This is a genomic window from Neisseria mucosa (assembly GCF_003044445.1).
Taxonomy (GTDB): Bacteria; Pseudomonadota; Gammaproteobacteria; order Burkholderiales; family Neisseriaceae; genus Neisseria; species Neisseria mucosa_A.
Map to the genome: position 1 here is coordinate 1 of NZ_POWX01000010.1, position 57,553 is coordinate 57,553.

52 protein-coding genes and 1 pseudogene (1 of these 53 cut by a window edge) are annotated in these 57,553 nt (G+C 51.2%); 21 read left to right on the forward strand and 32 right to left on the reverse strand.

From position 1 onward, the window contains the following. Positions 1–276: 276 nt before the first annotated feature. From mutL to ribBA, 3 genes are all read right to left on the reverse strand, one after another. Positions 277–2,271, reverse strand: coding sequence for a DNA mismatch repair endonuclease MutL (gene mutL / locus DBY90_RS06975; protein ID WP_107986888.1), 1,995 nt, complete (start codon positions 2,269–2,271; stop codon positions 277–279). A 128-nt stretch (positions 2,272–2,399) separates the two neighbouring features. Continuing rightward, positions 2,400–3,023: an EVE domain-containing protein gene (locus tag DBY90_RS06980; protein WP_003766176.1), complete on the reverse strand. Its 624-nt coding sequence runs from the start codon at positions 3,021–3,023 to the stop codon at positions 2,400–2,402. A gap of 421 nt (positions 3,024–3,444) precedes the next feature. Then, on the reverse strand, positions 3,445–4,782 hold the full coding sequence (gene ribBA / locus DBY90_RS06985; RefSeq protein ID WP_070493064.1) for a bifunctional 3,4-dihydroxy-2-butanone-4-phosphate synthase/GTP cyclohydrolase II: 1,338 nt from the start codon (positions 4,780–4,782) through the stop codon (positions 3,445–3,447). Positions 4,783–5,107: 325 nt separating this feature from the next. On the opposite strand from ribBA, the gene DBY90_RS06990 reads away from it, so the two are divergent. The 7 genes from DBY90_RS06990 (at position 5,108) to DBY90_RS07020 (ending at position 12,374) form a co-directional block, all read left to right on the forward strand. Then, positions 5,108–5,710 (forward strand): DUF4230 domain-containing protein, encoded by a 603-nt coding sequence (locus DBY90_RS06990; RefSeq protein ID WP_070493061.1) that lies wholly within the window; start codon positions 5,108–5,110, stop codon positions 5,708–5,710. Positions 5,711–5,892: 182 nt separating this feature from the next. Then, a complete protein-coding gene (gene htpX, locus DBY90_RS06995; protein WP_039855855.1) occupies positions 5,893–6,732 on the forward strand; it encodes a protease HtpX in 840 nt (279 codons plus the stop codon). Between the two features lie 129 nt (positions 6,733–6,861). Then, a complete protein-coding gene (surE, locus tag DBY90_RS07000; RefSeq protein WP_107986890.1) occupies positions 6,862–7,617 on the forward strand; it encodes a 5'/3'-nucleotidase SurE in 756 nt (251 codons plus the stop codon). 172 nt (positions 7,618–7,789) lie between these two features. After that, positions 7,790–8,686: a peptidoglycan DD-metalloendopeptidase family protein gene (locus DBY90_RS07005; RefSeq protein ID WP_107986892.1), complete on the forward strand. Its 897-nt coding sequence runs from the start codon at positions 7,790–7,792 to the stop codon at positions 8,684–8,686. Positions 8,687–8,916: 230 nt separating this feature from the next. Further along, the gene (locus tag DBY90_RS07010) at positions 8,917–9,255 is read left to right on the forward strand and encodes a cupin domain-containing protein (RefSeq protein WP_016688167.1); all 339 of its coding nucleotides are present in this window, start codon (positions 8,917–8,919) and stop codon (positions 9,253–9,255) included. Positions 9,256–9,405: 150 nt separating this feature from the next. Next, positions 9,406–10,518, forward strand: a complete 1,113-nt coding sequence (locus DBY90_RS07015; RefSeq protein WP_070655362.1) for an ABC transporter permease — start codon at positions 9,406–9,408, stop codon at positions 10,516–10,518. A gap of 401 nt (positions 10,519–10,919) precedes the next feature. Further along, complete coding sequence (locus DBY90_RS07020; RefSeq protein ID WP_070493048.1) at positions 10,920–12,374, forward strand: efflux transporter outer membrane subunit; 1,455 nt, start codon at positions 10,920–10,922, stop codon at positions 12,372–12,374. 52 nt (positions 12,375–12,426) lie between these two features. Here DBY90_RS07020 and DBY90_RS07025 read toward each other — a convergent pair whose 3' ends face one another. Further along, entirely contained in the window at positions 12,427–13,635 is a 1,209-nt protein-coding gene (locus DBY90_RS07025) for a uracil-xanthine permease family protein (RefSeq protein ID WP_003742744.1), read from the reverse strand. Between the two features lie 800 nt (positions 13,636–14,435). Here DBY90_RS07025 and DBY90_RS13495 point away from each other — a divergent pair. The 3 genes from DBY90_RS13495 to DBY90_RS07035 all read left to right on the forward strand — a co-directional run bounded on the left by DBY90_RS13495 (position 14,436) and on the right by DBY90_RS07035 (position 15,804). Continuing rightward, positions 14,436–14,642, forward strand: a complete 207-nt coding sequence (locus DBY90_RS13495; RefSeq protein ID WP_267894288.1) for an RTX iron-regulated FrpC family protein — start codon at positions 14,436–14,438, stop codon at positions 14,640–14,642. After that, on the forward strand, positions 14,555–15,112 hold the full coding sequence (locus DBY90_RS07030; RefSeq protein ID WP_267894287.1) for an RTX iron-regulated FrpC family protein: 558 nt from the start codon (positions 14,555–14,557) through the stop codon (positions 15,110–15,112). Before DBY90_RS13495 ends, DBY90_RS07030 begins: the two co-directional genes overlap by 88 nt. 392 nt (positions 15,113–15,504) lie before the next feature. Beyond that, entirely contained in the window at positions 15,505–15,804 is a 300-nt protein-coding gene (locus DBY90_RS07035; protein WP_070490809.1) for a hypothetical protein, read from the forward strand. 114 nt (positions 15,805–15,918) lie between these two features. Here DBY90_RS07035 and DBY90_RS12820 read toward each other — a convergent pair whose 3' ends face one another. Continuing rightward, on the reverse strand, positions 15,919–16,320 hold the full coding sequence (locus tag DBY90_RS12820; protein WP_185952197.1) for a hypothetical protein: 402 nt from the start codon (positions 16,318–16,320) through the stop codon (positions 15,919–15,921). A gap of 142 nt (positions 16,321–16,462) precedes the next feature. On the opposite strand from DBY90_RS12820, the gene DBY90_RS07040 reads away from it, so the two are divergent. From DBY90_RS07040 to DBY90_RS12825, 3 genes and pseudogenes are all read left to right on the forward strand, one after another. After that, the gene (locus tag DBY90_RS07040; protein WP_185952198.1) at positions 16,463–19,660 is read left to right on the forward strand and encodes a calcium-binding protein; all 3,198 of its coding nucleotides are present in this window, start codon (positions 16,463–16,465) and stop codon (positions 19,658–19,660) included. A gap of 287 nt (positions 19,661–19,947) precedes the next feature. After that, entirely contained in the window at positions 19,948–21,291 is a 1,344-nt protein-coding gene (locus tag DBY90_RS07045; protein ID WP_070492681.1) for an aldehyde dehydrogenase family protein, read from the forward strand. A 119-nt stretch (positions 21,292–21,410) separates the two neighbouring features. Beyond that, positions 21,411–21,521 (forward strand): annotated as a pseudogene (locus DBY90_RS12825) (IS5/IS1182 family transposase); the annotation flags it as partial. A gap of 115 nt (positions 21,522–21,636) precedes the next feature. Here the strand turns inward: DBY90_RS12825 and DBY90_RS07050 are convergent. The 4 genes from DBY90_RS07050 to DBY90_RS07070 form a co-directional block, all read right to left on the reverse strand. Then, a complete protein-coding gene (locus tag DBY90_RS07050) occupies positions 21,637–22,485 on the reverse strand; it encodes an RnfABCDGE type electron transport complex subunit B (protein WP_070492682.1) in 849 nt (282 codons plus the stop codon). 251 nt (positions 22,486–22,736) lie between these two features. Continuing rightward, positions 22,737–23,498, reverse strand: coding sequence for an endonuclease/exonuclease/phosphatase family protein (locus DBY90_RS07055; RefSeq protein WP_070492683.1), 762 nt, complete (start codon positions 23,496–23,498; stop codon positions 22,737–22,739). Positions 23,499–23,817: 319 nt separating this feature from the next. Then, the gene (locus DBY90_RS07065) at positions 23,818–25,371 is read right to left on the reverse strand and encodes a glycosyltransferase family 2 protein (RefSeq protein ID WP_070492684.1); all 1,554 of its coding nucleotides are present in this window, start codon (positions 25,369–25,371) and stop codon (positions 23,818–23,820) included. Positions 25,372–25,419: 48 nt separating this feature from the next. Then, the gene (locus DBY90_RS07070) at positions 25,420–26,379 is read right to left on the reverse strand and encodes a nucleoside hydrolase (protein ID WP_083286755.1); all 960 of its coding nucleotides are present in this window, start codon (positions 26,377–26,379) and stop codon (positions 25,420–25,422) included. An 88-nt stretch (positions 26,380–26,467) separates the two neighbouring features. On the opposite strand from DBY90_RS07070, the gene DBY90_RS07075 reads away from it, so the two are divergent. Together DBY90_RS07075 and DBY90_RS07080 are read left to right on the forward strand one after the other, a co-directional pair. Continuing rightward, positions 26,468–27,433: a tRNA dihydrouridine synthase gene (locus tag DBY90_RS07075; RefSeq protein ID WP_070492685.1), complete on the forward strand. Its 966-nt coding sequence runs from the start codon at positions 26,468–26,470 to the stop codon at positions 27,431–27,433. Positions 27,434–27,763: 330 nt separating this feature from the next. Next, the gene (locus DBY90_RS07080) at positions 27,764–27,982 is read left to right on the forward strand and encodes a tautomerase family protein (RefSeq protein WP_016688155.1); all 219 of its coding nucleotides are present in this window, start codon (positions 27,764–27,766) and stop codon (positions 27,980–27,982) included. A 300-nt stretch (positions 27,983–28,282) separates the two neighbouring features. On the opposite strand, the gene DBY90_RS07085 is transcribed toward DBY90_RS07080, so the two are convergent. Beyond that, a complete protein-coding gene (locus DBY90_RS07085) occupies positions 28,283–28,741 on the reverse strand; it encodes a c-type cytochrome (protein ID WP_070492223.1) in 459 nt (152 codons plus the stop codon). A 126-nt stretch (positions 28,742–28,867) separates the two neighbouring features. Between DBY90_RS07085 and DBY90_RS07090 the strand changes: the two genes are divergently transcribed. Then, positions 28,868–29,695 (forward strand): SDR family oxidoreductase, encoded by an 828-nt coding sequence (locus DBY90_RS07090; RefSeq protein ID WP_070492220.1) that lies wholly within the window; start codon positions 28,868–28,870, stop codon positions 29,693–29,695. 62 nt (positions 29,696–29,757) lie between these two features. Here DBY90_RS07090 and DBY90_RS07095 read toward each other — a convergent pair whose 3' ends face one another. The 17 genes from DBY90_RS07095 to leuC form a co-directional block, all read right to left on the reverse strand. After that, the gene (locus tag DBY90_RS07095) at positions 29,758–30,456 is read right to left on the reverse strand and encodes a DUF3108 domain-containing protein (protein ID WP_070492217.1); all 699 of its coding nucleotides are present in this window, start codon (positions 30,454–30,456) and stop codon (positions 29,758–29,760) included. A gap of 144 nt (positions 30,457–30,600) precedes the next feature. After that, positions 30,601–31,227, reverse strand: a complete 627-nt coding sequence (gene purN, locus DBY90_RS07100) for a phosphoribosylglycinamide formyltransferase (protein WP_070492214.1) — start codon at positions 31,225–31,227, stop codon at positions 30,601–30,603. Positions 31,228–31,444: 217 nt separating this feature from the next. Then, positions 31,445–32,281 (reverse strand): FKBP-type peptidyl-prolyl cis-trans isomerase, encoded by an 837-nt coding sequence (locus DBY90_RS07105; protein ID WP_070492211.1) that lies wholly within the window; start codon positions 32,279–32,281, stop codon positions 31,445–31,447. A 129-nt stretch (positions 32,282–32,410) separates the two neighbouring features. Beyond that, positions 32,411–32,851 (reverse strand): DNA polymerase III subunit chi, encoded by a 441-nt coding sequence (locus DBY90_RS07110; RefSeq protein ID WP_070492208.1) that lies wholly within the window; start codon positions 32,849–32,851, stop codon positions 32,411–32,413. A 124-nt stretch (positions 32,852–32,975) separates the two neighbouring features. Continuing rightward, complete coding sequence (locus DBY90_RS07115; RefSeq protein WP_070492205.1) at positions 32,976–34,586, reverse strand: NAD(P)-binding protein; 1,611 nt, start codon at positions 34,584–34,586, stop codon at positions 32,976–32,978. Between the two features lie 76 nt (positions 34,587–34,662). Beyond that, the gene (gene speD, locus DBY90_RS07120) at positions 34,663–35,046 is read right to left on the reverse strand and encodes an adenosylmethionine decarboxylase (protein WP_070492202.1); all 384 of its coding nucleotides are present in this window, start codon (positions 35,044–35,046) and stop codon (positions 34,663–34,665) included. Next, the gene (locus DBY90_RS13165; RefSeq protein ID WP_003742187.1) at positions 35,043–35,189 is read right to left on the reverse strand and encodes a hypothetical protein; all 147 of its coding nucleotides are present in this window, start codon (positions 35,187–35,189) and stop codon (positions 35,043–35,045) included. Before DBY90_RS13165 ends, speD begins: the two co-directional genes overlap by 4 nt. A 2-nt stretch (positions 35,190–35,191) precedes the next feature. Continuing rightward, positions 35,192–36,712 carry a DUF4178 domain-containing protein gene (locus tag DBY90_RS07125; protein ID WP_199904703.1) on the reverse strand — a complete coding sequence of 507 codons (1,521 nt, stop codon included), beginning with the start codon at positions 36,710–36,712 and terminating at the stop codon, positions 35,192–35,194. Positions 36,713–36,871: 159 nt separating this feature from the next. Further along, positions 36,872–37,894, reverse strand: a complete 1,023-nt coding sequence (locus tag DBY90_RS07130; protein WP_070492199.1) for an SPFH domain-containing protein — start codon at positions 37,892–37,894, stop codon at positions 36,872–36,874. An 86-nt stretch (positions 37,895–37,980) separates the two neighbouring features. Beyond that, positions 37,981–38,379 (reverse strand): DUF350 domain-containing protein, encoded by a 399-nt coding sequence (locus tag DBY90_RS07135; RefSeq protein WP_039855702.1) that lies wholly within the window; start codon positions 38,377–38,379, stop codon positions 37,981–37,983. Positions 38,380–38,806: 427 nt separating this feature from the next. After that, a complete protein-coding gene (leuB, locus tag DBY90_RS07145; protein ID WP_039855700.1) occupies positions 38,807–39,877 on the reverse strand; it encodes a 3-isopropylmalate dehydrogenase in 1,071 nt (356 codons plus the stop codon). 246 nt (positions 39,878–40,123) lie between these two features. Further along, complete coding sequence (locus DBY90_RS07155) at positions 40,124–40,585, reverse strand: YhcH/YjgK/YiaL family protein (protein WP_070492196.1); 462 nt, start codon at positions 40,583–40,585, stop codon at positions 40,124–40,126. Positions 40,586–40,659: 74 nt separating this feature from the next. After that, positions 40,660–41,301, reverse strand: coding sequence for a 3-isopropylmalate dehydratase small subunit (leuD, locus tag DBY90_RS07160; RefSeq protein WP_049228521.1), 642 nt, complete (start codon positions 41,299–41,301; stop codon positions 40,660–40,662). A 76-nt stretch (positions 41,302–41,377) separates the two neighbouring features. Beyond that, positions 41,378–41,515, reverse strand: coding sequence for a lipoprotein (locus DBY90_RS07165; RefSeq protein ID WP_009311431.1), 138 nt, complete (start codon positions 41,513–41,515; stop codon positions 41,378–41,380). 32 nt (positions 41,516–41,547) lie between these two features. Then, the gene (locus tag DBY90_RS07170; protein WP_003742168.1) at positions 41,548–41,685 is read right to left on the reverse strand and encodes an entericidin A/B family lipoprotein; all 138 of its coding nucleotides are present in this window, start codon (positions 41,683–41,685) and stop codon (positions 41,548–41,550) included. Between the two features lie 216 nt (positions 41,686–41,901). Next, positions 41,902–42,123, reverse strand: coding sequence for a lipoprotein (locus tag DBY90_RS07175; protein WP_029609583.1), 222 nt, complete (start codon positions 42,121–42,123; stop codon positions 41,902–41,904). 96 nt (positions 42,124–42,219) lie between these two features. Continuing rightward, on the reverse strand, positions 42,220–43,629 hold the full coding sequence (leuC, locus tag DBY90_RS07180) for a 3-isopropylmalate dehydratase large subunit (RefSeq protein ID WP_107986896.1): 1,410 nt from the start codon (positions 43,627–43,629) through the stop codon (positions 42,220–42,222). 267 nt (positions 43,630–43,896) lie between these two features. Between leuC and gshA the strand changes: the two genes are divergently transcribed. Both gshA and DBY90_RS07190 read left to right on the forward strand, forming a co-directional pair. Then, positions 43,897–45,255 (forward strand): glutamate--cysteine ligase, encoded by a 1,359-nt coding sequence (gene gshA / locus DBY90_RS07185; RefSeq protein WP_107986898.1) that lies wholly within the window; start codon positions 43,897–43,899, stop codon positions 45,253–45,255. Between the two features lie 148 nt (positions 45,256–45,403). Then, positions 45,404–47,629 (forward strand): DNA internalization-related competence protein ComEC/Rec2, encoded by a 2,226-nt coding sequence (locus DBY90_RS07190; protein ID WP_107986900.1) that lies wholly within the window; start codon positions 45,404–45,406, stop codon positions 47,627–47,629. A 358-nt stretch (positions 47,630–47,987) separates the two neighbouring features. On the opposite strand, the gene clpP is transcribed toward DBY90_RS07190, so the two are convergent. The 4 genes from clpP to ppsA all read right to left on the reverse strand — a co-directional run bounded on the left by clpP (position 47,988) and on the right by ppsA (position 53,646). Beyond that, the gene (clpP, locus tag DBY90_RS07195; RefSeq protein ID WP_003742152.1) at positions 47,988–48,608 is read right to left on the reverse strand and encodes an ATP-dependent Clp endopeptidase proteolytic subunit ClpP; all 621 of its coding nucleotides are present in this window, start codon (positions 48,606–48,608) and stop codon (positions 47,988–47,990) included. Between the two features lie 87 nt (positions 48,609–48,695). Continuing rightward, entirely contained in the window at positions 48,696–50,006 is a 1,311-nt protein-coding gene (tig, locus tag DBY90_RS07200) for a trigger factor (protein WP_070492184.1), read from the reverse strand. A 331-nt stretch (positions 50,007–50,337) separates the two neighbouring features. After that, entirely contained in the window at positions 50,338–51,024 is a 687-nt protein-coding gene (locus DBY90_RS07205; RefSeq protein ID WP_107986902.1) for a peptidoglycan DD-metalloendopeptidase family protein, read from the reverse strand. A gap of 237 nt (positions 51,025–51,261) precedes the next feature. Next, positions 51,262–53,646 carry a phosphoenolpyruvate synthase gene (gene ppsA / locus DBY90_RS07210; protein ID WP_070492180.1) on the reverse strand — a complete coding sequence of 795 codons (2,385 nt, stop codon included), beginning with the start codon at positions 53,644–53,646 and terminating at the stop codon, positions 51,262–51,264. Positions 53,647–54,064: 418 nt separating this feature from the next. Between ppsA and ppsR the strand changes: the two genes are divergently transcribed. Beyond that, entirely contained in the window at positions 54,065–54,886 is an 822-nt protein-coding gene (gene ppsR / locus DBY90_RS07215) for a posphoenolpyruvate synthetase regulatory kinase/phosphorylase PpsR (protein WP_107986904.1), read from the forward strand. A 230-nt stretch (positions 54,887–55,116) separates the two neighbouring features. Further along, entirely contained in the window at positions 55,117–55,956 is an 840-nt protein-coding gene (locus DBY90_RS07220) for a DUF4198 domain-containing protein (protein WP_070492177.1), read from the forward strand. Positions 55,957–56,025: 69 nt separating this feature from the next. Here the strand turns inward: DBY90_RS07220 and fghA are convergent, their stop codons facing one another. Continuing rightward, complete coding sequence (gene fghA / locus DBY90_RS07225; RefSeq protein WP_070492174.1) at positions 56,026–56,874, reverse strand: S-formylglutathione hydrolase; 849 nt, start codon at positions 56,872–56,874, stop codon at positions 56,026–56,028. 449 nt (positions 56,875–57,323) lie between these two features. Here fghA and DBY90_RS07230 point away from each other — a divergent pair, with 449 nt between their 5' ends. Then, positions 57,324–57,553 carry the 5' end (the start) of a proline--tRNA ligase gene (locus DBY90_RS07230; protein WP_107986906.1) on the forward strand. 1,483 nt of this gene lie beyond the right edge of the window, so 230 of the gene's 1,713 nt are visible here — the first part of the coding sequence; its start codon is at positions 57,324–57,326; its stop codon lies beyond the right edge, outside the window.

The window sequence follows — 57,553 nt, forward strand, 5'->3', positions numbered from 1 at the left end:
TCCGGGGAGGATTAAGGGGATATTTGGGTAAAATCAGGAGGTATTGGGGGGGAAAAATAGCCGAAAACCTGTGTTTGGGTTCCGGCTGTCAGCGAAAAGGTGAAGAGAGGTATTTTGCAAAGGTCTCAGGTAGTGGAGTACGGCTTGGTATTTGAAGTGTAATGTATATTTGCTCATAAAAAAACTGCACCTTGTGAGTTGGAGGGGATGTCCAACTTTTGGGGTGCAGTTCAAACCTAAATCCGTTTTCAGACGACCTTTTGTTTTCCATCGGCTTTACTGTCCGCGTAAAAACAGTGCGTCCAGTTCTTTCAGCGTCAGTTTCACCCAGGTCGGGCGGCCGTGGTTGCATTGGTTGCTGCGCGGGGTGTTTTCCATGTCGCGCAGGAGGGCGTTCATTTCGGGCAGGGTGAGCTGGCGGCCGGCGCGGACGGAGCCGTGGCAGGACATGGTGGCGAGGATGTGGTTTTCGTGTTTTTCGATGGTTTGGCTGCTGCCGACTTGGGCGAGTTCGCTCAATACGTCTTTGGCGAGCGAGACGACGTCGGCTTTGCCGAGCATGGCGGGGACGGCACGGACGGCGAGGGTGTTGCCGCCCATGTCGGACAGTTCCAGCCCGAAACCTGCCAGTGTGTCGGCGTGGTCGGCGAGGGCGGCGCATTCTTCGTGGGAGGCGGCGAAGGTAACGGGGATGAGCAGGCGTTGGCTTTGCAGGTTGCCGTTTTCCTGCCGCTGGCATTTCATTTTTTCGTAGTTGACGCGCTCGGCGGCGGCGTGCATGTCGATGAGCAACAGGCTGTCTTCGGCTTGGGCGAGGATGTAGATGCCTAATAATTGGGCGATGGCGAAGCCGAGCGGCGGCAGTTCGGGTTTGGGGTCGTCTGAAAAGCTGCGTGTGGTATTTTCAGACGACGTGGCGGACGTGGTACCGAAGCGGGCTTGTTCGAATTGTGCCAACTCTATGTCTGCTTCATCGGCTGCGGTGTTTTTGAAGAGTTCGGCGTAGGTGTTGAGGGCGGCGCGGCTTTCGCGCAGGGATAGGCTGCGCTGCTGCGGCGCGCGTGCCGCCTGATAGGGCATGGGGGCGGTTTTGCCGGAACCGAAGGTGCTGCGAGGTTCGGAGGTGTGTGTGCTTGGTGCGGCGGCGAGAATGTTTTCAGACGACGCGGTCGGGTTTTGGAGAAACTGATTATGCTCGTTTTCAGACGACGTTGCTGCGGGACGGATGCCTGTGATTTCGTGCAACACTTCGCCTGCGTTGCCGACGCTTTCGGTCAAGTCGGCGCGGGTGTCGGCGAGGGCTTTGTTGAGGGTGTGGAACACGAGTTGGTGTACCTGCTGGCTGTCGCGGAAGCGGATTTCGGTTTTGGTGGGGTGGACGTTGACGTCCACGGCTTCGGGCGGCAGGTCGAGGAAGAGGACGAAGGCGGGAGTGAGGGCGTTGTGCAATACGTCGCGGTATGCCTGTTTGACGGCGTGGAGCATGACTTTGTCGCGCACGAAGCGGTGGTTGACGAAGCAGTATTGTTTGTCGGTTTTGCCTTTGGCGAAGGTGGGTTTGGCGATGGCGCCGTAGAGCCGCAGTGCGCCGTTGCCGCTGTCGATTTCTAAGGATGCCGCCTGAAAGTCTTCGCCGACGATGGAAGCTATGCGTTCGTGCAGGCTTTGGGCGGGGAGTTTGAACACTTGCTTGCCGTCGCGTTTGAGCGAGAAGGCGATGTGCGGATGCGCCAGCGCGAGGCGTTCGAGCATGGTGGCGCAGTGGGCGTATTCGGTGTTTTCGGATTTGAGAAACTTGCGCCGCGCGGGGGTGTTGAAGAAGAGTTCGGCAGCTTCGATGGTGGTGCCGACAGGATGGGCGGCGGCAGTGGGGCTGCTGAGTTTGCCGTCTTCAGCTTTGACTTGGGTCGCGTGCGCGCTGCCGTCTTGGCGGCTGGTCAGGGTCAGGCGGCTGACGGAGGCGATGCTTGCCAAGCCTTCGCCGCGAAAGCCCATGCTGGCGACGTGTTCCAAGTCGTTTAAGGTTTTGATTTTGCTGGTGGCGTGGCGGTGGAGTGCGAGTTCGATGTCGTCGGGGTGGATGCCGCCGCCGTTGTCGCTGACGCGGATGAGGCGGATGCCGCCGCCTGCCAGCTCGACTTCAATCGCCGTCGCGCCTGCGTCTATGCTGTTTTCGACGATTTCTTTCAGAGCGTTGGCGGGGCGTTCGACCACTTCGCCGGCGGCGATTTGGTTGACGAGGTGGTCAGGCAGGGCGGCGATTCGGGACATGGGTTTCTTCCGTTTTCAAACTGGCGGGTATTATAGCAAAAGGTCGTCTGAAAACCGGAAGCGGGATTTCAGACGACCTTTTGAAATTTAACTGCCGTTTTACAGGATACTTGTAGCCTTGCTTTGTCTTATTTGAGATTCTCCAACAATTTTTCCCCATCAGTAATCTGAGATAATGTTTGGGCAAAAGGAAAAGAACGTCCCAAAATGGATTTAACCTGTCTTGCTTTGATTGGATTTTGACTTAAATCGACAAAATGTTCCAGTTTTTGAAAAAATGTTTTATTATCAACACCATAATGATGGGTTTTCTCTACAATTCCTGTTGCTTGACCATATGCAACAATTCCTTGTCCGGAGGCGTATAGGAATACATAGTCTCCTTTTTTAATCCGACAGATTTTTTCTTTGTAGCCATCTTCAAATGCAGCAGCTACTTGGTTTGTCATCATGAAATTATGGTCTTCCAAGTCGTTGGCACTATTAGTATTTAATAAGAAATATCGTGTTGTAGTTGAATTATCAAATTCTTCGTCTTTTTGTTTGTCAATCATTCGTTTGTTCTCCCAGTCTTGAATAATGAATTCTTGAATTAAATCATTAATGATGTCTTGGCGGGTTGTTTCCCAAGCATCGGCAAGCTCTTGCAAAATCAAATCATCTTTAATGGATAAACGTAAACTCAACGTAATCTTATTTTGATTTCGTTGGTTATATATTTCTGTGCGGCGGTCGATATAGCTGTTGGACATAATTATATCCTTTTGTTTTTAGAGTTAAATAAAATATCAGGAGGAGAATATCCTTTTTGATGATGAGTATTATGCTATATTCGTATTTTGAATGCAATAAAAATTATTCTTAAATTATTTCATAATTATTATATTATTATTTTTATTTGAAATAAATTATAGTAATATAGTGGATTAAATTTAAATCAGGACAAGGCGACGAAGCCGCAGACAGTACAGATAGTACGGAACCGATTCACTTGGTGCTTCAGCACCTTAGAGAATCGTTCTCTTTGAGCTAAGGCGAGGTAACGCCGTCCTGGTTTAAAGTTAATCCACTATAATTTTCATGGGAGGTTGGCTGAATCAGGTAATTTATAGCAAAAGGTCGTCTGAAAACCGGAATCGGGACTTCAGACGACCTTTTGATAAGACGGGCGGTTTATTTGTTTTCTGCTTCTTCAAAGCCGACGACTTCCAAGCCGAAGCCGGTCAGGCCGGTGAAGGCGGAGGGCTGTCCTAATACGCGCAGTTTGCCGACGTTGAGGCCGGCGAGGATTTGTGCGCCGATGCCGTAGCTTTTGCTGTCCCATTTGTAGGCTTGGTTGGCGCCTTTGGGCAGGGTGCGGTCGAGCAGGGTGGCGCCGTCTTCGGTGCGGTGCAGGAGGATGACGACGCCGCTTTCGGCTTGCTGGATGCGTTCAAGGGCTTTGGGCAGCGACCAGGAGTGGCGCGGGTTGGCTTGGATGAAGTCCATGACGCTGAAGGGTTCGTGTACGCGGACGAGGGTTTCGGTGTCGGCGGTGGGTTTACCTTTGACGAGGGCAAGGTGGGTTTCGCCGGAGAGTTTGTCGACGTAAACGTGTTGCTGGAATTCGCCCCACGGGGTTTGTACGGGGGCGTTGCCCATGTCTTCGAGCAGACTTTCGGTGCGGCTGCGGTATTCGATGAGGTCGGTAATCGTGCCGATTTTGAGGTTGTGTTCTTCGGCGAACTTCATCAGTTCGGGCATACGCGCCATGGTGCCGTCGTCGTTGATGATTTCGCAGATGACGGCGGCGGGGATGAGCCCGTTCATTTGCGCCAAATCGACGCCGGCTTCGGTGTGTCCGGCGCGTACTAGGACGCCGCCTTTTTGCGCACGCAAGGGGAAAATATGACCGGGTTGGACGATGTCTTCGGGTTTGGCGGTTGGGGATACGGCGGTTTGGATGGTCAGGGCGCGGTCGGCGGCGGAAATACCGGTGGTGATGCCTTGCGCCGCTTCGATGGAAACGGTGAAGTTGGTGCCGTATTGCGCGCCGTTTTTCTGGGTCATCATGGGCAGGCCGAGCCGCTCGACCATGCTGCCTTCCATCGGCAGGCAAACCAGTCCGCGCGCGTGTTTGATCATGAAGTTGATGGCTTCGGGGGTGACGAACTGCGCCGCCATCAGCAAATCGCCTTCGTTTTCGCGGTCTTCCGCGTCGGTGATGATGACCATTTTGCCGGCTTTGATGTCGGCGAGGATTTCAGGGATGGAGGAAATGTGGGGCATGGTGCGTCTTTCTTGATGGTCGGGTTGGGCTGAGGCGTGTTCTTGATCCAGCCACATGGCGGGCATTTGCGCCGCCTGTTCGATTTTGCGGGCTTTTTTCTCGCCAAAGGATTTGTTTTTCAGAAGGGCGGACAATTCGCCTTGGTTGATGGCGATGGCTTCGGCAAAACGGGTTTGCTGGCCGCCGTATTTGTCCGCTATCCATTGCCGCAGGTTGCGGCGGCGCAGGTCGGTGGTGTTCATGATGTGTTGTGTGGCTGAAAGGATGTAGGCGATTGTAGTCTTGTCTTTACCAAAAGGCAAACTGTGTTTAGTGGCAACTTTTTATTACTTTTTGGTAATATTTCGACAGAAGGTCGTCTGAAAAACAAAAATTGCGTTTTCAGACGACCTTTGCTTGAAATCTGAACATTTGAAAGAATATGGGCGTTATAGTGGATTAAAATAAAAATGAGACAAGGCGGCAACGCCCGCCGTGTACGGGTAGTACATAAGGGCGTTGGCAACGCCGTATCATTGCAATTTTAATCCACTATAAGTTTAACGCAACCGAAAAGGGTCTAACCTGATGAAAATGGTTTACCGACTGATTTTAATATCTGTTTTTTGCGTGCTCGCAGCGGCGGGCGGCTGGTTTTATGCCCAACACCGCAACGACAACGCCCATGAAGTGATTTCGCGCGAAGGCGTTTTGATGCAGATTAAGCAGATGAACCGCTTGGAAAGCACGGCTTTTTACATCGACACTATCATCCGCACGGAGAAAAAAGGCGATTGGCGCAGATTGTGGCAGGACGCGCAAAGCGGTCTGTTTATCGTGCGCGGCAAAGTGTTGGCGGGCTTGGATTTGGATAAACTTCACGCCGACAACGTCAATATCGTGGACGGAAAAGTCCTCATCAGCCTGCCGCCCGTAGAAATCCTCAGCGTCGATTTGGAAAATATCGAGGTGTACGACATCCAAACCGGCTCGTTCAACCTTTTGCCGGTGGACAAGGCGGTGTTCAAAACTGTGCAGGAAGAAGCCAAAAAACAAGTCCTCGCCAGCGCATGTAAAGCCCAGATTTTGGATCATGCCAACCGCCAAGCGCAAACGCAGCTTGAAAACCTGTTTGCCCTGACGCAGACGCAGGTATCGGTTTATCCGGCGGCTGTGGGGCAGTGTAACTGAACGCAGGATGCCGTTTGACAGCATAATATTGCGTGTGGGTAACCAAAAGTGTATTTGGATTTGCATACCTTTTCCCAATAGGGTATTTCGGTAGGCGCGACTTTTTGAGAAAATACATTGCCTTTTGCAAGGTATTTGAGGAATTCATTTTTTACATAACAAACAAATTTAAAGGAACACTGGTGAAACGTGTCTTTCTGTTTCTCGTAACCAATATCGCCGTTTTAGTCGTCATCCGGATCATTTTGGCAGTCCTCGGTATCAACAGTACGGACCAAGTCGGCAGCCTGCTGGCGTATTCTGCCGTCGTCGGCTTTACCGGTTCGATTATTTCTCTGCTCATGTCCAAAACCATCGCTAAAAACTCGGTGGGCGCGGAAGTTATTGTTCAGCCGCGCAGCGAAGAAGAAGCATGGCTTTTGTCAACTGTTGAAGCGCAGGCCCGTCAATGGAGTCTTAAAACCCCCGAAGTGGCGATTTATCATTCTCCCGAACCGAATGCTTTTGCAACCGGCGCGACACGCAACAGCTCTTTAGTCGCCGTCAGTACCGGCCTTCTCGATCATATGACCCGAGACGAGGTCGAAGCAGTTTTGGCGCACGAGATGGCGCACGTCGGCAACGGTGATATGGTTACGTTGACGCTGATACAGGGTGTCGTCAATACGTTTGTGGTTTTCTTGGCACGCGTCGTTTCCGGTATGGTTGCCCGTAATAACGACGGCAGTACTTCCCAAGGCACATATTTTATGGTGAGCATGGTGTTGCAGATTGTGTTCGGCTTTTTGGCAAGTATTATCGTCATGTGGTTCAGCCGTCAGCGTGAATACCGTGCAGATGCGGGTGCCGCCAAGTTGGTCGGTGCGCATAAAATGATTGCCGCGCTGCAACGTTTGAAAGGCAGCACGAGCGATTTGCCCGAGCAGATGAATGCGATGGGGATTGCCAGTGATGCCAAAGATTCCCTGCTGAGTACGCACCCTTCTTTGGATAACCGCATTGCGCGTTTGAAAAATCTGTAATGAGAAAAAACAAAAGGTCGTCTGAAAACCAAATTTGGTTTCAGACGACCTTTTTTTCATGAGTGTTTCGGATAGACGGTCGCGGTATGGGAGCGATACAATAGCATCCCTTTTCAGAGAGCTATAACAATGAACATCTTGATTTCCAATGACGACGGGTACTCTTCGCAGGGCATAGCCATTTTGGCTAGGGTGGCGGCGGAGTTTGCCAATGTCCGCATCGTTGCTCCCGAACGCGACCGAAGCGGCGTCAGCAATTCTTTGACGCTCGACCGCCCTTTGCAAATGAAGCAGGCGGCAAACGGGTTTTATTATGTTGACGGTACGCCCACCGACTGTATTCATGTGGGTTGCCATGTTCTTTCGGATTTTAAACCCGATTTGGTTCTTTCAGGCATCAATAATGGTGCGAACATGGGGGACGATACGCTTTATTCGGGAACGGTTGCCGCAGCGACGGAAGCCTTCCTGATGGGCATTCCTGCCGTTGCGTTGTCTTTGAACGATACGCGGGGGCGTTATTGGCAGACGGCGGAACAGGCGACTTGGATGATATTGGAGCGGCTGTTGAAAAATCCGCCTACAACGCCTGTTCTTTGGAACATCAATATTCCCGCCGTACCACCGGATGCGGTGCAAGGTATCAAAACAACGCGGTTGGGGCGGCGGCATCATGAGCAAAGCGTTATCCCGATGAAGAACCCCCGCGGTGAGTCTATTTATTGGATAGGCCCCGTCGGCGATATTTCCGACCGGGAGCAAGGTACGGATTTCGGGGAATGTGAATCAGGCTTTATCACGGTTACACCGCTGCAAATCGATTTGACTTCCTACCGCCATATGGATGCAGTCAGCGGATTTTGGCAGTATGGCAAAGAGAGATAAGCACACAGATTTCTGTTTTTATCGAATGCTTTCAGACGACCTTTTTGTTCTGAAACAGGCGCGGCAAGCCGATTTAACAGTCCCTAACCGCCCCGATACTTGAGGGGCAGGCTTATTTTTATTATGATATGCACCAATCAAGACAATAACCCCGATATAAAGGTCATCGATTATGTTGAAAAAAACTGCATTTTATGCCGCTTTCGCCCTGACATTGGGCGCATGTACCAGCCAGCAACCGGCCCCCGTCGTCGTCGGTAATGCCGGTTCCGGTACTTCTTCCAATCCTTATGGTGCGACCCCTTACGGCACAAATGCGCCGGCAGCCAACGATGCCCCTTATACTCCTCCGTCCGCTCCCGCTGTCAACAGCAGCTATACGCCTCCTGTTTCCGGTGGTGCCTATGTTCCGTCCTATGCTCCGGTTGACATCAATGCAGCAACGCATACTGTCGTCCGTGGCGATACCGTTTACAATATTTCCAAACGCTACCATATTACCCAAGACAATCTGCGTGAATGGAATGGTTTGACTGACAACAACATCAGCGTCGGACAAAATCTGCGCGTCAAACCGGCCGGTTATACTGCCCCTGCTTCGACTGTGGCAGCCAAACCGTCATATTCTGCACCTGCACCCGTTGCCAAGCCTGCTCCCGCACCTCTCAATACGCCGACAGTTGCTACCGGTGCAACCCGTACAGTCAGCGGCATCACATGGCAACGTCCGACCAACGGTAACCTCCTTGCCAACTTTGGCGGCAGCAATAAAGGCGTGGACATCGGCGGTAATGCTGGTCAGCCCGTCGTAGCTGCTGCAGACGGTAAAGTGGTTTATGCAGGCTCGGGTTTGCGCGGTTATGGTAACCTTGTCATCATCCAACATAACTCCTCATTCTTGAGCGCATACGGACACAACCAACGCCTGCTCGTCAATGAAGGACAAAATGTCAAACGAGGACAAACCATTGCACAAATGGGTAATACCGATGCCAACCGTACCCAACTTCACTTCGAAGTCCGTCAAAACGGCAAACCGGTCAATCCTGCCACTTATATTGCATTCTGATGAACAAATTGAAGGCCGCCTGATTATTCGGGCGGCCTTTTAAATTAAATCCGTTAGGTCTCCCTGTTTCAGTAATGATTGTACCTGTGCTGGTAATTTATCAAGGGGGCTGTTTGAGTAGAACTTTATACCGATATGCTGCCCTAAATATTGGTTTTCAATAATACATACTATGAAAACAGCCGTATGTTCTCAGTTTTTGAAAATGTAAAAATGGAAAAGGAGCGATGATGAAACAATATACCTTAGATCCCAAAGCCCTGTTGGGCGGTGTGATCAGCAGTGATGCCGATCAGGAAATCGTCCAGCTTTCTTTGCAGAAAGACAATGAAATTCCGCCCTATGAAGCCGATGCGATTATTTTGTTGATCGTGTTGAACGGTAGTGCGCAAATCTCGACGTCGTCTGAAACTTTACATACTGAAGGCCTGCAAATTGTCCGGCTCGAACCCGGCGAGACACATAGCATCCGTGCGCTTGAAGATTATACGAATATCCTGGTAATCAAGCAGTTGACTTACGTTGCGGGCTTAAACAAAAAATTGCGTTTCGGAAAATGTTGCCTGTGAAAGTTTTTGCAGTATGGCGGTACTGTCGCGGTGAGTTTGGTGATTTCCATAAAGAACCAGATAGTAGGTGATGTACTGTATAAAGGTCGTCCGAAGAACAGATAAAGTTTTCAGACGACCTTAATCCATAACGTTTAAACAGGAATCCCCATGCGTACCCTGAAAAACATTCTGACTCTGATGCTCAAAGAGTTCCGCAGCGTGTTGACTGATCCGGTGCTGATGGTGCTGATTGTGTACATCTTTACCGCCACGATTTATCAGATGGCGCAGGTGGGCGCGGATTTGAAAAATGCCACTGTCGGCATCATCGACCAAGATCGTTCGGTCTTGTCCATGCGTATCCGCGATGCCGTGCAGCATCCGTTTTTCAAACCGGTAGAGGACGTGCGGCGCGAAGATTCGGACGAATTGATGGATAAGGGCGAATTCACCTTTATTTTGGAAGTACCGCCCAATTTTCAGCGCGACATGGCGGCGGGGCGCAATCCTGATTTGCAGCTTTTGGTTGACGCGACGTCGATGACGCAGGCGGGGGTGGGCGCGTCTTATCTTTCGCAAATTATCAACCGTGAAATTTACGAATTCACCGGCGTGACGCGGCCGGAGTTAATCAGCCCCGTCATCAATACTTATTACAATCCCAACGGCGAGAGCGCGTGGTTTATGCCGACTTCGCAAATCGGCTCGATGTCGTGTATGTTGCTGATTTTATTGACAGGGGCGGCGGTTATCCGCGAACGCGAACGCGGCACAATCGAGCATTTGCTGGTGATGCCGGTCAATGCGTTCGAACTGATGATGGGCAAAGTGCTGGCAAATGCCGCAGTGATTTGGGTGGCGGCGTTGTCGTCGCTGTGGTTTATCGTGCATTTGAGCATAGGCGTGCCGCTCATCGGCTCGGTACCGCTTTATGCGGTAGGGCTGGCGTTATTTTTGTTTTCGGTGGCGTCGCTGGGCATCATGATTGCCACGTTCGCATCGACAATGGGGCAGTTCGGTATGCTGATGCTGCCGGTGTATATCGTGATGAACCTGTTTGCCGGCGGCGCATCCCCGCGCAGCAACATGCCTTACGCGGCACAACTGATCAGCGAATATTGGCCGCTGACGCAGTTCGTCAAATTTTCGCAAGACATCCTGTTCCGCGGCGCGGGGATTGAAATCGTCTGGGGGCATATGCTGATTATGGGCTGTATCGGAGTAGGATTCTTATGGCTGGCATTGCTTCGGTTTCAAGGAATGTTGGAGAGGCAAGGTTGATGATGTCTTCCTGCCGAGGATCGCTAAAAAGCAAACCTGACGGTTCGTTACCCTCTCCCTAACTCTCTCCCACGGGGAGAGGGGATTGAGGATGCTGAAACCCAACTGTGTTTTAGATTTTCTGCCAATTTGTCCCCTCTCCCCGCGGGAGAGGGAGTTGAGGATATCGAAACCCAACCATGTTTTAGATCTTCAGCCAATTTTGTCCCCTCTCCCCGTGGGAGAGGGTTAGGGAGAGGGCGGTAAGCCACAGGCTTACATTTAGGTTTTTAAGTTTCGCAAAAAATCTTCTGAAAGGTCGTCTGAAAGGTTGTCCCGTCAAGAGGCTGCACACTCTGAAAACGAGCGAAGCAAATTTCGCCAAAACGGAACGCTAAAACCTTCTCAAAAAGGAAAATACGATGAAATTCAATCAAATCCATTTATTGTGTATTGCCGCAGTCTTGGCGCTTGCAGGCTGTAAAAACACAGAAGTTCCGTTAAACAGTCAGGTTGAATTGCCTGAAACATTCACGCAGGATGCGGCGGCGAAGGGCGATGCGGACATCGGTGCATGGTGGCAGCAGTGGAACGATCCGGTGTTAAGCGGATTAATCGCGCAGGGTTTGACGCAGGGGCATGATGTAAAAATCGCCGTCAGCCGTCTGAACGAAGCCCGTGCCGTGGCAGGAATGGCGCGTGCCGATTTAGGTCCGACCGTCGGGCTGAGCGGCAAGGCGATGGCGAATCACAGCCAAATGGATAACCCTCTCGACAGCAATGCCCGCGCGTTGCTTTCGCGTTATCCGCAGACTTCGTCCTTAAACGACGATACCATCGATTCTCAAAGTACCACCCTGTACGGCGGACTGACCGCTTCGTGGGAGCCGGATATTTTCGGCAAGAAACGCAGCGATGCCGATGCCGCCCGTTATGCCGCACTCGGACAACAAGAGCTGGCGTATGGCGCACAAATGCTAGTGGCGGGCGATATTGCCGACAATTATTTCAAAGCGCGTGCGGCACAAGGTCGTCTGAAAACCGCCGACCAAACCGTTGCCACCCTGCGGCGTATGGTTCGCTATATCGAAGGGCGGTTTAAGGCGGGACATGTCAGTGGTTATGAAGTGAACGAGGCGAAAGTGCAACTGACCGCAGCGGAAGCCAAACGCGCCACTATAGCAGCGGAATACGCCGCTTATGTGCGCAGTATCGCCGTTTTGACCGGCAACGTGCCGCAGACGTTTACGCTGCCCGAATCGTCTGTTGATGCGTTGGCGCACCAACCCTCCGCACCAAGCGGGCAAAATCCGCAAGGCTTGCTGGAACGCCGCCCCGACCTGCGCGCGCAGGCGGCGCAAGTCAATGCCTATGCTGCCAAATTCGCCAGTGCTAAAGCCGATTTGCTGCCGCGTTTCACCATCAGTTTTATGGGGCAGGGTGGACGCATCGGTGTGGACGGCGACCGTTCGCTGACCGGCTGGGCAAGTTTGCTGTCGTTGGGCATACAGACGCCGCTGTTCACCAACGGCCGTATCAAAGCCAATATCAAAGCCGCCGATGCGCGCCTTCTGACGGCATTGCTGGAATACGACAAACGGCTCCTGACCGCGCTGGGCGAAGTCGATAGCGCATATCAAGGCGTGGAATCGTTAAGCCGTCAAACCGAGTTGCTGCAGACCGCCCACCATCAGGCGGCACGCCACGCAACCGATACGGAAAAAATGTTCCGCAACGGCTACAAAACGCTGGATGTCGCCCTCAAAGCCCATATCTCTGAAGAACAAATGCAGGAAAACCTAATCGCAGCGCGACTAGCAAGGGCGCAGATGCTGGTGTCGCTGTATAAGGCATTGGGCGGCGGCTGGTCGAAATAAAGAAGCAAAAAGGTCGTCTGAAAAATTTCAGACGACCTTTTTAAGCTGATGACTATTGTTCTCTATCCGGCAACAGTATATTCAAAATAATGGCCAATATTGCGCATAAGCCCACTCCGGCAAAGCTCAACGTACCGATTTTGATGACCATACCGCCGATACCTGTCGTCAACACAGAGCTGACGATAACCAGATTTTTAGGCAGCATCAAATCAACCTTCGAATCAATCAGCGTTTTCACACCCAAAGATGCAATCGTACCGAACAAAAGCAGCATAATGCCGCCCATGACCGGCATCGGGATGGAAGCTAAAAACGCATTGAATTTACCGAAAAACGCCATTGCAATGGCAAAAATCGCCGCCCAAGTCATGATGACAGGATTACTGTTTTTCGTAATCATCACCGCGCCTGTAACCTCGCCGTAAGTCGTTACCGGCGGTCCGCCGATCAAACCGGCTACGCATACGCCCAAGCCGTCGCCCGCCAGCGTCTTATCCAAACCCGGATCTTTCGTATAGTTTTGACCGGTAACATTTCCAATAGCCATAATACCGCCGATATGCTCGATGGCAGGTGCAATCGCCACCGGCAGCATAAACAGCGCAGCCTGCCAGTTGACTTGCGGCGTTTCAAAATGAGGTACTGCAAACCAAGGCGCATTGACGATGGCGGCAGTATCTACCAAGCCCATTATCAAAGCCAATGTGTAGCCCGAGGCCACACCGATCAAAATCGGCACCAGTTTCATCATGCGGCTGCCAAAAACCGACACCACGACCGTTACCGCAAAGGTAAAACCCGACAAAATCAACGAGTCTGCATAATCAATCACTTGTTTGCCGTCAGCCTGCCCCATAGCCATACTGCTTGCCGCAGCGGCTACCGACAAACCGATCACCATAATTACCGGCCCGATGACTACCGGCGGCAGCAAGCGGTGAACCGCCGCCAGCCCGCGCCATCTGATTAAACCCGCGAATACAAAATACATAAAACCGGCCGCAAACAGACCGAACATCGTTGAAGGCAGCCCCCATTCACCAATCGAGTAAATAATCGGTGCGATAAAAGCAAATGAAGAACCCAAAAAAATCGGCACCTTACGCCGAGTAACCAATTGGAACAGCAACGTCCCAATCCCCGCGCCCAACAATGCCAGTGCAGGGTTTAATCCCGTCAGAAGCGGCACAAGCACCATCGCACCGAACGCCACAAACAAAATCTGCGCGCCCGAAACCGCCAATTTAAGCTGATTCATCCGAAACCTCGTATATTCGATTCAAACGGCGGGAATTATACTGTCTCGGCAGCCGGATGAACATTAATTTAACGCGGATTCGAGGTAAAAACAGATTGTAAATGGAAATATCCCATTTGCAGTACCATTCTTCATTCATATATATATATAACAACCTGCTTATAGCTGATACACGAAAAATTGATGCACAGCGAGAATGGCTTTAAATCATCAATCCCTGTATGCAATGAAATGACAGGCTGAGGTTTGTCCTGATTATGTATCTATTTCTGTATGTTTAAAATGGAAGCGGAAATCTGTACATCGTCTTAAATGCATCTGTGGTTATCAAGTTTACAAAATTTATCAAAAGTAGGTTATAGATGGAAGTAATAAAATATCGTATAAGAATAAAATTATAATTTAAATAATAGTTTTATGTGTAATCAATAATTATGTTTAATCAAATTAAACAATGTGTTAAAAAATTATTAAATATAAAAAGGTCGTCTGAAAAATATTCAGGCGATCTTTTGTTATATTTACAGTTGTAATGATACGTTTGTTTGAATTAAATACCGTTTATCTGAAATAAATTGCCAGTATATGAGAATATGGTATTTTTGCAGGAGTCAGAAATTTATAATGGATTGTATTTCAGCCGGTCTGGTTAATTTAATCAGAAATCTGTTACAGGAAGAGTAAAAGTGGAATGTGGAAAAGATAGGGTGTTAAAGAAGCTATCAGCTCTAATAGCAGTTTTGGGTTCATTCGCTTTGGCAGCTTGTTATCCATCTTCAGAAAATAAGGAGGAAGTAAAAATGGACAATCAGATACCCATAACAGGCTTTGAAAGAAATATTAAAATTGATTTGAATGGGACGTTGATGAGCATGCCTTACGGTTATTTGGCAGGTTCGTCCCGAGATTCGGTAACAAGATGGATGTCGGACGAGAAAAAATCTATAAGGGCGGTAGGTTTGATATTTACGTCCATGCCAAACGCAAAGGATATTCTTGGATTTTAGAGCCTTTTAATCGGGAGAATAAAGATAAATTTGTTAAGGCATTGAAGGATGGTCTGCCGATGATAGACACTATTTCGATTCAGAAAAATTCTGAATGCCTTTTAGATCCTAAGTATCTTAAAAAAATGATGTTGAGGTACGGTTCAAAAGAAATAACTTCTTCTTCTAAAGACTATAAAGCATATGAAAGATTTAATGAAGAACCATTCTATCATGAATTTAATTATATTAGGGATGATGAAAATCCAGTAAGAATACAAGTAAGGGATGATGGTAGAAAAAATGGAAAAAGACTTAATGAACCGCATTTTTCAATCGCAGTTGACTCATGCATAAATGGTTTATCAGTAGATTATTATCCTAGTATCAGTGCACATGAATATGGAAATTTTTCTAAGCAACCTTCTCAACAAGAGTTGATTAAATATCATCTAAAAATAGAGAAATTAATTAAAAGCTTTATCAAGTAATTTTATTTTAGGATTCTAACTTATATTTATTTTAAGATGTGTTGAAGTCTGTTGAAAGCCGCCAACAGACTAAGTGTGTCTGTGGTTACCTAAAAGGCGGCTCGGATGCACGATTATCGGTTATCCGGCGAGGATTAAGGGGGTATTTAGTTAAAACCGGGAGCAATTAGGGGTGGAAACAGACGAAAACCTGTGTTTGGGTTTCGGCTGTCGGGGGAAGGGCTTTTTTGCAAAGGTCTCATTATGATTATATCTTGCAGGATTTTATGAATAATAATGAATCTGTTGTGAGATTTTTTGAAGTACATTCAGAAGTCGTAAACTCTGTATCCAATTAATTTATTAATTTGAATTCATTCGAGAGAATTTATTATATAGATTGGATTTTATTTATGGAATATTTTTTATATTATTCTAATTTTTTATTTAAAATAATGCTTGCTATTTTTTTTGCTTGTGTATTGCTTTATATTTACTTAACTACACAAATCAGAAAGGAGTTGTCAAATATTTTGGGATATTCTCCAGCTATTAAATCAAAAGTATTATGGGAAAGTGTAAAAGAAGAATCGAAATCAAATAAAAATATGAAGGCTACTATTTCATATTTTATTGGTATATTTATGCGATTTGTTTTTGTTTCAATGTGGATTCTTGCATTGTTGCAAATGGTTAAAAACGATATTAAATAATTTAATTAAGGTATTTTTTATGGGCAATATTGTAAATCCTGCAGGCTATCAAAAATCCAAAGAAGCTTTAAAAATGTCCTCTGATACTGATGGATGGGCAAATTCAATTTCAACTTATATAAAAGATGGTGGAGATGTAAATGCAGTGGCTGCATTGGTTTCTACTTCAGCTTTTTTACCTGGTGTTTCAGGTTTAACGAGCTCATTGGGAGCGGTTACAACATCAGTAACGCAAATTGCACACAAAGCTAATACTAATAAGGCAATTACCTTATCTGATGGCTTGGGGTTGGTTGGTGCGGGTTTATCAGTGGTTGCTGATGGTATTGAAGCAGTATCTGAAATGGCTATGGTTTCAGTAGTAGGAGCTCCTGAAGGATTAGCTGCACATGCGGTTGGTAGCAAGCTAGGCACTATTGCTGCAGGTATTTCGGGTTTGGCAGCAACGATGTCTAATACCGGATTGGATGTAAGTTTATATAACCCATCTGCTGATAAAAATGCACCTCCAAGCATTCCCGAGGTTATTGAAAATGTACAGAAATACCTTGAAAAAAATCACAAAGATTTGAATGAAACTTTTGAAAAGGCTTTAAAAGAATTAAATACAACAAAAGAGGAAGTTTATAAACTTATCGAAAAAAATTTAGAAAAAGCAATGCAAAAAGAGGAAGATTTTGAAGAATGGCTAAAAGAACAATGGGATGATTCAGTTCAAACACTTAAAGAATGGGTTTGGAAATATCCTGACAATTTCCGCCAAGACGACTGGGGATCGCCCGAAAACAGAAACTGGTGTATCCCTGAAGACTGGGAACGCTGGCAAAAAGCCAACCGCGATGGCAAATACCACATCTACGACCCGCTTACCCTAGACCTAGACGGCGACGGTATCGAAACCGTTTCCCACAACGGCTACAAAGGCGCATTGTTCGATCATGACGGCGACGGTATCCGCACGGCTTCAGGCTGGGTTGCTTCAGACGACGGTTTGCTGGTTGTTGACCGCAACGGCGACGGCATCATCAATGACGGCAAGGAGCTTTTCGGCGACAGTTCCGTTTTGAAAGACGGCACGAAGGCGGCGCACGGCTATGCGGCTTTGGCGGAATATGATTCTAATGGCGACGGCGTGGTCGATGCCAAAGATGCTGACTTTGACAAATTGCGCGTATGGCGCGATTTGAATCAAGATGGTGTCAGCCAAAAAGAGGAGTTGTTTACGCTGGAAGAAGTCGGCGTACAGTCTCTGAATGTTGCATATCAAGATACCAATCAAAATCTTGGCAATGGTAACCGTCTGGCGCAGGAAGGCAGCTATACCGGCAAAGACGGCAATGTGCGCAAAATGGGCGATTTGTTGTTTGGCAACAATACGCTTTACAGCCGTTATAGCCAATCCGTCAATCTGACCGACGAACAGCGTGCGGCGGCAAACCTGCAAGGCATCGGCCGTTTGCGCGATCTGCGCGAAGCGGCAGCCCTTTCGCCCGCACTTGCCGCAGCATTGCAGGCATATACCAAAGCGGAAACCAAGGCGCAGCAAAAAGCTCTCTTGGACGATCTGGTTGACAAATGGGCGCAAACCGATCCGAATTACAGCGTCGGCACACGTTTCTCCGCCCCCATGCTGCGTACTGCGAACGAAGGTGTCGCATTGACTCCGGGACAGGAAAAGGCAATGCTGATGGTAGGCAGCGTTTCAGACGAGTACAAAGAAAAGCTGCACGAATTGGGCACGAAAATCGCGGCATTGGACGCATTCTCGGGTGAAAAGTCCGGTGTTATCTATGTGCAAAGCAAAGAGCAGATGGAAAGCTTCCTCAAAACCGTACGCGAAACTTACAGCAAGCTGACAGACAACGTTTATGAAAACCTGCTCTTCCAAACCCGTTTGCAACCGTATTTGAACAAAATCGGACTGAAGCTGGAAAACGGCGAATTCAAACTCGATTTCACTGATGTCGCCGCTCTCTTTGGTGAAGTGTACGCCCGCAGCCCTGAAAAAGCCTTTGTGGATTTGGGCGAATTTTTAGCGTACAGCAAAATCAGTTCGGGTGATAACGCATTTACCGAACTCTCATCGCTGATGGCGCAATATTCGCTGGATGCTGTAAACAGTGGTACATTCGAACAATATGCCGAAGCCTTGGGCAAAGAAGCGATGGAAAAACTCGGCCATAAAACCGGTACGGAAAAAGACGATACGCTTTATGGCAACGAACTTGCCAACTTTATTACAGGCGGCGCGGGGGATGATGCAATCAGTGGCTATGGTGGTAATGACATACTGCATGGCGGAGCAGGTAATGACACATTACAAGGTGGTGCAGGTAAAGATACCTTGGCAGGCGGAGCCGGAGACGACAGACTGAACGGCGGCAGCAGCGAAGCCGACACCTATGTCTTCGAAAAAGGCCACGGCAAGGATGTGGTTTCCGACAGCGCTTACCAGGCAGCTCATACCGATACGCTGCGCTTCAACGGCGCCAAGTTTGCCGAAGCCGTATTTACCCGTTCGGGCAACAACCTGGTCATCAAAGCCTACGGTGGTGAAGATGCCGTAACCGTACAAGGTTATTTCGATAGCAGTTCCTACCGCTACTACGACTTTGCCTTTGACGATAAAACCGTTACCGCCAAAGACATGGCGGGTATGAAGGTGGAAGGCGTCGGTACCGACGGCAACGAAAGCCTCTACGGCTGGGATACCGCCGACGTATTGGACGGCGGCAAAGGCAACGACTACCTGTACGGCTATAACGGCGACGACCTGCTCAAAGGCGGGGAAGGCAATGACAGCCTTTACGGCGGCGAAGGCGTTGACACGCTGGAAGGTAATGCGGGCAATGATTACCTGAGTGGTGAGAAAGGTGCCGATATTCTCAAAGGCGGCGAAGGCAACGATGAATTGCATGGTGGCGAAGGCAGCGACATTCTGAACGGCGGAGCCGGAGACGACAGACTGTACGGCGGCAGCAGCGAAGCCGACACCTATGTCTTCGAAAAAGGCCACGGCAAGGATGTGGTTTCCGACAGCGCTTACCAGGCAGCTCATACCGATACGCTGCGCTTCAACGGCGCCAAGTTTGCCGAAGCCGTATTTACCCGTTCGGGCAACAACCTGGTCATCAAAGCCTACGGTGGTGAAGATGCCGTAACCGTACAAGGTTATTTCGATAGCAGTTCCTACCGCTACTACGACTTTGCCTTTGACGATAAAACCGTTACCGCCAAAGACATGGCGGGTATGAAGGTGGAAGGCGTCGGTACCGACGGCAACGAAAGCCTCTACGGCTGGGATACCGCCGACGTATTGGACGGCGGCAAAGGCAACGACTACCTGTACGGCTATAACGGCGACGACCTGCTCAAAGGCGGGGAAGGCAATGACAGCCTTTACGGCGGCGAAGGCGTTGACACGCTGGAAGGTAATGCGGGCAATGATTACCTGAGTGGTGAGAAAGGTGCCGATATTCTCAAAGGCGGCGAAGGCAACGATGAATTGCATGGTGGCGAAGGCAGCGACATTCTGAACGGCGGAGCCGGAGACGACAGACTGAACGGCGGCAGCAGCGAAGCCGACACCTATGTCTTCGAGAAAGGCCACGGCAAGGATGTGGTTTCCGATTACGGCAGCCTGTTGGAACATACTGATACGTTGTTATTTGAGAATGCAGTATTCTCGGATGCGGTATTCAGCCGTTTGGGTAATGATTTGGTCGTCAAAGCTTATGGCGGAGATGATCAGGTCAGTCTCCAGAACTATTTCAGCAGTAAGAATTATCAGTATGCTCAGTTTACATTTGCTGATAAGACGGTTTCTGCGGAAGAAGCTGTTAATGGCATCCTGTAATCTGTGTTGATGATGAAAGGTCGTCTGAAAACCTTGGAAACAGGGCTTCAGACGACCTTTATTATTTTTTTAGGTTTATCTTAGATATTCGATTACTTTTTAATGAGTGATTATCGAGTTACATAAATTCTTTTTCGTTCAGGCTGTCTATTTAGAATAGGACTGCATGGAGTTATCTAAGTTTGCTATATAATCGCGTTTCTTTGATGATGAACAAACGTCGTCTGAAAACATCCCTTGTTTTTCAGACGACCTAAAATAAAACCGACATACAAAGGAGCCGAACCATGTTTCACAGCATCAATGCCTATACCGGCGAAACCCTTTTCTGCCGTCCTGCGCAGAGTTATGCCGAGTTTGCACAAGAATTGACAGCGTTGAAAGTACGCCAGCAGGCGTTTGCGCGATTGGGTGTGACCGGACGGACTGCTTTGTTGCAGGCCTTTGCCGAGCGTTTGGCGCAAAACAAGGAGCGGCTTGCGGAAATGGTTTGTGAAGAAGTCGGACGCTGCCTGCATGAATGCCGTGCCGAATTGGATAAATCGGTCGAACTCATCCGATATTATGTCCGCCTTGCCCCCGAGTTGCTGGCGCATAAGACCATTGCCACGCAGGCAAGCCTCAGTCAGGTGCGTTTTGAGCCATTGGGCGTTGTGCTTGCCGTCATGCCGTGGAACTATCCTGTCTGGCAGGTTTTGCGTTTTGCTATTCCCGCGCTTTGTGCGGGCAATGCTTGTGCCGTCAAACCTGCGCCCAGCGTTGCACGGGTCAGCGCGGCGTTGCTGGAACTGGTTTCAGACGACCTTCCGCTGATTGGTGCGTGGTTGGACAACAACGATACGTTGAAAGCCATCGAAGACACCGATGCGATGGCGTTTACCGGCTCGACGCAAACCGGCCGCCTGCTCGCCGCCCATGCGGGAATGCAACTCAAAAAAACCGTCCTCGAACTCGGCGGCAGCAACCCTTTCATTGTCATGCCCGATGCGGATCTCGAACGCGCCGCTGCGGAAGCTTGTTATTCGCGTTTCCGCGACGCCGGTCAGTCTTGCAATGCCGCCAAACGCATTGTCGTTACCGAAGCCGTCGCCGACCGCTTCATCCCCCTGTTTCTTGCCGAATGTGCCAAATTGCAAACAGGCGATCCTAAAGACCCCGCAACCACACTCGCACCGCTACATCGCGAAGACTTGCGCGCAAATGTACACGCTCAAGTACAGGACGCAGTCGCACACGGCGCAGAAGTTTTGGCAGGCGGTTTCATTCCCGAAGGAAAGGGCTGGTTTTACCCTGCCACCGTGTTGGACAAAGTGAATCCCAACTGCCGCGTTTGGAATGAAGAGGTTTTCGGGCCAGTTGCCATGATTTTGCGGGCGAAGGACGAGGAACATGCCGTCGCCCTTGCCAACGATACGCCCTACGGATTGGGCGCCAGTATCTATACCGCCAATACCCGCCGCGCTTGGGATTTTGCCGAAAAAATCCAAGCAGGCTCGGTCTTTATCAACCGCCACACCAGCAGCGACTTGCGCCTACCCTTTGGCGGCGTCAAAGCCTCAGGTTACGGACGGGAATTGTCTGAATTCGGCTTGTATGAATTTGTGAACGTGAAAACGTATTGGCAGAAATAAGGAAGGATTGAAAAAGGTCGTCTGAAAACGCTGGGATTGCCCCATGTTGCGTTTTCAGACGACCTTCTTTTTGTTGAAGCGGTGATTCGTTTTTCTCAATATTCTCCGTAGGAGTGATATATAGTGGATTAAATTTAAATCAGGACAAGGCGACGAAGCCGCAGACAGTACAAATAGTACGGCAAGGCGAGGCAACGCCGTACTGGTTTAAATTTAATCCACTATATTTGGAAATTTCCGATTATTGAATAAGAATTTTCATCTGCACCGGAATGACGGAATCTTTTTTTCATAAGGTCGTCTGAAAACCTATTTCAGACGACCTTTACAGTCTCTCTACCAAAATCACCGTATTTCTTTGGCTGCTTCCTGCTCCGCTTTGTAACGGTGCAGATAGGCAAGCGCGGCGGCTTTTTCTTCTTCGTTGCCATATTTGACATCTCGTTGGGCGCGGCGCAATTCGGCGCGCTCTTTGGCTTCTTCGATTTGTCGGTTTTTGAATGCTTCGCGGTTGTCGGAGGCAACCAGTTTGTCTTGTTGGGATTGGGCTTTTGCCATGGCTTTGGCAATCAAATCCATGGGATTGAAGGCAGGTTTGGCGGCAGCTTGGGGTTCGGCTTGAATTTGCTCTTGTTTGGCTTTAACGGCAGCTTCGCGCTGGGCAAGCATGGCTTTGCGTTCCGCCTCGTCGCGCGCTTTGCGCTCGGTGTGCCAATCAAAACGGTTTTGCGCGTGTTCGGCGGCAGCGAAACGCGCTTCTGAAGAGAGGCTCAGGCTGCGCGCGGCGGGGAGGTATTCCTGTTCGGAGGGTATCATGTCGATACAATCCACCGGACAAGGCGGGAGGCAGAGTCCGCAGCCTGTGCATTCGTCGCTGATGACGGTGTGCATGAATTTGCTTGCGCCCATAATCGCATCGACAGGGCAAGCGCGGATGCAGGCGGTACAGCCGATGCAGGCAGCCTCATCTATCAAGGCAACGGCTTTGGGCTGGATTTTGACGGGCGCGACGCGCGGCTTGCCCAATAAGGTGGCAATGTCAACCATCACCGCTTCTCCTCCGGGCGCGCACAAATTAACAGGCGCATCCTCGTGCAGCAAAGCTTGTGCGTAAGGCAGGCAGCCTTGATAGCCGCATTCTTGGCACTGGGTTTGCGGCAGTAGGCGGTTGATGGTTTGAAGGTCGGTCGGCATGGCAGATAGAGTCAAAATCGAAAAGGCGTATTTTATCGGGAAACGGAATGTAGGGGAATAAAGGGTTTGAAAATAAAAGAGATTCTTCTATCGTTTTACAGCAAATTCAAGTAAGAATGATGGAATTTGAATGATGGTATAAATATCCTGTATTTGAACCTCATACGGTGTGGCGGGTAGGAGCGTGGATATGGAAGGTCGTCTGAAAATCCTGATTTCAGGTTTTCAGACGACCTTTGTCGTTGGAACGGTCAAGGCAGTTTGGGTCGGACTTTGACGCTTAAGGGCAAGTGGTCGGATAGGCGTTGCCAGTTTTTGCCGTTGTGGATTTGGGAGTCTAGGACTTCCAGGTTGCGGGTATAGACGCGGTCGAGGCTGAGGACGGGCAGGCGGGCGGGGAAGGTTTTGGGGCGTTTGCCGTTGCTGTCCACGAATACTTCGTTCAGGTTCAGGGCGTTGCCTAAGGACAGGGCGGATTTTTGCCGCCAGTCGTTGAAGTCACCGGCGAGAATCAGCGGGCTTTGCGGATCGATGTGATGCACGACGTATTCGAAGATGGCGCGGTATTGTTTGGCGCGGTCGGGTTCGCGCAGGTTGAGGTGGGCGCACAGGCAGACGAGCGGGGTGTCCCAACCTTCGGGCAGGACTTCGCAATGGAGGACGCCGCGCTGTTCGAGTTTGTTGACGCTGATGTTGAGATTGTGGCGGGTTTCCAGCGGCAGGCGGCTGAGGATAGCGTTGCCGTGGTGGCGCTGCGGGTAAACGGCGTTTTTGCCGTAGCTGCGGTTGTAGGAAAGGCGGTCGCCGAGGATGTCGTAATGCGGTTGTTCGGGAAAGTCGGGCAGCCTGTTGCTGCGCATCAGGTGTTGACCTTGCACTTCTTGCAAAAACAGGACATCCGAGCCTATGCCGCGCAGCTCTTCCGCCATACTGTCCACTTGGACTTTGCGGTTGAGCGCGGACATGCCTTTGTGCATGTTGTATGAGGTGATGGTAATCGGGCGGGGGGACATGATGTGTAACCGTAGTGTGTGAATCGTTTGTCGTTGTATTAATAGTATAGCACTGCAAGTGTTTGGTTTCAGTAAAGATTTGATGGGCTGGCGGCTGCTTGAAGGTATAGTCGATTAACTTTAAACCAGTACGGCGTTGCCTCGCCTTAGCTCAAAGAGAACGATTCTCTAAGGTGCTGAAGCACCAAGTGAATCGGTTCCGTACTATTTGTACTGTCTGCGGCTTCGTCGCCTTGTCCTGATTTAAATTTAATCCACTATAAAACGTCGTCTGAAAGGTTTCAGACGACGTTTGAGGGGGAAGTACGCATAAAACGGTTTATTTTATGAACTCGTCCATGCCATGTTCGCAGCGAATTTTTTGTTCGGACAGCGTGGCTTTGAGCAGGGCGTCGTTTTGCGGCAGGGCGTCGCGTTCGGCTTCGTGGTGCCAGAGGTGGTAGGCGATGCCGGCGAATTTGAGATTGTGGCGTTTCATGCCGTTATGGAAGAGGCGGGCGACGAACTCGCTGTCTTCGCGCCCCCAGCCGACAAAGCGGTTGTCGAAGCCGTTGACGGCAAGCGCATCGCTGCGGAAAAAGCCCATATTGCAGGTTTTGATGCCTTTGTGTTTGCGGCTGCTTTGTCTGCCGATCAGGGCGGACAGGCTACGGCAGCGTAGGGCGGACAGGCGTTTTTCTATGCCTTGGCTGAACGCGGACAAATCGGGCAATTCGCCGGAATCTAAAATTTCTTCGGTGCGCGCTTGGGTCAGGATGACGCGCGAACCTTGTATCAGCCTGCCTTTGCGCGCGAGTTTGAGGTGGTCGGCGATGAAGGACGGGTCGAGTATCATGTCGCCGTCGATAAGGATGATGTAGTCGCTTTTTGCCTGCGCCAGCGCGCGGTTGCGTGATTCGGCGGCGCGGAAGCCGTCGTCCGGCCGCCAAGAATGTTTGACGGGGATGTCGGTGTGGCTGCGGATGAACTCGACAACCTCGGCAGTGTCTTGGCGTGAACCGTCGTCGGCGACGATGATTTCGTCGGGCAGGCGGGTTTGCGCGAGCGCGGATTTTAAAACCAGCTCCAGCGCATCGGGGCGGTTGTAGGTGGTCACAATCAGGGCGACGCTGATGTTGCGGTTGCGCTCGTAAAGTTTGACGTATTTGTAGTACGAACCTTGCGCATTGGCGATGGAAATGGTCAGACCGTCCGCACCGTAGGCAAAGCCGCGTTTGAGCAGGTAGTTTTTGACAAACGATACGCTGCCGTGCAACAGGGCTTTGAAGGGTGAGCTGTCTTTTTTGTAGCGGTTTTCTTCGGCGTAGAGCGAGCTGTATTGCTGCATTTTTTGAATCAGCCCTTCGGCGTTTTCGAAGGAATAGTGTTTCAGACGACCTTCGAGCGGACGGACGTTTGCATCGGGCGGCAAAATCAGCGATTCATGCACCTGACGGTCGGAAAAACGGGTAAAGCGTCGGTGGTAAAGGCGCGGGATCATGTCGGGATACCAGCCGCAGGCTTTGATCAGGCGGCCGTTGTAGTGGTTCAGGCGCGAGAGCGAGAAGATGTTTTGTTCTTTGTTTTCCGCCACGGCTTTGCGGATGGCGGCAATCAGTTCGCCGTCTGCCACTTCGTCGCTGTCTATGCTGAATATCCAATTGTTTTGCGCGAGGCGGGCGGCGAGGTTTTTCATCGGGCCGAAGCCGATGAAGTCGTATTTGTAATAACTGACGTTGGTGAAGCGTTCGGCAATTTCAAAGGTGCGGTCGGTCGAGCCGTTGTCGAGCAGCAAAACTTCGTCGAAGTCTTGAAGCGCGGTCAATACTTCGGTCAGATAGCGTTCCGAGTTTTTGACCAACATGGCTGCTGTGGCGGGAATTTTCGGGTTCATGATGAGGTCGTCTGAAAAGGGGTCGTCTGAAAAATCAAAATCGGGAAATCAAGGCAGTTCGGCAATGGCGGCGGTCAGTTCTTCAAACATACGGTCGGCATCGACTTCGGTGATCCAAAGCGCGTTGGGCGTTTTGCCGGTCGTGCCGTGCCAATCGACGGCGCACGCGCCGCTGGACAGTCCGCTTTGCGTCTCCACATCCACGCGGCACATCCTGCCTGAAAACAATTCGGGGAACACGGCGCAGATGACAGCGCAAGGGTCGTGCAGCGGACCGCCTTCCAAGCCGAACTGCTGAATGTCGAAACGTTCGTAACTTTGCAGAATATCCGCCAAACGGCTGCCGTTGGCGTTTTTCAGACGACGTAAGCGGTTCATGCGTTCGGAAGTGATTTGCGCCTTGTGGGTAACGTCCAGCGGCAATATCGTAATCGGCGCGCCGCTTTGCAACATGATTTGCGCCGCGTGCGGGTCGGTGAAGAAATTGAACTCGGCGGCAGGCGTCATGTTGCCCGCTTCAAAATAATTGCCGCCCATCAGGACAATGCGTTTGATGGCGCGGACGGCTTCCGGCGCGATGCTCAACGCCAGCGCGATATTGGTCAGCGGGCCTATCGGACACAAAGTAATCGAAGCGTCTTCGGCGCGGCTCAAAGTTTCCACCAAATACGCAACCGCGTGCTGCTTTTGCAAAGGACAGCGCGGTTCGTGCAACGCCGTACCGTCCAAACCTGTTTTGCCGTGTACCGCTTCCGCGGTTTCCAGTTCGCGCAATAAAGGCTTGACTGCGCCGGCGTAAACAGGGAAATCTTCCTCGCCCGCCCAGTCGCAGATGATGCACGCGTTTTTAGCCGTCAAATCCATACCGACATTGCCGGCGACGACGGTCATGCCCAAAAAATCGACCAAGCCGCGCCGTGCCAGACCGTGTGCCGCCAAAATGGCTGCGGCATCGTCCTGCCCGGGGTCGGTATCGATAATCAAACGGATTTTTTCGTTCATCGCCATCGCTTGCGCCGTCCATGTGGAAAGCGTGTATTTTAACCGATATACCGCTACAATACGCATTTCCTTTTTTCAGACGACCTCCTCCGATATGCAGCTTATCCTTGCGCCCATGCAGGGGCTGGTGGACGATGTGATGCGCGATTTGCTGACCCGTATCGGCGGCTACGACGAATGCGTCAGCGAGTTCGTCCGCATTACCCACACCGTCCATTCCCGTTCCACCTGGCTCAAATACGCCCCCGAAATCGCCAACGGCAACAAGACCCCCGCCGGCACGCCCTGTACCGTTCAGCTTTTGGGCAGCGACGCCGACAATATGGCGGTCAACGCTTTGGAAGCCGTCCGCTTCGGTGCGGACAAAATCGACCTCAACTTCGGTTGTCCCGCGCCGACGGTCAACAAACACAAAGGCGGCGCCGTCCTGCTCAAAGAACCCGACCTCATCCACCATATCGTCAAAACCCTGCGCCAACGCCTGCCCGAACACATCCCGCTCACCGGCAAAATGCGGCTCGGCTACGAAGACAAAAGCCTCGCGCTCGAATGCGCCGCCGCCATTGCCGAAGGCGGAGCCTGCGCCCTGACCGTACACGCCCGCACCAAAGTCGAAGGCTACGAACCGCCCGCGCATTGGGAATGGATACGCAAAATCCGCGAACACGTCGCCATCCCCGTAACCGCCAACGGCGACGTGTTCAGCCTCAAAGACTATATCGGCATTAAAGAGATGACGGGCTGCAACAGCGTCATGCTCGGACGCGGCGCCGTCATCCGCCCTGATTTGGCACGCCAAATCAAACAATACGAAAACGGCGAAACCGTCCGTGATACCGATTTCGCCGAAGTGTCGAAGTGGATAAATCAATTTTTCCATTTGTGTCTCGCCAAAGAAGCAAACAACAAATACCCCGTCGCCCGTCTGAAACAATGGCTGGGCATGATGAAGAAAGAGTTTGGAGAAGCGCAGGAATTGTTTGACGAGGTAAGGGCGGTCAAAGACGCAGAAGAAGTCGCGCGGATTTTGGCGGCGTTTGAAGACAAGATGAATGCCTGATAATGATGAGGTCGTCTAAAACCGGATTTCAGACGACTTTTAAACTCATCGCCTAAGGCGGAATAAAATAAAAACAGGACGTTTCTAAGCAGTTATAGTGGATTAACAAAAATCAGGACAAGGCGACGAAGCCGCAGACAGTACAGGTAGTACGGAACCGATTCACTTGGTGCTTCAGCACCTTAGAGAATCGTTCTCTTTGAGCTAAGGCGAGGTAACGCTGTACTGGTTTAAAGTTAATCCACTATATTTCTCTTCCTGCGCAGGCGGGAGCAAGAAGGACGGTATGAATCGGGTTATTTGAATTACTACATCTTAGAAAGGACAATGATGCCTTACGTCAATATCAAGGTAACGGGCGGTAGCGAGGCTCCGAGTGCCGAACAGAAAGCCGAGCTTATCCATGGCGTTACCGAGTTGCTTGCCCGTGTATTGAATAAAAATCCGCAGACCACGGTCGTCGTCATTGACGAAGTGGATATGGATAACTGGGGTATCGGGGGCGAGAGCATTACCGTGCGCCGCGCCAAATCGCAAAAATCAGGGTAAGCGCGCCTTGTCGGGAATGGGTAGCGTCATATCGGCTTGCGTCTGCGCGAAAAAGGGAAATGACAGCGATACAAAAAGCGGGTTTGGGATACTTGTCTGCAATGTTATAGTGGATTAACTTTAAACCATTACGGCGTTGTCTCGCCTTGCCGTACTATCTGTACTGTCTGCGGCTTCGTCGCCTTGTCCTGATTTAAATTTAATCCACTATAGGATATGACTTTTTTCCTGTTCATCGAAACTCAAAAGGTCGTCTGAAACCGGATTTCAGACGACCTTTTTGCGTTTCTGCGCAGCAGCTTATTCTTCCGGAGCGCGGAAGGTGTCGTGGCAGGATTTGCAGCTTGCGCCGGTTTCGCCGTAAGCGGTTTTGATTTCTTCCAGCTTGCCGGTTTGTGCGGCGGCGTTCAGTTTTTCAACGGCTGCGGCGAATTTGTCCTCTTCGGCTTTGAATTTGGCCGCATCAGACCAAACCGCAGGCAGGGCGCGGCCGTTGCCTTTGTCGTCAGATTGGAAGAAGGTGAAAGGTTTTTTGCTGGTTTCGGCAAAAGTTGCCGCAGCCTGCTTGAATTTTTCCACGTCGTAAGGCTCTTCGCCTTTTACCATTTTGCCCATGCTGGAGAACTCGGGCATCATGGATTTGAACGCGGTGGTACGGTCTTCGGAGATCGGACCTTTGGGTTGCGCGGGTGCGCCGCCGCCGCAGGCAGCAAGGGTCAGGGCAGCGAGCAGCGCCGCTGAGAAGAGTTTGGTATTCATGGCTTTGGTGTCCTGTGATAGTATTTTGTTATTCATATTTTTCAGACGACATCCGAAGAGGTCGTCTGAAAAGTCGTAATCATACCTGAAATGGGTTTACAAAACGAGAAAAGAAAGGAAATAGTTATGGCGATTTTGGTTACCGGCGCGTCAGCCGGTTTCGGCGAGGCGATGTGCCGCACGTTTGTACAGGCCGGTTATTCCGTTATCGGTGCGGCACGGCGCGGCGAGAAACTGCAGGCATTGGCAGCCGAATTGGGCGAGCGGTTTTATCCTTTGGAAATGGACGTTTCGCGTACCGAGTCGATACGCAACGCGCTCGACAGCCTGCCTGAAAATTTTGCCGAAATCGATTGCCTGATCAACAACGCCGGATTGGCTTTGGGTTTGGAAACGGCGGACAAGGCAGATTTCAGCGATTGGGAAACCATGATTCAAACGAATATCGTTGGTCTGACTTTCCTGACGCGCCAAATCTTGCCGCAAATGGCGGAACGCAAACAAGGCTATATTATGAATCTGGGTTCGATTGCCGGCAGCTATGCCTATGAAGGCAGCAATGTGTACGGCGCGACCAAGGCGTTTGTGCGCCAGTTCAGCATGAACCTGCGTGCGGAATTGGCGGATAAAAACATCCGCGTCACCAATATCGAGCCGGGTTTGTGCGGCGGTACCGAGTTTTCCAACGTCCGCTTTAAGGGCGATGACGAGCGGGCGAAAAAGGTTTATGAAAATGTTGAATCCATTCAGCCGCAAGACATTGCGGATACGGCTCTATGGCTTTATCAGCGTCCGGCACACATGAACGTCAACTCCATCGAAATCATGCCCGTCGCCCAAACCTTTGCCGGTATGAAAGTGATCCGCAATGCGCTGCCAGTGCCTGCACAGGCGGAGAATTTCGAAAAACAAAGTATGTCTTTGTTTGCACGGATTAAGTCGTGGTTTAAGTAGGGTTTTGAAAGAAGAAAGGTCGTCTGAAAATGGTTTTCAGACGACCTTTTTAGTTAGGGATTTTAGGGTTTGACAGGTTTGCCGTTGATGCTGACGGAAGTCAGTTTCAAATCGTAGGTTTTGCCGTCGTCGGTATAGCTGATTTGGGCGGGGATGTTGCCCAAGGCAGTGGCGAAAGAATAGGTTACAGTGTCATCGCCGCGTTGTACGCGGTATTTTTCGACGGGTGTGGCTTTGCCGTTCAGGGTATAGCTGCCGCTGCCGATTTTGCTCATACCGCTGACGGGATAGATTTTTTTGCCGTTGGTGATGCTCAGACGGGCAGGCAGTTTTGCATCGTTGGCGGCAAGCTGCCATGCCAGTGTGAATAAATCGCTGATGTTGCCACCGACCGTTTCGGTTTGCAGCTCGCCTGTTTTACCGTAGGTAACCTGATTGCCTCTAAATTTGGCTTCGGCATAGGTTTTGCCGCCGCGGACGTCTTTGTAGTAACTCGGGCGGATGGTGTTGCCGTTGATGCTGCCGCCGGATTCGAAACGGATATGGTAGAGCGGGACTTTGATGGTCGATACGACTTTGTAGCCTTTACCGTTGCGGGTAAAGGTCATGGTCGCGGGCAGGGTGAGTCCGTTGTAGTGTCCGGCATATTGCAGGGAGACGGATTGCGGTAAGTTGGCGGCATAGGCGCTAGAGATAAATACGGGTGATGCAAATGCAGCTATCGTTAGGTTTAGGGATAAAGTGCGAAGATAGGGTTTCATGGCATTCCTCTATATATTTGATGTCGTGAAAAACGTTGTTTTGCAATCGGTTAAATCGATTATTATAAAGCTTAGTTCGTTAGGATATGAATAATTAATTATAGAAATGCAAAAGGCCGGAGTTTATCCGGCCTTTTAAGGGTTTTAAGCCAAGAGGGTTTGTCCTTCGGCGTTGCGCTCTGAATTGAATACGCGGTTGCCTTCGATTTTCAGACGACCTGCAACGAAATCGGCAACGGCTTGCGGGAAAAGGCGGTGTTCGACGGTCAGGACGCGTGCGGCAACGTCGTCGGGCGTGTCGCCGTCGAGGATCGGGACGATGCCTTGCGAGATAATCGGACCGCAGTCCAGCTCGGGGGTTACAAAATGGATGGTGCAGCCTGCGACGCGGCAGCCGGCTTCAAGGGCGCGTTCGTGGGTGTGCAGGCCGGTGAAGGCGGGGAGGATGGACGGGTGGATGTTGATCAGGCGGTTTGAGTAATGGGCGCAGAATTCGGGCGTGAGGATGCGCATAAAGCCTGCGAGGACGACCAAATCAGGTTGATAGGCATCGATTTTCTCCATCATGGCTTGGTCGAAATCGAGGCGGCTGGGGAAGTCTTTGTGGTTGAGGCTGTCGGTGGCGATGCCGCGCTCGGCTGCCCAAGCCAGTCCGGCGGCAGTTGCGCTGTTACTGAGGACGGCGGCGATGCGGGCGTCGGGAATGGCGGCATTGACGATGGCCTGCATATTGCTGCCGCGGCCGGAGATGAGGATAACGATGTTTTTCATGGTGTTGGGCTTTCGGGTTTTTTCAGGCAGTCATTGTATAGCAAAATAAAATCGGAATGCTATGCGTGATATTGATGGGAATCGGATTTGCAAAGGTCGTCTGAAACGGATAAACCGTACCGTTGCTGCCTGAAAACAGATGACGGCAGTTGGGGTGGATTTGTAATGAAAAATGCCCGAAACGGATTGGGTTCGGGCATTGGGTTAAAGCGCGGGCTTATTGGACTTTTTTGATGTCAACTTGACCTGGGGCAGGCTGGAAGTCTTCGGGTTTGCCGATTTTAACCAGCTTCACGTCGAATACCAAAGTGGAATTCGGACCGATTTTACCACCGGGAACTGCCTGATCGCGGTAGGCAAGTTTGGACGGGATATAGAATGTGGCTTCGCCGCCTTCTTTCAGGAGCTGGATGCCTTCGGTCCAGCCAGGGATGACTTGGCTGACGGGGAAGGTGGCAGGGCTGCCGTTGGCTTTGCTGCTGTCGAAGACGGTACCGTCAATCAGGCGGCCTTCGTATTCGACAACGACGATGTCGTCTTTGGTAGGCTGTTTGCCTTCACCTTCTTTGGTGATTTTGTATTGCAGGCCGGAAGCGGTGGTTTTCACGCCTTCTTTAGTCGCATTTTCTTTGAGGAACGCTTCGCCTTTCTCCAAGTTGGCTTTGGCATCGGCTTGAAGTTTTTCTGCGGCTTTGGTTTGTTGTTCGGTCAGGAATTTCATCATGACTTCTTGCGCTTGGGCTTCGGTCATTTTGTTTTCTTTGCCTTCATAAGAAGCCTGCATGGCTTCGATGAAGACTTTCATATCGATTTCCGCACCTTGATCTTTCATTTGTTTCAAAGATCTGCCGATGTCCATACCCATTGCGTAGCTGGCTTGTTGGGTCGGTGTGCCGATGGAAGACGTATCGGTTGCGGCAGATGCGCCGGAAGCTGCGGATGCAGATGCGGGAGCAGAGGCTGCGGCAGGTTTATTGGCGTCTTTTTTATCGCAGGCGGTCAGTGCCAATGCGGCGGCGATTGCCAATGCGCTGAATTTAAAAGTTTTGTTCATAGTGTTTTCGTCTTTTGAAAGGGTCAGTAAAAGAAAGTCGGGATTATAGCCCAGTTTGAATCAAAAGGAATCAAGGCTGTTTAAATTTTCGGCTTATCGTGTAAAGCCGTTTTCAGACGACCTTAGATTTTAGGCTTTGTCTGTCATATTGTGGTGTTCGATGGTAAAGCCGATTTGTCTGTATGCGCTGAAGCGTTCGCGGGCGTCTGCAAGTTCTTCCAAACTGCTGCCTACGATTTCGAGTACGCGGGCGGGGATGACAGGGGCTTCGTTCCAAAAGTCGGGCGAGAGATTAAGGACGGTGGCGTTTTCAGGTACGACGGGCAAAGTATCGCCGAACGCGAGCCATACGGGTGTTTCAGACGACATGGGTTGGTCGGGTTGCCAAATTTCGTGCGGAATGAAACTTTCGGGGAGTTGCTGCCAAAGGTCGCGGTCGAGGCGGCGGATGGTCTCGGCAGAATCCGACCACACCAATATCTGTCCGCCGTCGCGTATGGCGCGCGCAATCAGGCGGCAGGCGAAGGCGGCGGGGTCGGCGGCGTGGGTGTAGAAAGTGGCTTTAGGCATGGCGCGGGAGTGGGGTGGGGAAATGGGGATTATAGTGAAAACGGGTTGAAAGGGCTATCGGGCTTCCTGCATTGGATTTCAAACCTTTTATCTTTGTTTTTTCAGACGACCTTTTTTGCAGTAGTCAGCCCAGTTCCAACACCTTCCGTGCCGCTTCCACGCCCCAATACAAGGCTTCTTCAAATACCGAATAGCCGCTCAAATCGCTGTGGGCAAACAGCAATCCTGACGCTCGGTTTCTGATTTTTAACAAAGATTCGTCGTTCAGATAACCGACTTTCGGTACGCTCATGCCGTGTCCGCGCACCGTAACATCAACGTGGGAAACGTGTTGCCAGAAGCCTTCTCCGTAGGCGGCGATCAAGTCTTTGGCGGAGAAGTCGCGCAGTGCTTCGTCGGTGGCGTCGAGCAGTTGGCGGCGGACGGCTTGCGGGGTGTCGTGGTTGAGTGCGGCATAGGCGGTGAAGATGGTACGTTCGGGGCGGGCGACACGGATGAGCTGGTTGGTGGCAACAACGTAGCCGAGTCCTTGGCTGCCGTAGATGACGTTGTCCCACGCGGTTTCGCTGTTATTTTTTTCTTTCGGGAAGCTGTGCAGCTCGAAATTGGCGACCAACCACGGGGCGTATTCGGGAATGTTCAAACCGTATTGCGCGGGATTTTCGACGATGCGGGCGACGACCATCAACGGCATGGCGGAAATAACGTGTCTTGCAGTCAGGGCGACGGTTTCGCCGCTTGAATTGTCGCGCAGCCAAACTTCGATACGGTCGTCTGAAAGAGGCTTGATTTTGACGGCGGAAGCGTTAACGGAAGCGGGTTTGTCTAGGCGGATTCGGTTTTCAGACGACCATTGCCAACCTTCCTGCAAACCGGCATGGCGGCGCAGGCTTTCGGAAAGGTGCGCCAAACCTTCGGGCCAAGTGAGGACGGTTTCCGCGCTGTTGCGGGCGGCGAAGTAATGCAGTCCGGCAAAGGCAGATACTTGCGCTATGCCCTGCCCGTAATCGTCGCGGCAGCAGTAATCGAGATACCACAAGAGTTCGGGCGAAGTGTAGCCTTCTTGCGTAAGCCATTTTTTGAACGTCAGGCTATCGAGTTTGCGCCACGTTTCGTCTGCCGATGACAGGGCTATCGGAATGGCGAAAATCTTTTTGCCGTCGCTGCCGTAAGCCTGTTTCAGACGACCGATTAAATCAAAAAAGCGTTTGGAATCCGCATCTTCTTTCGGCAACAGGTGTTCCTGCCATTTATCCTGATACAAAAGGCGCGACTCGGGCGCGTAAACCAAATCGGTTTCCCTGAAACTGCTGTCCGATTGCAAGATACCAAAATCCGCCAGCATCTCGCGCACATACGCGCTCTCTTTCGACGGCAACGCAAGATAATGCGCGCCACTCGGCGCTTTCAGGCCGTCTGAAGCGGCGTAGGCGGCATTGTTGCCGTTGCGCTCGAACCCTTCCGCCAGCAATACATCACGATGACCGTATTTCGCCAAATACCACAACGCCCCCAAACCCGCCGCGCCGCTGCCGAGTATCAGCGTATTGCATTCGTAACGGCGGCTTGGTGGGCTGAGCAATTTCCCGTCGCGCAACAAATGCCCCAACGGCAGCCCGACGCGGTTGACGGAAACCGGCGGTTTGCGGTTGAGGCGGTTATAAGTCAGCCAAGAGAAAGAGGAAGCGGCGGCAAGCGCGGCGGTATAACTGAGGAATTGACGGCGTGTCGGCATGGGGTTGGATGTTGGTTTAGGGTTCTGAGAGGTCGTCTGAAAACATCAAGACGGTTTCAGACGACTTTTATAGGTTTTATTGTTCTATTGGCAGCTCTATATCGTCCAATATTCCTTCGCCACGTTGTTCAACCGTCCAAACTGCCCGCTCTGCTGCCAATTCCCTGCACAATACTTCCTTCACTTTTTCCAACTTCATGCCGCCGCAGATAAATGCGTCTATGGCGGCGAAGCGGTGTTCCGGCCAAGTGTGGATGCTGATGTGGGATTCGGCAAGCAATAATATGCCGGTAATGCCGCCTGCCCCGCCGAAGGTGTGGAAACGCTCGGCAAGGATGGTGGCTTCTGCGGCTTGGGCTGCGGCTTTGAGGACGGTTTTCAGACGACCTTCATCTTTCAAGACAGCTTGATCACAGCCATATAAATCTAAAAGACCGTGGTTGCCGGGGATATGGGTCATTTATGACCTCCAGAGAAACCTCCGCCGCCGTAATAGCCGCCGGAGTGCATACGCGAGCCGTCGGAATCGGAAGAACCGTAGCTGATGATCATGGAGATAATGATGATAATGGTGCTGAAAATGATGTAAGTGGCTCTCGACATGATTAATCCTCGTCCCCGTCTTCTTTGCCCATAGTCCACAGCAACCAGGCTCCTATAATGATCACGAAGGAGCCGGCAGAGTTGCCGTCGGTCAGCAGCGCGGGAAGGTTGACGACGACCAAGATGGCGGTCATCACGATTCTCAGTGATTTATCAATACCGTCTGCCGCCATTTTTGCGGTGTAATGCGGTGCGCGGCTGCTCAGACTAAATGCCTCGGCAATTTCGCTGTAATCAACCGGCACGCTTTTGCTCCATGCCATTTCGTGCGTGTTCAATTCGGCAGAAAGTTTGCGGTTTTGTCCGTCGCGGTAGTCGCTGTAATAGTTCAAATCGCCGCTGCGGATGCGCCAGTAGAACGCACCGGCCGCGACTTCGACCCTGCCGCCGTAGTCGTAAAGTTTGCCGCAGCCTTGCGGTTGGCGGTTTCGGTCGAGGCGCGGCCATGTGTTTTGGGTTTGGGAAAGGCTCCAGCCGTCATCTGATTCGACCAGCCACAGGAAACCTTGCGTCGGGTTGTAAAGCAGATATTCCGACCATTGGCCTTCGGGCGTGAGCACGCGGTTGGCGCCGTTGAACAGGTTGTCGAATGTTTCCTGTGCGTCGGTTTCGGCGTATCTGACCGCTCCCATAACGTAAAATTCGCGGTTTTTCAGACGGCCTTGTCTGCCGACGGGCAAGGTAAACAGGCTTTGCTGCGCCGTGCGCATGGCGTTGGCAGTAATGAGTTCGGCTTTGTCTTTGCCGATTGCCAATTCGCTGCCGCAGCTTGGGCAGTTGAGATGGGAGGTGAGGCCGTTGACCCAGTGGACGGACGAGCCGCAGTTGGGGCAGTTCTCAGAGGCGATGCTGCCTTTCAGACGGCCTGCGCTTTCTTTGATTTCGTCTTCGCTGCGGGTGTTTTCCAGCTTCAAATCATCCAAGTTCACCATGCGGCCGAAGAAGGTTTCGGGGGTGTCGCCGCTGTAGTCGAGCGTGATGAAAAGGTCTTCGCAACGCCAGTCTGAGACTTTGTTCTGACGGTCTTCGTCCAAAACAAACGGCAGCTCACCCTGCGCGGCAGCGCGTTTCAGGCTGATGCGGCGCACGTCTGAGGCGACATAGCGTTTGTTTTGGAAAGTCAGTTCGCTAAATCCCGCCCGAATGTCCTCAAAGCTCGGCGGGTTGTCGGTTTCGACGGGCATGGTCATCACATACAAATCGCCTGCTTCCGAAAGCCAGCCCGTCCTGCCGTCGTCAAACAGCGCGTACCATTCGTTCCATGCACCGTCGTCGTATTGCACCTGAAGCCGTCCGACCAGGGTGAAGCGTTGCGTAACGAATGTGCCGGTCGTACCGATTTGCAGCGGGCTGAAATCTTCCAGCAATGCGGAATCGCGGCCGGAATCGACGATACCGTCATCCTGCCGCACCAGCATGCTGTTGCAGTAGCCGCACACCAGCGTAACGGCTGAGGCGGAATGCGCTTCGACAGGCGCGCCGCAGCTCGGGCAATCGGTTTTAAAGAAGGGGGTGTTTGACATGTTTGCTTTTCGGAAGTGGGTTGGAAGTTTCAGACGACCTTGCAATAGTGTGGAACGGATTGGGTTTTAAAAGTCGAAATATCGACGGCTGGATTTCACCGTATAGACCGATTAAACCGCCAAAGGTCGTCTGAAACCGTTTTCAGACGACCTCTTTCATCAGCCGATCAACTGCTTCAACACTTCCGCTTTGGCTTTATCGTAATCCTCTTGAGCAATCAAGCCGCCGTCCAGCAAAGATTTGAGTTTCGCCAATTTTGCCTGCGGTTCTTCGGAAGCCGTTTGAACGTTTTGCGCAGGTTGGGCTGCCGATTGCGCCGCGGGTTGCATCATGCCCGCCATCGCACCTGCCATTGCCTGACCGACTCCTGCGCCCACACCCAAGCCTGCGCCGATTCCGGCAAGTCCGCCTTCGTTTTGCGCGGCGAGCGGGATGGATTCGGCGGTTTGGTATTGGGTGTAGCGTCCCAAGTCGCCGATGACGCCCATGGAAATTTTCTTATCCAAGGCTTCTTGGATGACGGCAGGCAGAGTGATGCTTTCGACGGTGAAGTTTTCCAGCGTCAAGCCGAGTTTGGCAAATTCTGCGCCGAGCAGTTCGCCGATTTTCTGCGACAGCAAAACTTGGTTTGCCGCCATATCCAGAAACGGAATGCCTGAGCTGCCGAACGCCGCCGCGAGTTGGGTGACGGCGATATTGCGCAACTGGGTTTCCAACTCGACGCCGCTGTATTCCGCTGCTACACCGCTGACTTCTTTGAAGAATTTTGCCGGATCGCTGATGCGGTAGGCGTACATACCGAACGAGCGCAACTGCACCGCACCGAACTCGGCATCGCGTACGGTAACGGGTTGCGACGTCCCCCATTTCCGAGCAAGCTGTTGTTTGGTATTGAAAAAGTAAACGTCGGATTTAAACGGGGATTCAAAGAGTTTGTCCCAGTTTTTCAGGTTGGTCAGCAACGGCAGCGTTTGCGTGTTGAGCGTATAACGCCCCGGTCCGAACACATCGGCGGTTACACCCTCATCGACAAACATCGCCATCTGCGCCTCGCGCACAGTCAGGCTCGCGCCGTTTTGAATTTCCTCATCGGCAATCGGGAAACGCCACATCAGCAGGCTGTCGTCGGGATTCGGCCATTGGATGACGTCGATAAACTGTTTCTTGATAAAGTTGAACATTGCGGTTCCTTATTTTGAAGAATGGGATAACACGGAGCGGAGCGGAAATGCGGTCAGCCGTATATTTTGTAAACCGGTTATATAAATCAGGTCAAACAGGCGGCATTCAAGATGCCGATGGACACGGACACTGCTCCAAACAGCGCGCCGACGGCGACGTTGTTGCCGATAAGTTCTTCCGTTGCGCCTTTAATCATCATCGTGGCGGCAAAATACACCAAAATTTGAATCACTGCCGCGGCAAGGCCCCACAGGATAAAATCGACGAAACTGACGCTGTGGGCAATGCTGGATGCGAGCGTCAGACAAAATCCGACCAGCGCGCCGCCAAACGATAAGGCGCAGGCAAGGTTGCCGTTTTTAATCAGCCGCAACTCTTCCGCAGGCGTAATCCGCAGATACACCGCGCCGAAAACGACAGTCATCACTACACCCGCAAGCATATATTGCAGGTAAAGCAGGTATTGGGGCAGGGAAATACTCACGATAGGGATTCCTTGTCAGATATTTTTGATGCTTTTGATTATGCCATATTTCAATAGTAAAGGTCGTCTGAAAAGGGTTTCAGACGACCTTTTACTGTTTTTTGCTTTGTTTTGGGTTATCAGGCAGGCGGAGGCAGAAGAGGGAATGAGACTATAGTGGATTAACTTTAAACCAGTACCGCGTTGCCTCACCTTAGCTCAAAGAGAACGATTCTCTAAGGTGCTGAAGCACCAAGTGAATCGGTTCCGTACTATCTGTACTGTCTGCGGCTTCGTCGCCTTGTCCTGATTTAAAGTTAATCCACTATATAACCTGTCCCGTATCATTCTCGATAAGGTCTCAAAAAGCTATAAAAATCGTCTGAAAAAATGCGCGGAGTTTTCCGCGCATTTTGCTTAAAACGTACTCTTGTTTTCAGACGACCTTTTACAAGGCGGCGAGTACTGCGTCGCCCATTTCGGAGCAGGAAACGAGTTTCGTGCCTTCTTCGTAAATATCGCCGGTGCGCAAGCCTTGTTGCAGCACTTTTTGGACGGCGCTTTCGACTTGTTGCGCGCGGGCTTCGTCGTTCAGGCTGTAACGCAGCAGCATGGCAAGCGACAGGATAGTGGCAAGCGGGTTGGCTTTGTTTTGTCCGGCGATGTCCGGGGCGGAGCCGTGTGACGGTTCGTACAGACCTTTGCCGTTTTCGTCCAGCGAGGCGGAGGGCAGCATGCCGATGGAGCCGGTCAGCATGGAGGCTTCGTCGGAGAGGATGTCGCCGAAGATGTTGCCGGTGGCGATGACGTCGAATTGTTTGGGCGCGCGCACGAGCTGCATGGCGGCGTTGTCCACATACATGTGGGAGAGTTCGACGTCGGGGTATTCTTTGCCGATTTCTTCAAAGATTTCACGCCACAGTTCGGTGGTTTCCAAGACGTTGGCTTTGCCGACGGAGCAGACTTTTTTGCTGCGTTTTTGGGCGGATTGGAAGGCGACGTGGGCGATGCGGCGGATTTCGCTTTCGCTGTATTTCATGGTGTTGTAGCCTTCGCGTTCGCCGTTTTCCAGAACACGGATGCCGCGCGGTTCGCCGAAGTAGATGTCGCCGGTGAGTTCGCGCACGATGAGGATGTCGAGACCTGCGACGATTTCGGGTTTGAGCGTGGAGGCGTTGGCAAGCTCGGGGTAGAGAATGGCGGGACGCAGGTTGGCAAACAGGTTCAGGTCTTTGCGGATGGCAAGCAAGCCGCGTTCGGGGCGCAGCGGGCGGTCGAGATTGTCGTATTGCGGGCTGCCGACCGCGCCGAGCAGGACGGCATCGGCTTTGCGGCAGAGGTTTTGCGTAAATTCGGGATAGGGATGGCCGTATTCGTCGTAGGCTTCGCCGCCTAATGGGGCGTATTCGTAGCTGGCATCCAAGCCTTGGGCGATGAGTTTGTCGAGTACGCGGACAGTTTCGGCGACGATTTCGGGACCGATGCCGTCGCCTCGGAGGATGGCGATATGTTTGGTCATGGCAAAATCCTTATGAGGGTTTGGAAAAGGGAAGGTCGTCTGAAAACGGCGATGCGTTTTCCATTTTTTAGGATGGTGTTTTCAGACGACCTTTTGTGTCTGTTTGCAGGTCGGTTTGCTTGAACGAGGCTGATTGTACCATTGTGGCATCGATAAAGCTGCGTGGAAATCATGCAGGCGGATTCGTCGGGAACGCGATGGGCGATGTAGCCAAGTTTTACAGTATTTGTGAAGAATTGAAGGAAATCAGTAACGTTCTGCTTCGATACGGATTTTAAAGACAGCTTTGCGTATGAACTTTTCTTCACCCACCAGCGGAGCATGCGCGTCGTTGTGAAAGAAGAGGGCAAACTCACCCGGTTGGAGTGTGAGCCAGGTTTCCGGTTCGCAGTCGAAAAATTCGATGTCGCGCTTTTCGTCGTAGCCCAAACCGTTTTTCAGACGACCTCTGTCTATCCAGCCGTAGGTTTCCTCTCCGCTGATAGGGACTTGGATGTCGATGTGTTTCAAATGCGCTTCGGGCTTGGCATCGGCTTTGCTCCTCATTGGTTCGCTACCGATAAAGAGGCGGATGTTTGGGTTTGCACACGGCACTTGTCCGTCGGGCAGGGCGGCGAAATCCAGCGTTTGCAACAGGCGGACGGCATCGGCGAAGTCGGGGTGCAGCGCGGTGTAGCGTGCGGCGTTGGTGATGGTGTCGGTAATCATGTGTTTTGAAGGAGAGATGAAAAAAGGTCGTCTGAAAACTAGCTACGCTCGTTTTCAGACGACCTCATCGTTTATTAACCGTTAAACAGCCAAGGCTGGCTTTGGCGGCGTTTTTCTTCGAAATCGCGGATTTCGTCGGCGTGTTGCAGGGTCAGACCGATTTCGTCCAAACCGTTTAAGAGGCAGTGTTTGCGGTGTTCGGTAATGTCGAATTTGAACGTTTCGCCGCTAGGCGTGGTCAGGGTTTGCTCGGCAAGGTCGATGGAGAGCTGATAGCCTTCGGTTGCTTCGACTTCTTTGAAGAGCTGATCAACTTGTTCTTCGGTCAGCACGATCGGCAGGAGGCCGTTTTTGTAGCAGTTGTTGAAGAAGATGTCGGCGAAGCTGGGGGCGATGACGGCGCGGAAACCGTAGTCGTCCAATGCCCAAGGGGCGTGTTCGCGCGAGGAGCCGCAGCCGAAGTTTTTGCGCGTCAACAGGATTTGCGCGCCTTGGTAACGCGGCTGGTTCAGTGAAAAATCGGGGTTCAACGGGCGTTTGCTGTTGTCCATGCCCGGTTCGCCGTGGTCGAGGTAACGCCATTCGTCAAAGGCATTGGGACCGAAGCCGCTTCGTTTGATGGATTTTAAAAATTGTTTGGGGATGATGGCGTCGGTATCGACGTTGCTGCGGTCGAGGGGGGCGACTATAGCGGTGATTTTGGTAAAGGCTTTCATGTTCTGTACTTTTTCGTTTGTCGAGGATTATAAAATGCCCCGATTTCCGGGGCATTTACGTTTAAATTTTGTTTAGTCAGTAGGTTTTGACATTTTCAGCGGTATTGCTGACAGCAGTACCGGCGGCGCTGACGTCTTTAGCTACGCCTGAAATAGTGTTGCAGGCAGAGAGCAAGGTCATCGCGGTCAGTGCGATTAGGGCAAATTTCTTCATGTATGGATTCCTGCGTGAAATTGGATTTTGGATTAGTAATTTTTTACAGACTCAGCGGAACCGCTGACTGCGTTACCGGCGGCGCTGACATCTTTTCCCATGCCGGAAATGGTATTGCAGGCAGACAGCAAGGTCATAGCGGTCAAAGCAATGAGGGCGAATTTTTTCATTTGAAGCTCCTAATAGTTTGAAAAGTACAGTCTGTGTTACTGTATTACTAATAATATTCGGCATCTTCACAAAAGGCAATAGTTCGTATAAATGAAAAAATGCGGAGTTACATGAATATAAACGGTGGTTTGAGTAAAGGTTTTTATAACTCTTATTGTTTGCGTAGTAGGCTGCCTGAAAATATATTTTAGGCAGCCTTGTGTAAAGATAGCAGTTTATTCAGTAGCTTCTTCAATTTTTTCGCCGACATGGGTCATGCCGCGGCCAACAGCGTTACCGCCTTTTTTCACGGCAGCTTTGGTTTTGTCCCAGCCGCGCTCGGCAGCGTTTTCTGTTTTATCCCAGTTGCGGCTAGCGTCATCTTTCGCTCCGGACCAAGTGCTGGAGCAGGCAGCCAGGGTAAGGGCAGCAAGGGTGGTTATCAACAGTTTGTTCATCATTGGATTCCTTGATTTAAGAGTTGGAGAATCTCCTTTGCGCGGAGATGGTGGTTACAGACGACCTTTGGTGGTTATGCAAGGTCGTCTGAAAGATTATGCCATAGTACGGATGTCGGTAAAGCGTCCGTTGACCGCCGCGGCAGCAGCCATAGCAGGGCTGACCAAATGGGTGCGCCCGCCGTTGCCTTGGCGGCCTTCGAAGTTGCGGTTGGAAGTGGAGGCGCAGCGTTGGCCCGGAGTGAGGCGGTCGGCGTTCATGGCGAGGCACATCGAGCAGCCCGGTTCGCGCCATTCGAAACCGGCGTCGATGAAGATTTTGTCCAAACCTTCCTGTTCCGCCTGCCGTTTGACCAAGCCGGAACCGGGAACGATTAACACGCGCTGTACGTTGTCGGCTTTTTTACGGCCTTTGGCGACGGCGGCGGCTTCGCGCAAATCTTCGATGCGGCTGTTGGTGCAGGAGCCGATGAATACGATGTCGACGGGGATTTCGTTCAGCGGCGTGCCGGCTTCCAAGCCCATGTATTCGAGGGCGCGTTCCATGCTGCTGCGTTTGACGGGATCAGTTTCTTCGGCAGGATTCGGCACTTTGCCGCTGATGTCCAAAACCATTTCAGGCGATGTGCCCCATGTTACTTGCGGTTCGATGTCTTCGGCTTTGAAATGGTATTCTTTGTCGAATACCGCGCCTTCGTCGGAAACCAGCGTGCGCCAGTATTCGACGGCTTTGTCCCACGCTTCGCCTTTGGGTGCGAAGGGTTTGTCTTTAACATAGTCGATGGTGGTTTGATCGACGGCAACCATGCCGGAGCGCGCACCTGCTTCAATCGCCATGTTGCACAGGGTCATGCGGCCTTCCATCGAAAGGCTGCGGATGGCTTCGCCGCCGAACTCGATGGCGTAGCCAGTGCCGCCTGCCGTGCCGATTTGTCCGATAATGTAGAGAGCGACGTCTTTGGCGGTAACGCCCGGTTTCAGACGACCTTCAACGGTAATCAGCATGGATTTGGATTTTTTCGCGGTAATACACTGGGTCGCCATGGTGTGTTCGACTTCGGAAGTGCCGATACCGTGTGCCAGTGCGCCGAATGCGCCGTGGGTAGAGGTGTGCGAGTCGCCGCAGACGACGGTCATGCCGGGCAGGGTCGCGCCTTGTTCCGGTCCCATAACATGAACGATGCCCTGACCTTTATCCATGAACGGGAAGTAGGCAAGTGCGCCGAACTCTTTGATATTTTTGTCCAAAGTATCGACTTGCAGCTTGGAAATCGGGTCTTGGATGCCTTTGTCCCAATCGCCGGTCGGGGTGTTGTGGTCGGCGGTGGAGACGACGCTGTCGATACGCCACAGCTTGCGTCCCGCCATTTTCAGGCCTTCAAACGCTTGCGGGCTGGTAACTTCGTGCACTAAATGACGGTCGATATAGAGTAGGACAGTGCCGTCTTCTTCTTCGCGGACGACGTGGCTGTTCCAGAGTTTGTCGTAGAGGGTTTGTGCGCTCATGATGGGTTATCTTTGCTTATTAATAATAGGAGTAGATGGTTTGTTTTAATGGGCGGATTTTAGGCTTTTTACAGGGGTAGTGCAATAGAAATTTGTCTAATTTCTACATTTTCCCGTAAAAATCTAAAAATAACTTTTAAAAATTGGACAAATTGTAGAATTGTTGACAAAAAGAGGTATTTTATTTGAAACAATGCTTGTCGTACCGCCTAAAAAAGCACTATCATTTCCATCCGTATCCCACATCCGACAACAGAGGTATAGAGAATGAAATTACCGGTTATGGCTGCCGAACATCTGTCGCAACTTCAGGCGTTTGAAGCGAAAATCCTGTGCAACCACGCCAAAATCGAAGCATGGTTCTGTTCGCAATGGAACGCACACCGCCCGCCGTTTTACGGTTCGGTCGACATCCGCAATGCCGGTTATAAAATTTCGTCTATTGATATGAACCTGTTCCCCGGCGGCTTCAACAACCTGAATCCGAATTTCATCCCGCTGGCGGCAGTGGCGGCGCAAGATGCGGTACAACGTGCCTGCGAAACGGCAAAATCCGTATTGATTATTCCCGAAAACCATACCCGCAACACGTTCTACCTGCAAAACGTTTACGCACTCAGCGAGATTTTGCGCTCGGCAGGGTATGAAGTCCGTTTGGGCAGCCTGAATCCGGAAGTTACCGAGCCGACCGAGTTTGAAACCGCGCTGGGCGACAAAATCCTGCTGGAACCTTTATTGCTATTGCGTACCCGCGAGCGCGTCCATCTTGCCGACGGCTTCTCGCCTTGCGTCGTCTTGTTGAACAACGACTTGTCCGCGGGCGTTCCCGACATTCTCAAAGGCATCAGCCAAACCGTATTGCCTCCGCTGCACGGCGGTTGGACGACGCGCCGTAAAACAGAACATTTCAGCGCATACAACCAAGTCGCCGCCGAATTTGCCAAGCTGATTGACATCGACGAATGGCAGATTAACCCGTATTTCGAAAAAATCGGCGGGTTGGACTTCCAAGAGCGCGAAGGTGAAGACGCGTTGGCGGAAGCGGTAGAACGCGTGCTGGCAAAAATTCAAGCCAAATACGACGAATTGGGCATTACCGACCAGCCTTTCGTTATCGTCAAAGCCGACGCGGGTACTTATGGCATGGGCGTGATGAGCGTCAAATCCGCCGACGAAGTGCGCGGGTTGAACCGCAAAAACCGCAACAAAATGGCGAAGGTGAAAGAAGGCTTGGAAGTCAGCGAAGTGATTGTCCAAGAAGGCATTTATACCTATGAAACCATGAACGGCGCCGTGTGCGAACCCGTCGTTTATATGATGGACCGTTTCGTTATCGGCGGCTTCTTCCGTGTGCACGAAGGACGTGGCGCGGACGAAAACCTCAACGCCGGCGGCATGGTGTTCGTCCCGCTGTCCAACAGCATCCCCACCGGCAGCGGCGACAACTCCCAAGAAGCCCCCGAAGCCTGCAAACGCGTATTCGAAGAATGGGACTCGCTCGGTATGCCGCGCTCTGAAAAAGATTGCGATGTGGACAACGAACACAACCGCCTCTACGTTTACGGCGTAATGGCTCGCCTGTCGCTGCTTGCCGCCGCGCTTGAGTTGGAGCAAACCGCTCCGTAAAGCGTGTTTGGTCTGATTATTTAAAATAGTAAAGGTCGTCTGAAAGCCATAGTTTAGGTTTTCAGACGACCTTTTTCATGACGTTTATAGGAAATTCAATTATTATCTCCACCTAATTTCAAAGCTAATAATAAAAAGGGAAACAGTTTTGCTGAAATATTATGGATTGCCGTTTTGGGTCGTCGGCGTCATCGCCTCGTTCGCTTTGCCGTCCGTACCGCATTGGGCTGCGTGGCTGGCGGCGGCATTGGTTTTGCTGGCGGCTTCGCGGCGGTTTGCGGTGGCGGGAATGATGCTGTGCGTCCTGCTCGGCGCGGCTTACGGCGTGTTTCGGACGGAAGCGGCTTTGTCGGCGCAATGGCCGCTGAACGGGTCTTCGGAGTCGGTGTTGACGGTTGAAGTCGCAGATATGCCGCGCGGCGACGGGCGGCGGGTGCAGTTTGCGGCGAAGGCGTGGACAGAGGATGGGCGGCAATTTGATTTATTGCTGTCGGATTATCAGAAACGCGATTGGGCGGTGGGCAGCCGCTGGAAAGTGTCGGCACGGCTCAAGCCGGTTATCGGCGAAGTGAACCTGCGCGGGCTGAACCGTGAGGCTTGGGCGTTGGCAAACGGTTTGGACGGCGCGGGTACGCTGGGCAAAGGCAGAAGCTTGGTTCGCGAGGGCGGCGGTGTCGGTTTGGCGGTGTGGCGCGATGCGGTCAGCCGCCGTTGGCAGGCTGTCGGGGCGGACAGTCCGGATTTTTCCGACGGTATCGGTCTGATGCGGGCTTTGAGCATAGGCGAACAATCGGCATTGAGACCCGAATTGTGGCAGGCGTTTCGACCTTTGGGCTTGACGCACTTGGTCAGTATTTCGGGGCTGCACGTTACGATGGTGTCGGTTTTGGCGGGCTGGCTGGTCAAACTGATTTTCAGACGACTGCCTTGGGTACCGGCTAAACCGCGCGTGTGGATTTTAGCAGGCGGCGCGGCAGGGGCTTTGTTTTATGCGTTGCTGGCGGGCTTTTCCGTGCCGACGCAGCGCAGCGTTTTGATGCTGGCAGCGTTTGCTTGGGCTTGGTGGCGCGGCAGTTTGTCTTCGGGCTGGACGGCGTGGTGGCAGGCTTTAGCGGTGGTGTTGCTGCTTGATCCGCTGGCGGTTTTGGGCGTCGGCACTTGGCTGTCGTTCGGCTTGGTCGCCGCCTTGATTTGGGCTTCGGCAGGTCGTCTGAAAGAACGCGGCTGGCGTTTGGCTGTACGCGGACAATGGGCGGCGACGGTGTTGTCAGTGGTATTGTTGGGCTATATCTTTGCGTCCTTGCCCATCATCAGTCCTTTGGTCAATGCGGCGATGATTCCATGGTTTTCTTGGGTATTGACGCCGTTGGCATTGGTTGGGTCGGTGTTGCCGTTCACACCTTTGCAATGGGCGGCGGCAGGTTTGGCGGAATACACTTTGCGCGGCTTGGTTTGGCTGGCGGGAGTATCGCCTGAATTTGCCGTAGCCGCCGCGCCTGTGCCTTTGTTTATTTTGGCTTTTTTAGCGGCTTTGCTGTGGCTGTTGCCGCGCGGACTGGGTTTGCGACCATGGGCGTGTTTGGTCTTGGCAGGATTTGTGTTCTACCGCCCCGACCGTTTGGACGACGGCTTGGCGCGGATTACCGTGATGGACGCGGGACAGGGTTTGTCAGTATTGGTACAGACGCGCGACCGCAACCTGCTGTTTGACACGGGTACGGCGCAGGCGGCGCAAACGGGTATCGTGCCAAGCCTGAACGCCATGGGCGTGCGCCGTTTGGACACGCTGATTCTGTCGCATCACGACAGCGACCACGACGGCGGTTTGGATGCCGTTTCCGATATTGAAATCGGCGAAACGCTGGCGGGACAGCCTGAGTTTTATCCGAATGCAAAATTTTGCGCCGAAGCGCAATGGCAATGGAACGGCGTGGATTTCGAGCTATTGAGGTCGTCTGAAAATTCGGGTGGCGAAGACAATGACCAAAGCTGCGTCTTGCGCGTCGTTTCTGACGGACAGGCTTTGCTGGTTACGGGCGATTTGGGCATCAAAGGCGAAGCGGATCTGATAGAACGCTACGGCGGCTCGCTGTACAGCCAAGTTTTGATATTGGGACACCACGGCAGCAACACGGCTTCATCCGGTGGCTTCCTGAACACAGTCGCGCCGAAATACGCCGTTGCCTCCAGCGGCTACGCCAACGCCTACAAGCATCCAACCCCCGCCGTCCAAACCCGCGTCCGCGCACACGGCGCAGCATTGTTGCGAACGGATTTATCGGGCGCGCTGGTGTTTGAGTTGGGCGGCGATGAAATCTTTAAAGGTCGTCTGAAAAGCGATAAGTTTTATTGGCAGAAAAAGCCGTTTGAATAAATGTGTTCGCTGTATGGTAGAACGGATTTTCAGACGACTTTCTTCAACTTTATCGGCAAGGCAGGGGATAACGTTTCTGTTGACGTTCTTTATCGTCGAAATATTGGTGGTCATCAGCCCAGATATGGGTTTGTTCGGAGGGATTTGAGGTAGGGAAGGCTGTATCCGACAGCTAGAGGGTAGCCGTATTTATTTTCTGTTGGCGGGTTTACAGTTGTTCAAAGAAACTGAATGAAACGGCGTAGTAAAAAGTATGAATCTGAAAATAGTGTGTTGATAAAGGGGTTTTATAATAAAGTAAAGATCGTCTGAAATCTTCAAATAGTTTTCAGACGACCTTTTATTCTGTCAAAAACATTTAAGCCTGCAAAGAAGCGCGATTTTCCAAAACTTGGTCAATCAAGCCGTATTCTTTGGCTTCTTCCGCGGACATGAAGTTATCGCGGTCGGTATCGCGTTCCAAATCTGCCAAATCGCGGCCGCAGTGTTTCGCCATCAGGCGGTTGAGTTTCTCTTTGATTTTCAACAGCTCGCGGGCATGAATTTCAATATCGGATGCCTGACCGCCCAAGCCGCCGCTGATTAAAGGCTGGTGAATCATGATACGGCTGTTTGGCAGGGCGAAACGTTTGCCTTTCTCGCCCGCCGACAGCAGGAATGCGCCCATGCTTGCCGCTTGTCCCAAGCACAAAGTGGAGACATTGGGCTTGATGAAATTCATGGTGTCGTAAATCGACATACCTGCCGTTACCGAACCGCCAGGAGAATTGATGTAGAAGAAAATATCTTTGTCCGGATTTTCACTTTCCAAAAACAACAGCTGGGCAACCACCAAATTGGCGGACTCGTCTGTTACCGGGCCGATCAAAAATACGATGCGCTCTTTCAAAAGGCGCGAGTAAATATCAAATGCACGCTCGCCGCGACCGCTTTGTTCAATAACGGTAGGAACGAGGTAATTATTGAAATCGAAGGACATTTTTGTCTCCTGTCAATGTTGCGAAAGCACCAAAGGGACGCTTTGGTGCTTTCAAGTTGTCTATTTCAGACGACCTTTTGAAGATGATTAGGCTTGTGCGCCCATCACTTCGTCAAAAGACAAAGCTTTTTCGGTTACTTTGGCTTTGCCCAAAACGAAATCGACAACGTTGCTTTCTACTGCCAAAGAAGTCGGACCTTGCAGGCGGGAAGGCTCTGCGTAGTACCAGTCGATCACTTCTTGAGGATCTTCGTAGCTTTCTGCGAAGTTGGCAACAACGGCTTTGATTTGCTCTTCAGTCGGCTCCAGTTTGTTTTCATCAACCAGTTTCGCCAAAATCAAGCCCAAAGATACGCGGCGTTCGGCTTGCTCTTTGAACATATCCAAAGGCAGATCCAAGTTGGCAGCGTCAGCCATGCCTTGGTTGACGAAGTTTTGTTTCATTTCGTTTGCCAAGCGGGCAGCTTCTTCATTTACCAAAGCAACAGGCGCTTTCAGCTCTACGGCTTTGAGCAGCGCGTTCATTACAGATTCTTTGGTTTGTTCGTTCACGCGGCGTTCAACTTCACGGCCTACGTTTTTCTTCACTTCTTCGCGCATTTTGGCAACGTCGCCGTCGGCGATACCCAATGCTTTGGCGAAGTCGGCATCAACTTCAGGCAGAGTGGGTTCGGATACGTTGTTCAATGTGATGGTGAAGACAGCGGATTTACCGGCAACGTCTTGACCGTGGTAGTCTTCAGGGAAATTTACGGTAACGTCTTTGCTTTCGCCTGCTTTCATACCGACTACGCCGGCTTCAAATTCAGGCAACATTTGACCTGCGCCCAATACAAAGGCGTAGTTTTTGGATGCGCCGCCGGCGAAAGGTTCACCGTCGATTTTGCCTTCGAAGTCGATGATGACGCGGTCGCCGTTTTGGGCTTCGCGTTCAACATGGTTGAAGCGGGTACGCTGTTTGCGCAGGATTTCTACGGTTTGGTCTACTTCGGCATCGCCGACGGAAGCAGTTACTTTTTCGACTTCTTGTGCAGACAAATCGCCAATAACGACTTCAGGGAATACTTCGAAAATCGCAGCAATTTTCAGGGATTCTTTATCGTCTTGTTCTTCAACGCCTTCGAAACGCGGATAGCCGGCAACTTTCAATTCTTGAGCAACGGCAACATCGTAGAAGCGGCGTTGAACCATTTCGTTGATGACATCATTTTGAGCGCTTGCACCGTACATTTGGGCAATCATTTTTAAAGGAGCTTTACCCGGACGGAAACCGTCGATTTTTGCACGGCGTTGGGTTTGTTTCAGTTTTTTATCGGTTTCTGCGTTGATTTCGGACCAAGGCAGAGACAGCACTACTTTGCGTTCCAGATTTTCTAAAGTTTCAACAGTTACGCTCATCGTAAGACCTTAATTTGTTGTGTTAAATAAAAAATGGGAATCCTTTTGCCAATGATGACTGCAAAAGCGGCTTCGACCCATCGGGGCTTTTATCGTCCGTTGCTTGCAAAAGGCGGGAAAATTTAGCTGACTAGTATATCACAATGTTTGATTGACTGGATAATATCGTGAAATCATTACAAAACAGTTGCCACATCTGTACGCTCCGGCTTGGAAAAAAGTAGTTGAATGGGAGATAGACGGCCGCATTCTGATAAACTTATGCGAAGATACAAAGGTCGTCTGAAAGTCGGAAGAGGGCATTCAGACGACCTTTTGAAGTTTGAGGATGTTAATTGGGCAAGTATGGCATAGGATTGACGGCTTTGCCGTTCAGACGGACTTCGAAATGCAGCTTTACGCTGTCAGTGTCTGTGCTGCCCATCGTTGCAATCTGCTGACCGGCTGCAACCTGCTGGTCTTTTTGTACCAGTAAGGCATCATTATGTGCATAGGCTGTAATCGCATAATCATTGTGGCTGATTAAAATCAGTTTGCCGTAACCCCGTACTTCTTCTCCGACATACAATACTTTCCCCGCAGCTGCGGATTTTACAGGCTCTCCGGGTGTACCTGCTATATCGATGCCTTTGTTGGTTGTTCCGTTGTATTGCTTGATAACGGAGTTGCGTCCGTTTTCGACAGGCCATTGTAAGTTCAGGCGGTTTGTCGGTGCGACAGCCTGCGTTGCTTGGTTTGATTGGGAAATAGGGCGCGTATTGCGTCGGATGCGTAATACTCGACCTACTTCGATTTTAGAGGTATCTCGCAAGTTATTCCAAGATGCCAAGGTATGGATGCTTTGACCGTGGCGTTTAGCAATCTGGGATAGCGTATCGCCGGGCTTAACTCTGTAATAGCCATCGGGAACAGCACCTGTCGGTGAACCACTTCCGGCGCAGGCTGCCAGAAAAAGTGTCAGGCAGAAAGGGCTTAGTCGTTTGAAGGTCGTCTGAAAAATGGGAATGGTGTTCATCATATGTTTATTTAATAAAAATCGGCGAATGAATTGTCTTCAGACGCTTTATCTGGGTGAAGGTTCATCGGCTTTCGAGATGTTTTATGAATGCCAAATGGTCGCAGAATTTTATCTTTTTGATTAGAAGCATATTTTACTCAGCGTAAAATAAAGTCAAATTATATCTGCTGTTAGATAGTTAAAACAAATCCCCCGTCCGCTTTAGGGATGGGGGATTTTTAGACTTTATAAAAAATCTTATTTATTCAATTCATTAGCCAGATACAGCCAAGTTTCGATGACGGTATCCGGATTCAGAGAAACACTTTCGATGCCTTCTTGAACCAGCCATTTGGCGAAGTCCGGATGGTCTGACGGACCTTGACCGCAGATACCGACGTATTTGTTTTGCTTGCGGCAGGCAGAGATCGCCAAGTGCAGCATCACTTTGACGGCGGGGTTGCGTTCGTCAAACGAATCAGACACCAAGCCGCTGTCGCGGTCGAGACCGAGGGTCAGTTGGGTCATGTCGTTCGAGCCGATGGAGAAGCCGTCGAAGTATTGTAGGAATTGTTCCGCCAATACTGCGTTGCTCGGCAGTTCGCACATCATGATCAGGCGCAGACCGTTTTTGCCGCGTTCCAAACCGTTTTCTTTCAATGCCTTAACCACTGCTTCCGCTTCGCCCAAAGTGCGGACGAACGGAATCATGATTTCGACGTTGGTCAGACCCATTTCGTCGCGAACGCGTTTCAAGGCTTTGCATTCGAGGGCGAAGCAGTCTTTGAAATTGTCGGCTACATAACGCGCCGCGCCGCGGAAGCCCAACATCGGGTTTTCTTCGTGCGGTTCGTAAATGCTGCCGCCGACCAAGTTGGCGTATTCGTTGGATTTGAAGTCGGACATACGGACGATGGTTTTACGCGGGTAAACCGATGCAGCCAATGTTGCCACGCCTTCGGCAATTTTATCGACGTAGAAGTCGACAGGGGAGGCATAGCCGGCGATGCGGCGGGTAATTTCCGCTTTCAATTCATCGTCTTGTTTGTCAAATTCCAACAAGGCTTTCGGGTGGATACCGATTTGGCGGTTGATGATGAATTCCATGCGCGCCAAGCCGATGCCTTCGCTCGGCAGGTTGGCGAAGCTGAATGCGAGTTCGGGGTTGCCGACGTTCATCATCACTTTGACAGGCGCTTTGGGCATATTGTCCAAGGCAACGTCAGTGATTTGTACGTCCAGCAGACCGGAGTAGATAAAGCCGGTATCGCCTTCGGCACAGGAGACGGTTACTTCTTGACCGTTGCTCAACAATTCGGTCGCGTCGCCACAGCCGACTACGGCAGGAATACCCAGTTCGCGCGCGATGATGGCGGCGTGGCAGGTACGTCCGCCGCGGTTGGTTACGATAGCGGAGGCGCGTTTCATTACCGGTTCCCAATCCGGGTCGGTCATGTCGGTAACGAGTACGTCGCCAGCTTCAACGGAATCCATTTCGGATGCGTCTTTCACCAAGCGGACTTTGCCTTGACCGACTTTTTGACCGATGGCGCGACCTTCGCACAATACGGTTTTGTCGCCCTCGATGTCGAAGCGGCGCAGGTTGCGGCTGCCTTCTTCTTGGGATTTCACGGTTTCAGGACGGGCTTGCAGGATGTAGAGTTTGCCATCCAAACCGTCGCGGCCCCATTCGATGTCCATCGGGCGGCCGTAGTGTTTTTCGATTGTCAGCGCGTAGTGTGCCAACTCGGTGATTTCTTCGTCGGTAATGGAGAAGCGGTTGCGGTCTTCTTCAGGAACATCGACGTTCATTACGGATTTACCGGCTTCTGCTTTGTCGGTAAAGATCATTTTGATTTGTTTCGAACCCATGGTTTTGCGCAGAATGGCAGGTTTGCCTGCTTTCAGCGTGGGTTTGAATACATAGAATTCGTCGGGGTTGACCGCGCCTTGTACGACGTTTTCGCCCAAACCATAAGATGAAGTTACGAAAACGACTTGGTCGAAGCCGGACTCGGTGTCGAGGGTGAACATGACGCCGGACGCGCCGCTGTCGGAACGCACCATGCGTTGTACGCCTGCGGAGAGGGCGACGATGTCGTGTTCGAAGCCTTTATGTACGCGGTAGGAGATGGCACGGTCGTTGTACAAAGAAGCGAATACATGGTGCATGGCTGCTTTGACGTTTTCCAAGCCGTTGATATTCAAGAAGGTTTCCTGCTGACCAGCAAACGATGCGTCGGGCAGGTCTTCGGCGGTTGCAGAAGAACGGACGGCAACGGAAATATCCGCGCCGCCTGCGTCTGCAACCATTTTGTTCCATGCCGTTTCGATTTCGGCATCCAGTTGTTCGGGGAAGGGCGTATCCAAAATCCATTGGCGGATTTCTTTACCGACGCGCGCCAGTTCGGCGACATCTTCCACATCTAGTTGTGCCAGTGCGGCGGAAATACGCTCACTCAGTCCGTTGTGCGCCAAGAATGCGCGGTAGGCTTCGGCGGTAGTGGCAAAACCGCCGGGGACGCGGACGCCTTTTTCAGTCAACTGACTGATCATTTCACCCAGGGAGGCGTTTTTGCCGCCCACGCTTTCAACATCAGTCATACGCAGGTTTTCAAACCAAATTACGTAGTTGTCAGCCATTTGTGTGTCCAATCCAAGATATGTTAAAAAAGAAACGAATACGCTTTGTTATTTTAAGCGATTCAAACGGCTGCTGTCATGCTTTTTCTGTTCTGATTTATTTGTAGGTCGTCTGAAAAATTGCGGTCTCCAGCCGTGTAGTCAAATGAAATTCAATGGAGAAGTTGATATTCCGAGTATCTATTTCTTTGTAAAACAGAAGGTTTGAAATAAATTAATGACTGAGTAATTAGAATACGTAAGGTTGTAAATTAATTTAAAATTTCAAAAATATGAAATTTTTGGAATAAAAATGCGTTTTGTTGGTAATTTAATTTTATTGTAGTTTGGTGTAATTTGAGTGCATTCGCTTTATTTAGAAGGTTGCAGCTGCTATGATGACCGCCTGCAAACATTTTAAATTTTAGAGGATAACCGAATGACCGCTCCGCGCCATGTGTTTTATATTTCCGACCGTACCGGCTTGACCGCTGAAAATATCGGTGAGGCGCTGCTGAATCAGTTTGGCAGCGTCGAATTCAAACGCCACACCTACCCCTTTATCGACACGCCTGAAAAAGCGCGTGCCGTCGTTGAGAAAGTCAACCGCAATGCAGAAGAAAACGGTTTGCGCCCGATAGCCTTTGTCAGCGTCGTTGATGACGAAATCCGTGAAATAATTAAAAGGTCGAATGCTTTCCATATCAATTTCTTCGAAACTTTTCTCGGGCTTTTGGAAAAAGAACTCAATACTGAGGCGGTCGCCGCTACGCAAGGGCACCATGGTATCGTCAATACCCAGCGTTACGATGCGCGTATGGAGGCGGTCAATTTCTCGCTTAACCACGATGACGGTGTCAGCGATAAAAACCTCCAAGAGGCTGATGTAATATTGATGGGTGTGTCCCGTTCCGGTAAAACGCCGACCTGTCTTTATCTTGCCCTGCAATACGGTATCCGCGCTGCCAACTATCCCTTGATTCCCGATGATTTGGAATCTACCGACTTGCCGCGCATGGTTAAGCCTTATAAGGACAAACTGTTCGGTCTGACCATTCAGCCCGAGCGCCTGCAAGCCATCCGCAATGAGCGCCGCCCGAATTCGAATTATTCCAAAATCGATACCTGCCGCAGCGAAGTTGCCGATGCGCAAAATATGTTCAAACGCCATGGCGTTCCGTTTACCAATACGACGGATAAATCGGTGGAGGAACTCGCCGTCCATATCCTTCAAGCCTGCAAATTGAAACGGCGTTTTTGATGTTGCTTTAGAATATGAGATATGGACAAAAGGTCGTCTGAAAACCAATTTGGCGTTTTCAGACGACCTTTTATTTCCTATCGTTCATTCTAAATGGGTTTCTAGCCATTTATCACTATAAATAATCATCAATAGCATTTACATTTCAAAATAAAAAGAGTAAGGTTGCTCTGCTTTTCGGGTTTTCCGTTGGCTTTTGACCTGTAAACAATTGAATATGAGGAAGAAACATGAAAAAATTATGGATACTTGGCGCATTGGGCTTGAGCATGGCGGCGCAGGCGCATGATTTGTGGGTGTCGGCTCCGGTGCGTTTGGATTCGGGCAGTACGTTGAAAGCGGATTTGGGTTACAGCCATGATTTCCCGAATGTCGAAAAAATCGCCGACGACCGCGTGCACATTTTCAAACCGCTGCAATTGACGGACCAATCCGGAAAAACGGTCGATTTGACGAATAAAGGCGAAAATTACCAATATGTTTCCAAATCCCGCCTGAAAGACGGCTCGTATTGGGTCGGCGCGGTGTACAAACCGACGTTCTGGTCGCAAAACAGCGAAGGCTGGAAACAGAAAACCTTGAAAGACCTGCCCGGCGCGACTTATTGCGAACAGGCTCAGATGTTCGGCAAAGCGTTTTTGCAAGTGGGCAGCGCTGGTGTGGATGAAAACGTGTTGACCCGTCCGGTCGGTCATGAATTGGAACTGGTTCCGCTGAAAAATCCGAATGAAGTCAAGGTAGGCGGTCTGCTGCCGGTTAAAGTGCTTTATAAAGGCAAACCGTTGGCAAAAGCGACGGTAACGGCAAGCTCGGATACGCTGGCGGAAATGGATTTGGCGGCGACACACGACCACCGCGAGCCGCAAGGTTTCTCAGGGAAAACGGATAAAGACGGCGTCGTCAATGTGATTCCTTTGATTGAAGGTTTGTGGAAAATCAAAGCCGTCCATCAGGCAAACTATGCCGATAAAAGCGTTTGCCAAGAGGACAAGTCGTATGCAACGCTGATTATGCCCGTCGGAACGAAACGCGCGGCTGAACGGCATGAACACCACCATCATCAACACTAATTAAGTGTAAAAGATCAAAAAGGTCGTCTGAAAAAGTTTTCAGACGACCTTTCTTTATAGATGGCGGATTTACAAACCCAATGCGTCGGCGTGAAACTCGATATGCGAGTCGATAAAGCTGGCGATGAAGAAATAATCGTGTCCGTAGCCTGGGCGGACTTTGTATTGCACGTTGAAGCCGTTGGCGCGGGCGGCATTGACGAAGGCTTCGGGTTGCAGTTCGTCGGGGAACAGCGGATCGGTACCGCCTTGGTCGATGAATATCGGCAGCTTGCGTGAGGTCGTCTGAACGAGCGATGTGCTGTCGTAAGCCTGCCAAGCCTCCGATTCCGCGCCCAGATAGGCGGCAAACGCCTGCTTTCCGCCTCGGCTGGCGGTCGGGTGGCACAAAGGGGCGAACGCGGAAACGGCGGCATAGCAGTCGGGATTTTTCAGGGCGATGGAAAGCGCGCCGTGTCCGCCCATGCTGAAACCCGCGATGCTGCGTTCTTGAGTGGCGGGGAAATGCCGTTCCACCCAATCGGGCAATTCGCGGCTGATATGGTTGTACATTTGATAATGCGCCGCCCACGGCCGTTCGGTCGCATCGAGGTAAAATCCCGCGCCTTGTCCGATAAATTCGTTCGCGCTGTCGCTGATATGGCTGCCGCGCGGCGAGGTGTCGGGGAAAACGACGATGATGTTCCATTGCGCGGCAAAACGCTGGATGCCGGTTTGGCGTATCAGTTCCGAGCCGTCGCCGTGCAACCCCGACAAGAAATACAAGACCGGCGCGGGATAGCCTTTCAATACTTGCGGCGGCAGGTAAATGCCGAAAGTCATGTCGGTTTGGCAGGTTTCGGAAAAGCAGCGGTATTGCTCTTGATGACCGTTGAACATTTTGGCGTGGGAAAGCAGGTGTAATTCGTGTGCGGACATAGATAGGATGGCGTGAAAACAGTGAAGGCATCATCTTAACAGAAAGACCGCATTACGGGCTTTTAAAAACCTATCGAACGGTATGGTTTCAGGCGACACCAATCTATACACAAACTCTGTGGATAAGTTTGTTGATAAGCTTTGGGTAATCGGAATTTTTGCTTTTGGAACAACCCAAGCCTTTCGGTGCTTAAAAAATAGTCAAATAAAATACAATAAAATCAATTGGTTATAAAAATAAAAAATTTCAAAGCCTTTATGGAAAAAATTTATAAGCAAAACAAGCCAATGCGGGATTGTGTATAAAAAGTGATTGACACGCCCGATAAATGTCAAATGGATTGACTCAAAAAGAAAGGCGGCGGCTGTTCCCGCATAGGGAAAAACTTCAATCCCCCTGCCTTTCGCGTTACAATACGCGCTTACTTTTTTACACAGAAAAACACACCATGAAAGCCAGCCAATTTTTCATTTCCACCCTGAAAGAAGCCCCTGCCGAAGCCGCGCTTGCCAGCCACAAGCTGATGATTCGCGCCGGTCTGATTAAAGCCAACGCGTCCGGCCTTTATACTTGGATGCCGATGGGGCTGCGCGTGTTGCGCAAGGTTGAGAACGTCGTGCGCGAAGAAATGGCGCGCGCGGGCAGCGTGGAGTTGTTGATGCCGGTGGTGCAGCCTGC

What these genes read in the sequence shown, in the direction of transcription:
- mutL (WP_107986888.1), bottom strand. Translation starts at nt 2,271, where the DNA reads ATGTCCCGAATCGCCGCCCTGCCTGACCACCTCGTCAACCAAATCGCC.
- DBY90_RS06980 (WP_003766176.1), bottom strand. Translation starts at nt 3,023, where the DNA reads ATGTCCAACAGCTATATCGACCGCCGCACAGAAATATATAACCAACGA.
- ribBA (WP_070493064.1), bottom strand. Translation starts at nt 4,782, where the DNA reads ATGAACACCACCGACCTGCGCCGCCGCAACCTGCGGCAATGGATAGCG.
- DBY90_RS06990 (WP_070493061.1), top strand. Translation starts at nt 5,108, where the DNA reads ATGAAAATGGTTTACCGACTGATTTTAATATCTGTTTTTTGCGTGCTC.
- surE (WP_107986890.1), top strand. Translation starts at nt 6,862, where the DNA reads ATGAACATCTTGATTTCCAATGACGACGGGTACTCTTCGCAGGGCATA.
- DBY90_RS07005 (WP_107986892.1), top strand. Translation starts at nt 7,790, where the DNA reads ATGTTGAAAAAAACTGCATTTTATGCCGCTTTCGCCCTGACATTGGGC.
- DBY90_RS07010 (WP_016688167.1), top strand. Translation starts at nt 8,917, where the DNA reads ATGAAACAATATACCTTAGATCCCAAAGCCCTGTTGGGCGGTGTGATC.
- DBY90_RS07015 (WP_070655362.1), top strand. Translation starts at nt 9,406, where the DNA reads ATGCGTACCCTGAAAAACATTCTGACTCTGATGCTCAAAGAGTTCCGC.
- DBY90_RS07020 (WP_070493048.1), top strand. Translation starts at nt 10,920, where the DNA reads ATGAAATTCAATCAAATCCATTTATTGTGTATTGCCGCAGTCTTGGCG.
- DBY90_RS07025 (WP_003742744.1), bottom strand. Translation starts at nt 13,635, where the DNA reads ATGAATCAGCTTAAATTGGCGGTTTCGGGCGCGCAGATTTTGTTTGTG.
- DBY90_RS13495 (WP_267894288.1), top strand. Translation starts at nt 14,436, where the DNA reads ATGGACAATCAGATACCCATAACAGGCTTTGAAAGAAATATTAAAATT.
- DBY90_RS07030 (WP_267894287.1), top strand. Translation starts at nt 14,555, where the DNA reads ATGGATGTCGGACGAGAAAAAATCTATAAGGGCGGTAGGTTTGATATT.
- DBY90_RS07035 (WP_070490809.1), top strand. Translation starts at nt 15,505, where the DNA reads ATGGAATATTTTTTATATTATTCTAATTTTTTATTTAAAATAATGCTT.
- DBY90_RS12820 (WP_185952197.1), bottom strand. Translation starts at nt 16,320, where the DNA reads ATGCTTGGAGGTGCATTTTTATCAGCAGATGGGTTATATAAACTTACA.
- DBY90_RS07040 (WP_185952198.1), top strand. Translation starts at nt 16,463, where the DNA reads ATGCAAAAAGAGGAAGATTTTGAAGAATGGCTAAAAGAACAATGGGAT.
- DBY90_RS07045 (WP_070492681.1), top strand. Translation starts at nt 19,948, where the DNA reads ATGTTTCACAGCATCAATGCCTATACCGGCGAAACCCTTTTCTGCCGT.
- DBY90_RS07050 (WP_070492682.1), bottom strand. Translation starts at nt 22,485, where the DNA reads ATGCCGACCGACCTTCAAACCATCAACCGCCTACTGCCGCAAACCCAG.
- DBY90_RS07055 (WP_070492683.1), bottom strand. Translation starts at nt 23,498, where the DNA reads ATGTCCCCCCGCCCGATTACCATCACCTCATACAACATGCACAAAGGC.
- DBY90_RS07065 (WP_070492684.1), bottom strand. Translation starts at nt 25,371, where the DNA reads ATGAACCCGAAAATTCCCGCCACAGCAGCCATGTTGGTCAAAAACTCG.
- DBY90_RS07070 (WP_083286755.1), bottom strand. Translation starts at nt 26,379, where the DNA reads ATGGCGATGAACGAAAAAATCCGTTTGATTATCGATACCGACCCCGGG.
- DBY90_RS07075 (WP_070492685.1), top strand. Translation starts at nt 26,468, where the DNA reads ATGCAGCTTATCCTTGCGCCCATGCAGGGGCTGGTGGACGATGTGATG.
- DBY90_RS07080 (WP_016688155.1), top strand. Translation starts at nt 27,764, where the DNA reads ATGCCTTACGTCAATATCAAGGTAACGGGCGGTAGCGAGGCTCCGAGT.
- DBY90_RS07085 (WP_070492223.1), bottom strand. Translation starts at nt 28,741, where the DNA reads ATGAATACCAAACTCTTCTCAGCGGCGCTGCTCGCTGCCCTGACCCTT.
- DBY90_RS07090 (WP_070492220.1), top strand. Translation starts at nt 28,868, where the DNA reads ATGGCGATTTTGGTTACCGGCGCGTCAGCCGGTTTCGGCGAGGCGATG.
- DBY90_RS07095 (WP_070492217.1), bottom strand. Translation starts at nt 30,456, where the DNA reads ATGAAACCCTATCTTCGCACTTTATCCCTAAACCTAACGATAGCTGCA.
- purN (WP_070492214.1), bottom strand. Translation starts at nt 31,227, where the DNA reads ATGAAAAACATCGTTATCCTCATCTCCGGCCGCGGCAGCAATATGCAG.
- DBY90_RS07105 (WP_070492211.1), bottom strand. Translation starts at nt 32,281, where the DNA reads ATGAACAAAACTTTTAAATTCAGCGCATTGGCAATCGCCGCCGCATTG.
- DBY90_RS07110 (WP_070492208.1), bottom strand. Translation starts at nt 32,851, where the DNA reads ATGCCTAAAGCCACTTTCTACACCCACGCCGCCGACCCCGCCGCCTTC.
- DBY90_RS07115 (WP_070492205.1), bottom strand. Translation starts at nt 34,586, where the DNA reads ATGCCGACACGCCGTCAATTCCTCAGTTATACCGCCGCGCTTGCCGCC.
- speD (WP_070492202.1), bottom strand. Translation starts at nt 35,046, where the DNA reads ATGACCCATATCCCCGGCAACCACGGTCTTTTAGATTTATATGGCTGT.
- DBY90_RS13165 (WP_003742187.1), bottom strand. Translation starts at nt 35,189, where the DNA reads ATGTCGAGAGCCACTTACATCATTTTCAGCACCATTATCATCATTATC.
- DBY90_RS07125 (WP_199904703.1), bottom strand. Translation starts at nt 36,712, where the DNA reads ATGTCAAACACCCCCTTCTTTAAAACCGATTGCCCGAGCTGCGGCGCG.
- DBY90_RS07130 (WP_070492199.1), bottom strand. Translation starts at nt 37,894, where the DNA reads ATGTTCAACTTTATCAAGAAACAGTTTATCGACGTCATCCAATGGCCG.
- leuB (WP_039855700.1), bottom strand. Translation starts at nt 39,877, where the DNA reads ATGACCAAACATATCGCCATCCTCCGAGGCGACGGCATCGGTCCCGAA.
- DBY90_RS07155 (WP_070492196.1), bottom strand. Translation starts at nt 40,585, where the DNA reads ATGATTACCGACACCATCACCAACGCCGCACGCTACACCGCGCTGCAC.
- leuD (WP_049228521.1), bottom strand. Translation starts at nt 41,301, where the DNA reads ATGAAAGCCTTTACCAAAATCACCGCTATAGTCGCCCCCCTCGACCGC.
- DBY90_RS07165 (WP_009311431.1), bottom strand. Translation starts at nt 41,515, where the DNA reads ATGAAGAAATTTGCCCTAATCGCACTGACCGCGATGACCTTGCTCTCT.
- DBY90_RS07170 (WP_003742168.1), bottom strand. Translation starts at nt 41,685, where the DNA reads ATGAAAAAATTCGCCCTCATTGCTTTGACCGCTATGACCTTGCTGTCT.
- DBY90_RS07175 (WP_029609583.1), bottom strand. Translation starts at nt 42,123, where the DNA reads ATGAACAAACTGTTGATAACCACCCTTGCTGCCCTTACCCTGGCTGCC.
- leuC (WP_107986896.1), bottom strand. Translation starts at nt 43,629, where the DNA reads ATGAGCGCACAAACCCTCTACGACAAACTCTGGAACAGCCACGTCGTC.
- gshA (WP_107986898.1), top strand. Translation starts at nt 43,897, where the DNA reads ATGAAATTACCGGTTATGGCTGCCGAACATCTGTCGCAACTTCAGGCG.
- clpP (WP_003742152.1), bottom strand. Translation starts at nt 48,608, where the DNA reads ATGTCCTTCGATTTCAATAATTACCTCGTTCCTACCGTTATTGAACAA.
- tig (WP_070492184.1), bottom strand. Translation starts at nt 50,006, where the DNA reads ATGAGCGTAACTGTTGAAACTTTAGAAAATCTGGAACGCAAAGTAGTG.
- DBY90_RS07205 (WP_107986902.1), bottom strand. Translation starts at nt 51,024, where the DNA reads ATGATGAACACCATTCCCATTTTTCAGACGACCTTCAAACGACTAAGC.
- ppsA (WP_070492180.1), bottom strand. Translation starts at nt 53,646, where the DNA reads ATGGCTGACAACTACGTAATTTGGTTTGAAAACCTGCGTATGACTGAT.
- ppsR (WP_107986904.1), top strand. Translation starts at nt 54,065, where the DNA reads ATGACCGCTCCGCGCCATGTGTTTTATATTTCCGACCGTACCGGCTTG.
- DBY90_RS07220 (WP_070492177.1), top strand. Translation starts at nt 55,117, where the DNA reads ATGAAAAAATTATGGATACTTGGCGCATTGGGCTTGAGCATGGCGGCG.
- fghA (WP_070492174.1), bottom strand. Translation starts at nt 56,874, where the DNA reads ATGTCCGCACACGAATTACACCTGCTTTCCCACGCCAAAATGTTCAAC.